Consider the following 44,908-nt stretch of genomic DNA (forward strand, 5'->3'; position numbering starts at 1 on the left):
GGGGGCGCCGAGCCCGCCGTCGAGGACGGACGCGGAAGCCGTCTGCCCGCTCACCTGCCCGCTCCGCTCCGTGCGCCGGCGCCACGGCCACGAGCGCCGCGTCCGCGCACCGCGCGGTGCGCCGCGCCCGGGTGCGGGAAGCGCGCCGTGGTGCCAGGGGTCCCATGCGCCGCCGGGCCACGGCGTCCCGGTCCCGTCGACGGGACAGCGGGGGGACGCGGGTCCCGCCGCCACCCGCCAGGAGACGCCGGGTCCGTGCGTCGGCGGTCGCTCGTCCGTCCTGATGACTGCCATGCGCCGACCTCCGACCGCTGCGGACGGCGCCTCGCGGCGCGGTGCGGGTGCCGGTGGCGGTGGCGCCGGGCGCAGTGCCGACGGCCGCGGGCCGGTGTACGCGAGAGTCGCGGGCGGTGGTCCCGCCGCTTCGGATCGTTCGCCCATAGGCCGTGCATCGCCCGTCGCCCCCCTCGCCGTCTCGGTACTCGATCCCCCGCGCCGAACGGTGCACGGCGCAGCCCCTGTCGGGGACGATACACCAGCCTCGTCACTCAGGGACAGGTCTGCTCTACGCTGCGTGACTACCCCCGTCAATATGGACACGCGGCGCACACGAGTGAGTGCGGAGCGTGCAGAGAAGGCTCAACGCCGGTTCCAGGCGGTCACGGCGCGCCGGATATCGACCGTTCCTGACCGACTTGTGAAGCCTTCGCAGGCTGGAGGGCCGGGCTCCGAGGCCCTGAATATTGGGGTTGCGACGGGTTACGACACCCTTGGGCTCACGGCGTCATCGGGGTCACGACGTCGTCAGAACGACGTTGGAGAGCGGCTCCCCGGTGACGTACCGCGTCAGCTGGGCGGCCAACAGGCGCCGGGCGCGCGGCCGGAACGCGGACGACGAGCCCCCCACGTGCGGACTGATCAGCACGCCGGGGGCCCGCCACAGCGGGTGTCCCGCAGGCAGCGGCTCCGGCTCCGTGACGTCCAGGGCCGCGGTCAGGCGGCCGCTCTCCAGCTCCGGGAGCAGCGCTTTCGTGTCGACCACCGGTCCGCGGGCGACGTTCACGAGCAGCGCGCCGTCCTTCATGCGTGCCAGGAAGTCGGCGTCGACCAGGCCGCGGGTGGCGTCCGTGAGGGGCGTGGACAGCACCACCACGTCCGCTTCGGGAAGCAGTCGGGGCAGTTCGTCGAGCGAGCGCACCGAACCGCGCGCCGTGGTGCGCTCGGTGCGCGCGACGCGCGCCACCCGCGCGCACTCAAAGGGCGCGAGCCGGTCCTCGATCGCGGAGCCGATGGATCCGTACCCCACGATGAGCACGGACTTGTCGGCGAGTGCCGGGTAGAACCCCGAGCGCCACTCCTGGACCCGCTGCCCCTCCACGAACCGCGGGACGCCCCGCAAGGAGGCGAGGATCAGCGTCAGCGCCAGCTCGGCGGTGCTGGCCTCGTGCACCCCGCGCGCGTTGCACAGCCGGACACCGGGCCGCAGGGACTTCAGGCCGGGCTCCAGGGCGTCGATGCCCGCCGTCAGCGTCTGCACGACCCGCAGGGACGTCATGGCGGTCATCGGGGGCACCACCACGTCGATGCTCTTCATGTACGGGACCACGTAGAAGACGCAGTCGGCCGGATCGGCGGGATAGTCCGGACCGCCGTCCCAGTAGCGGTACGTCAGACCGGCTTCGGACGCGACCGGCAGACCCTCGACGTCGGTCTCTTCGAACGGCAGCCATACGTCAGTTGTCATGGTCAGGAGGCTAATGCGAACAGGGCGCACGCCGCGTGCCGGGAGGCAGAGGTTACGTTTGGTGCCGCCCGGACGGAAGATCGCGGACACGTCGCGGGATCGAGGGATCGCGGGACAGCGGGAGGGTTCGACCAGGTGGAGCGCAGGACGATCGGCGCCGGTGCGCTCGGGGTGGGCGCCGTCGGACTCGGCTGCATGCCGATGAACTGGGCGTACTCCGGCTCTCGACAGCGCGGTGAGGCCTCGCTGCGGACCGTGCACGCGGCGCTCGACCTGGGCACGACGCTCCTCGACACGGCGGACATGTACGGCCCGTTCACCAACGAGCTGCTCATCGGGCGGGTGCTCAAGGAGCGGCGCGCCGAGGCCTTCGTGTCGACGAAGTGCGGGCTGCTCGTGGGTGACCAGCACGTCGTCGCCAACGGCAGGCCCGGCTATGTGAAGCGCGCCTGCGACGCGTCGCTGCGGCGCCTCCAGACGGACACCATCGACCTCTACCAGCTGCACCGCGCCGACCCGGAGGTGCCGATCGAGGAGACCTGGGGCGCGATGGCCGACCTGGTCACGGCCGGGAAGGTGCGGGCTCTCGGCCTGTGCGCGGTCGGAGCGCGGGCGCGGCGGCGGTCCGGCGCCGGGATGCACGACACCACGATCCGCCAGCTCGAACGGATCCAGCAGGTCTTCCCGGTGACGGCGGTGGAGGCCGAGCTGTCGGTGTGGTCACCCGAGGCGCTCGACGCGCTGCTGCCGTGGTGCGCGGCGCGGGGCGTGGGGCTCCTGGCCGCGATGCCGCTGGGCAACGGCTTCCTCACGGGCACGCTGACGCCGGGGCAGGGCTTCGAGCCGGACGACCTGCGCGCCCGGCATCCGCGCTTCACCGCCGAGATGATGGCGGCCAACCAGCCTCTGGTGGTGGGCCTGCGCCGGGTCGCGGCCCGGCACGGCGCGACGCCCGCGCAGGTGGCCCTGGCGTGGGTGCTCGCGCAGGGCGCCCAGGTGGTGCCGATCCCCGGCGCGAAGCGGGACCGCTGGGCGCGGGAGAACGCGGGGGCTGCGGGGGTCCGCCTCTCCCCCCGCGACCTCGCGGACCTGGCGGCGCTGCCCCCGGCCCAGGGCTCCTGGGACTGAGCCCAGCCCCTGTATCGCCGCTCCGCGGCCGATCAGGCGGGGGTCCGGAGGCGGAGCCCCCGGTTTCGGGAAGGGCGGGGTCGGCGAGCCCTCGGCAGAGGTGTGGAACCCGCGGGGCTCGGGCGGTGTATGAACAGGAGAAGCGCCGCACCGAAGGGATCCTCACCGTGCCGAGTCCTCACCGTTTCGCCGTGGCGGCCACCTTGGCCACCGCCCTCCTGCTGGCCACCGGATGCTCGTCGGACGACGGCGACGCCGCGCGGGGCGGCGAGCGCACCGAGTCCAGCGCCTCCGGCCCCAGCGGCTCCCCGCCGGACGACGGCGCGACGCCTCCCCCGGAGAAGGGCTCGGCCAAGGTCACCAAGACCCTGGCCACGGGCCTGAAGTCACCCTGGGGGCTCGCCGCGCTCCCGGGCGGCGACCTGCTCGTCTCCTCCCGTGACGAGGGCACGATCACCCATGTCGACGGCAGCACCGGCAAGAAGACCGAAGCCGGCCCGGTCCCCGGGGTCGACCCCGGCGGCGAGGGCGGCCTGATGGGTCTCGCCCTGTCCCCGGCGTACGCCTCGGACCACTTCGTGTACGCGTACTTCACGACGGCCTCCGACAACCGCGTGGCCCGGATGCTGTACGACGAGGCGAAGCCCGCGGGCCAGCGCCTTGGCGCCCCCGACACGATCTTCAAGGGCATCCCCAAGGGCATGATCCACAACGGCGGCCGGATCGCCTTCGGCCCCGACAAGCTGCTGTACGTGGGCACGGGGGAGACCGGGGACACCGGCCTCGCCCAGGACAAGAAGTCCCTCGGCGGCAAGATCCTCCGCCTCACCCCGGACGGCGAGCCCGCCCCGGGCAACCCCTTCGAGGGCTCCCCGGTCTTCTCGTACGGCCACCGGAATGTGCAGGGACTCGCCTGGGACGAGCAGAAGCGCCTGTGGGCCTCGGAGTTCGGCCAGGACACCTGGGACGAGCTGAACGAGATCAAGGCAGGTGACAACTACGGCTGGCCCGAGGTGGAGGGCAAGGGCGACGCGGACGCCAAGAAGGACGGCTTCCACGCGCCGGTGGCCCAGTGGAAGACGTCCGAGGCCTCCCCGAGCGGCGTCGCCCACGCCGAGGGCTCGATCTGGATGGCGGGCCTGCGCGGCCAGCGGCTGTGGCGCGTCCCGGTGCGCGGGGTGAGCGGGGAGCCGAAGACGGAGGCGTTCCTCACCGAGGAGCACGGCAGGCTGCGCACGGTGCTCGCGGCGGGCGGCGACAAGCTGTGGCTCGTGACGAGCGAGACGGATTCTCGGGGCACGCCGGAGAAGGGGGACGACAAGATCCTGGAGGTGGAGGTGAAGTAGCGAGACGCGCTCGCGCTCGCGTCGCCCGGGACCGGAACCGAAGCGGAGCCGAAGCCAGGACCACCGGGCTCCAGCGGCGGCCGAGGCCTCCGCGGGCCACACCGGGGCGGGGCCGAAGCCGAGGCAGAGGCTGAATCGGCGGCGGGCTCAGGCCGGGGGCGGGGGCTCGTCGGGGCCAGGGCCGGATTCCGGTTCAGGGTGGGCGCCCACCGCCCCCTGGTTCGGGACCCTGACGACCACCTTGCCCGAGGACAGGTCTATGGGCCCGCGGCCCGGGTCCCCGTCGTCGACGTCCACGCGCGACAGCTCCAGCCGCTTCTTCTCGTCGTCGGTGTGCTTGCGCCCGGGAGCGAAGAGCTGCTCGAACACGTTGAACACGGTGCCTCCCGGAGGCTGAAGACGGTCCCGTTCCCCAGGGTAAGCGAGCGCCCGGGAAACGGGCCGGGGCCCGGGCGGGCCCCGGTCACCCCGCCGCCACGGGCTCCTCCTGCTCGGTGAAGAGGCGGAGCCGGTGGGCGAGGGCCGCCGCCTCGCCGCGGCCTGCGACGCCCAGCTTGGCGAGGATGTTGGAGACGTGGACGCTCGCTGTCTTCGGGGAGATGAACAGTTCCTCGGCGATCTGGCGGTTGCTGCGCCCCGCGGTGACCAGGCGCAGCACGTCACGCTCGCGGGTGGTCAGGCCCAGCTCCTCGGCGGGGTCGGCCGGGGCGGACGAGGGCGCTCCGGTCAGCGCGATGCGGGCCGCCTTGGCGAGCTGCGTGACGGCCTCGACGAGGGGGCGGGCGCTGAGGTGCTCGGCCACCGCGACCGCCTGCCGCAGCAGTTCGGCGGCCCGATCCCGGTCGGTGTCGCCCGCGGCGGCCCTGCCGCCCGGGGCCCCGCCCGTGAGCAGTGCCTCCGCGAGGCGGTGGCGGACGCGCGCGAGGTCGTAGGGCCGCTCGAGCGGGGTGATCGCGGAGAGGACCTCCAGCCAGTCGTCGGAGGTCGCGTGGCCCTCGGCGCGCAGGAGTTCGGCACGCACCCAGCGCTCGTACGCCTGCCAGACAGGCACGCGGGTGGCCAGGGACTTCGCGGTGGCGCGGATCAGGCGCAGGGACTCCTCGCGGCCCGGGGCGGCGATCGCGAGGCCGCGGGCGTCGGCCTCGGCGGTGGCGGCGGCGAGGACCAGCGGCCAGCCGTACCGCTGGGTGCCGGGCGGGAGGCCTTCGCCGACGGTCCTGCGGAATTCGGCGCGGGCGTCGAGGATGCGGCCCTCGCCCGCGGCGATCCCGAGGGCGATGCGGGCCAGGGGAAGGGTGTTCTGGGGTATGGAGTCGTGCGTGCCGAAGTGCCGCCAGGCCTCGGCGTGGTGGCGGGCGGCCTCGGCCATGTCGCCGCGGGCGAGCGCGAAGTAGGCGAGGCGCACCCCGGCGCCGCCGCGCGGCTTGGCGCTCAGGACGGCGCGGCTCGCCGAGTCGACGGCGTCGTCCCAGCGGCCGAGCGAGTACAGGGACTCGGAGCGGTTGGCCCACATCCAGGCCTCGGAGTCGCGCAGGCCGTACCGCTGGGCGTGCTTGATGCCCTCGTCGAGGAGGGCGAGGGACTCGCGGTGGCGGCCGATGCCTTCGAGGACGGAGGGCAGGTTGATGTAGCAGCGGCAGAGCACGCCGACGATGCCCTCGGCGGTGACGCGCTCCCGGACGGCGTACATCTCGGCGAGCCCGGCGTCGATGTCGCCCGTGTCGACGACCAGGCCGCCGAGGGTGAGCCGGGCGTTCAGCTCGATCTCGTGGGCGCCGACCATGCGGGCGTACTCGACGGCCTGCTCGGCGGCGGTGAGGCTCTCCGGGCCCGGCTGGTGCAGCATCTGCCAGCCCGCGACCATGGTGAGCACCTCGGCGTGCACCTCCGTCGGCGGGTGGCCGCGCACGAGGTCCTGCGCGGTGGCCAGCTCCGCCCAGCCGTCGCCGCGGGCGAGGCTCTGCACCAGCCGCGAGCGCTGCACCCAGAACCAGGCGGACCGCAGGGCGTCCTGCTCGTCCTCCAGGTGACGCAGGGCACGCTTGGTGATCTTCAGCGCGCGTTCGCGCTCGCCGCACAGGCGGCCCGCGACGGCCGCCTCGGCCATCAGGTCCAGATAGCGCAGCGGGGTGGTGGCGGGGTCGCAGCCGCAGGGCGGGTAGACCTCGGTGTAGTCGACGGGCCGCAGCAGGGCGCGCACGTCGTCGGGAGCGTCGTCCCACAGCTCCATCGCCCGTTCGAGGAGGCGCAGTTGCTCGGCGTAGGCGTGCCGGCGGCGGGCCTCGACGGAGGCGTTGAGCACGGCGGGCAGCGCCTTCGCGGCGTCGTGGGCGTGGTACCAGTAACTGGCGAGGCGGGCGGCGCGCTGGTCGGCGGCGACGAGCGCGGGGTCGGCCTCAAGGACGGTGGCGAAGCGGCGGTTGATGCGGGAGCGCTCGCCGGGCAGCAGGTCGTCGCCGACGGCCTCGCGCACCAGGGAGTGCCGGAAGCGGTAGCCGTCGCCGCCGGGCGTGGCGAGCAGGATGTTGGCGCCGACGGCGGCCCGCAGCGCGTCGATGAGGTCGTCCTCGGTGAGGTCGGCGACCGCGGCGAGCAGGTCGTACTCGATGGTCGAGCCGCCCTCGGCGACGATGCGCGCCACCTTCTGGGCGTCGTCGGGCAGGTCCTCGACGCGGACGAGGAGCAGGTCCCGCAGCGAGTCGTTGAGTGCGGCGCAGTTGCCGCCGTGGGAGGCGACGGCGAGTTCCTCGACGAAGAAGGCGTTGCCGTCGGAGCGCTCGAAGACGTCGTCGACCAGCTTCGGGGCGGGCTCGGTGGCGAGGATGCCGGCCATCTGCCGGGCCACCTCGTCCCGGCTGAAGCGGGCGAGTTCGACGCGGCGGACCGTGCGCAGGCGGTCCAGCTCGGCGAGGAGCGGGCGCAGCGGGTGGCGACGGTGGATGTCGTCGGCGCGGTAGCTGGCGAGGACGACGAGGTGGCCGCTGCGCAGCGTGCGGAAGAGATACGAGAGCAGGTGGCGGGTGGAGGCGTCCGCCCAGTGCAGGTCTTCGAGGGCCAGGACGACGGTGCGGTCGGCGGCCACGCGCTCCAGGAGGCGGGCGGTCAGCTCGAAGAGCCGCGCCATGGCCTCCTCGCCGGGCCTGCCGCCGGAGGACGGGCCTCTGGGCCCTTCGCGCAACTCCGGAAGCAGCCGCGCCAGTTCCTCCTCCTGGCCCGCCGCGGCGGCCGTGAACTCGGCGGGCAGCTGCTCGCGCAGGCTGCGCAGGGCGGCGGAGAAGGGGGCGAAGGGCAGTCCGTCGGCGCCGATCTCGACGCAGCCGCCGACCGCCACGACCGCGCCCGCGGCGATGGCCGCGGCCTCGAACTCCTCGAGGAGGCGGGTCTTGCCGACCCCGGCCTCGCCGCCGAGCAGCAAGGCCTGCGGCTCGCCCGCGGTGGGCGCGGCGGCGCGGGCGAGCGCGTCGTTCAGTACGCGCAGTTCATCGGCTCTGCCGACGAAGACGGGGCTGACGGACTTGGTCTCCACAGCGGTGAGCATCGCACAGAGCTGCGGTTTTGCGGGAGTGGGTTTCGCTGTGCGCGACATGCAGGGCCGGGCCGGGGCCGCGGTCAGGCCGCGCGGGTGAAGCGGTCGGCCTGGCGGGCGGTGGGCTCGGTGCGCTCGGCCGTCATCCGGGCCGCGGCCTCTTCCCGGCCGAGCGCCCGACGCGACTTCAGACCCTTGAGCGCCTCCCGTACGAGGCTGTGGCGGGCGGCCTCCTGGGCCAGCTCGGCGGCGCGGAACTGGTGGAGTTCGTAGTCGAACATTTCGTGTCCCCCTGGGTGGTGGTGTCTCGCTCTCTGCGATGACTCCACTTTCGCTTCCCAGGGGGGCGCGGCACATCGGGAAGGTTCCGCATCTTGTGGGGGCGGGGGGCCTTAGGTGTGCGGGTGTGCCTTAGTCCCGGGTCCGGGTGCCCGCTCAGGCCTAGCTGGTGGCCGGCAAGCCCAGGAGCAGGTTCGTGTACTTGGCCACGGCAAGGACCAGGCCGATGGCTCCGAGGGCGAAGCCCGCCCAGGCGACCGACTTGATCCAGGGGGCCTGGACGCGGTGGGGGGCGCCGAAGGCCGGGCGGAGCAGGGTGGCGGCGCCGACCAGCACGGCGGCGAGGGCGAACGCGCCCGCGACCAGGGCCGTCGTCTTCCAGGAGTCGCCGTAGACCTCCTGGACCTGGCGGGCCACGCCCGCGCCCTGGGAGGTGTTGAGCTGGCCGATCAGGGACTCGCGGGCCGCGGCGACCGTGCCGAGCCACCCTCCGGAGAGGCCGATCAGGCCGAGCGCGGCCGCGACGACGGCGGCCGCGCCCTGCCCGATGCCCGCCGGTGCGGCGGCGGGCTCGTCCTCGGCGAGCACGTCCTCGGGCTCATCGGCCTCACGCTCGTCGGCCTCGGGCTCACCGGTTTCGGTAAGGGCCTTAGACGGCTCCGGGCTCTGAGGTGCCTCCTTAGGCGCCTCGTCCGTCGCTACCGTCTCGTCCGTCTCGTTGGCGCTCTTCGTTCCCATGCTGCGCACCGTACGGACGGAGTCTGAGAGTCCCCTTACGGCGTCTGAGAAGCCCCTTAACGCGAGGCGCCCGGGCCCCTCAACGCGCGGCGCGGGCCGCCCGCCACTCGGGCGCGAGCACCGACCAGACCTCCATGTCGTGGCGGATGCCCTGCCAGGGGAAGCTCTCCCGCAGCACCCCGTCGCGGACGAAGCCGAGGCGCTCGGCCAGGGCCTTGCTGCGGTCGTTGCGGGAGGAGGCCAGCCACTCCACGCGGTGCATGCCGCGCTCGTCGACGGCCCAGTCGACGAGGGCACGGACGGCATTGGTGATGAGGCCGCGGCCGGTGGCGGAGGGTTCGAGCCAGACGCCGACCTCGCAGGTCTCGGTCGCGGTGTCGAAGACACGGAAGAGGACACCGCCGACGAGCTTGCCGTCGAGCCAGATGCCGTACAGGCGTCCGGTGTCCGACGCCAGCTTGTCGACGTACCTCTGCAACACCCCCCGGGCGGACTCCAGGTCCTTGGCGATGACCGTCGCGGGCACCCAGGGGCCCGCGAACTCCCGCGCCCGGTCGACGTGTTCCAGGAATTCCTCGGCGTTCCACGGCTCCAGAGGCCGCAGTTCGGCCCCCTCCCCCACGGATATGGCGAACATCCGGCTCTCCCTCGGCGGTGTGGCGGCTAGCGCTTCTCCAGCGCGTACGCGACCTCGTCGCGCTCGCGGTGTCCGGGGATCTTCGCATGGGTCCGGCGCTCGGGCACCTCAATACTGATCCGCGGCAGCCAGCGGTCCACGCTGCGCGGCAGCCACCAGTTGGCCCCGCCGAGCAGGTGCATGAGGGCGGGCACGAGCAGCGTGCGAAGGAGGAAGGCGTCGAGCGCGACGGCCGCGGCGAGGGCGATGCCGAACATCGCGATGACCCGGTCGCCGCTGAGCACGAAGGCGAGGAACACCGAGATCATGATGACGGCCGCGGAGTTGATGACCCGGCTGGTCTCGGCGAGGCCGACGCGGACGGCGACGCGGTTGTCGCCGGTCTCCAGCCACTCCTCGTACATCCTGCTGACCAGGAAGACCTGGTAGTCCATGGAGAGGCCGAAGAGGACCGAGACCATGATGACGGGCAGGAAGGGCTCGATGGGGCCGGCGCGTCCCAGGCCCATCAGCTCGCTGCCCCAGCCCCACTGGAAGACCGCGACGACGACGCCGAAGGCGGCGGCGACCGCCGCGACGTTCATGACGGCGGCCTTCAGCGGTATGCCGACCGAGCGGAAGGCGAGGAGCAGCAGGACGCAGCCCAGGCCGATGACGACGCCCACGAACAGCGGCAGCTTGCCGACGATGACCTCCGCGAAGTCGTCGTAGCCCGCCGTCACTCCGCCGACGTGGAGGTCGAGGGACGTGCCGCTCTCGGCGCGCGGCAGGACGTCGCCGCGGAGCCGGTCGACGAGGTCGCTGGTGGCCTTCGACTGGGGTGCGGATTCGGGTACGACGGTGAGGAAGGCCGCGTCGCCGCCGGCGTCGTAGGTCACCGGGCTCACAGAGGCGACGCCCGGGGTGGACTCCAGGGTCGCGCCGAGGTTGTCGAGGGCGAGCCGGTCGGGGGCGCCGCGGACGTCCGTGACGAGGGTGAGCGGGCCGTTCACGCCGGGGCCGAAGCCGTCGGCGAGCAGGTCGTAGGCCTGCCGCGTGGTGGCCGTCGCGGGGTTGTTGCCCTGGTCGGACGTGCCGAGGCGGAGCGAGAGCGTGGGCAGGGCGAGCACCGCCATCACCACGATCGCGAGGGCGCCGAGCAGCTTGGGGTGGCGCTCCACGAACGCCGACCAGCGGGCGGCGAGCCCGGTGGGCACCTCCGGCTCGGGCCCGCGCTCGGCGAGCCTGCGCCGCTCGCGGCGGCTGAGCGCGCGCGGCCCGATGAAGGAGAGCAGCGCGGGCAGCAGCGTCACGGACGCGGCGACCGTGAGGACGACGGTCAGGGAGGCGGCGATGGCGACGCCGTTGAGGAAGCTCAGGCGCAGGATCAGCATGCCGAGCAGCGCGATGCAGACGGTGGCGCCCGCGAAGACGACGGCGCGGCCGGTGGTGGCGACGGCCCGCTCGGCGGCCTCGGCGACCGGCAGGCCGCGTTTGAGGCCCTTGCGGTGGCGCGTGACGATGAACAGGGCGTAGTCGATGCCGACGCCGAGCCCGATCAGGGTGCCGAGCATCGGCGCGAAGTCGGCGACGGTCATGACGTGGCCGAGCAGCACTATGCCCGCGTACGCCGTGCCGACGGAGACCAGCGCCGTGGCGATGGGCAGGGCCGACGCGGCGAGCGAGCCGAAGGCGAGGAACAGCACGACGGCGGCGACGGCCACCCCGACGATCTCGGCGGTCTTGGCGCTCTTGGCCTCGGTGAGGCCGATGGCGCCGCCTCCGAGGGCCACGTCGAGGCCCTCGGTCCGGGCGGCCTCGGCGGTCTGGACGACGGCGCGGGCCTCGCCGGGGTCGACAGCGTCGAGCTGGCCACGGAAGGTGACCGTGGCGTACGCGGTGCGGCCGTCCTCACTGATCTGGGTGGCGCCGCGCTCGGTGTACGGGCTGGTGACGGAGGCCACGCCCGGCAGCTCGGCGATCTCGTCGAGCGTCTCGGTCATCGTCTGCTCGACCGCGGCGGACCGTACGGGCTCCTTGCCGGTGTGCCAGACGACGGTGTTGCTGTCGCCGCCGAGGCTCGGGAAGCCGTCCTTGAGGAGCTGGCTCGCGCGGTGGGACTCGGTGCCGGGCACCTCGTAGTTGTTCGAGTACGCGGAGCCGACGACGCCGGCGGCGGTCGCGGTGCCGCCGAGTGCGAGGAGCCAGAGCAGTACGGCGACGAGGCGGTGCTTGACGCACCACCGGGCGAGTGCTGCCACGGACCGGCTCCCTGAGTGACTCGTGGATCCTCGTCGGGGCAGCCGGGAAGCATCGGAATTGACCCGAAAAGAACACGTCTACTGCTTGAAGTACTACTTGATCGGCATGGACAGGTAAAGATCATGTGGCCGCTTGTGCGACGACATGACCGAGATGGGCCATGCGGAGCCACTCTGACAGCCGCCGGAGATCCTTAGTCCGTTTCGTGTCCAGCCTCACAACAGGTTCGGCGGGTCCGTCCAGGCGCGCGCGACCCCGCGGACCGCGCGGGGGCACACGGGCCGCGCCCGTGTGCCCCCGCCTCACCGGTTCCGCCCGGCCGGTCAGCCCGACACGCTGGCGCGGCCGTTCTCGATGTGGCCCATCAGGCGCCGCCGGAAGGCCTCGTCGCCGGGGCCCGCCGTCACCTCGACGTCGTACCAGCCGCGCTCGTCCGAGGTGCGCCAGGCGAGGGTGCGGCTGCTGCCCGGCCGCACGCGCACGGTCCGGGTGCGCCGGCGGACGTCGTCCTCGTCCACGTAGCCGAGCGGCTTGACGGTGTAGACCAGCGGCTCCTTGCCCCGGTTGGCCAGGGTCAGGTGCAGCTCGCGCCGGGTGATCGCCGAGGAGAGCGCGGCGGCCCCTGCCGTGCGGCCCGCGAACTCGCGGCGGAACCCGTTCGGCCCGGTGACCGTGAAGCGGTAGGCGTCCCCCCGCAGCGGCACGGACCAGCGGCCCTCGTGCCGGACGTCCTGGTGCTGCGGCATCGGGAATTCCCCGGCGTACGGGTACAGCGCGAAGTGCGCGCTGCGCCGGCCGCCGTTGCGCAGGCGCACCGTGAGCGTGCCGTCCTTGCCGGTCCTGGCGTCGGCGTCCGGCTGGTACGGCAGCGGGCGCGCCCGGCGCACGCCCGGCTCCTGGCGGGGCATCGACTGCCGCACGGGCGGCTGCGGCTGCCAGCGGCCGCTGAACGGCGGGATCGCGCCGGGCCGCTCCACCTCCGGCTGCCGGTGGCCGCGGTCGAAGTCGAAGGCGCCGGTCAGATCGCCGGTGACCTGGCGGCGCCAGGCGCCGATGTTGGGCTCGCGCACCCCGGTCCACCGCTCCAGGAAGCGCACCACGGAGGTGTGGTCGAAGACCTCGGAGGACACGTACCCGCCGACGCTCCAGGGCGACACGACGAGCATCGGCACCCGCACGCCGAGCCCGGTCGGCAGGCCCTGCCAGCGCTCCTCGGCGCCGTCGGGGTCGTCGGCGCCCGGCACGGGCGGCGGCACGTGGTCGAAGAAGCCGTCGTTCTCGTCGTAGTTGATGAACACGGCGGTGCGCCGCCACACCTCCGGGTGCGAGGCGAGCGCGTCCAGGACCTTGTAGACGATGGTGGCGCTGTGGATCGGCGAGGAGACGGAAGGGTGCTCGGAGTCGACGGCGGACGGCACCAGGTAGCTGACCTTCGCCAGCCTGCCCCGGGCGACGTCCCGCGCGAAGGTCTCGGCGAGCTTGCCCGTCGGCACCCGCCTGAGGCCCCGCTCGAAGAGCGACCGCTCGCGCCGGGTCAGCGACCGCACGCCGTCGTCGAGCGCGGCGAGCAGCCTGGCCCGCTCCGGCTCGTCCCTGGCGTCGCGGACCTTGGCGTAGAAGGCCTCCATGAACGTGAATTCCGTCTTGGCGAGCGCCTTGCGGGCGATGGCCTTGAAGGTGGTGAAGAACTCGATCTGGTTGTCGGTGAAGTTCTCCCACTCGGTGTACGTCTGCCAGCTCACGCCCGCCTTCTCCAGGCGCTCGGCGTACGTCCCCCACTCGTAGCCGGGGTGTCTGCCCTCGTCGTACGCGTCGTTGTCGACGGCCCGCTTGCCGGACGCCTCGAAGCCCGTCTTCCCGCTCCACAGGTGGTTGCGGTTGGGGCTGGTGGAGGTGTGGATGGAGGAGTGGTAGGCGTCGCAGACCGTGAAGGTGTCGGCGAGTTCGTAATGCAGCGGGATGTCCTGGCGCGTGTAGTACGCCATGGTGGCGGCGGTCTTGGCCGTCACCCAGCCGTCCATCCAGCCGTCGTGCCAGGCCTTCGCGCCGCCCTTCCAGGAGTGGTCGAGGGCGCCGATGTACTGGAGGTCCTTCTGCTGCGTGGCGGCGGCCTCGCGCACGGGGAACGGCAGCACGGAGCGCCCCGCTCCGGGCTGCTCGAACACGCTCTTGCCGCTGGGCAGTTGGATGGCGTTGCGGTCGCCGAAGCCGCGGACGCCGCGCAGGGAGCCGAAGTAGTGGTCGAAGGACCGGTTCTCCTGCATGAGGATCACGACGTGCTCGATGGCGTCGAGCCCGCCCTTCGGCGGCTCCTTGGCGAGTGCCTGCTGGAGTGACGGCGGCAGGAAGGACCCGACCGTGGCGGCGCCGAGCGCGCCGCCGCCCACTGCCATCAACCGTCTGCGCGAAATCTCCGCTGCCACGCCCAACCTCCAGTCGACACCCAATGGTTGTCCGGTGATCCATTGGTCTGCTGAGCTGGGACGGTAGTGACTCCTGGTTGCAGAGGGAAGACTGCGGGCCTAAGTTGCAGTGAACGTCGTTGCCCCCGTCTCTCGTCTGCGGGTTTCGTCGTGGCTGAGCGCGCGGTTCCCCGCGCCCCTTACGGGGCACCACACCTCGGGGCACTACGCAGAGAGGGGCGCCGCACCCTTGCCGGATGCGGCGCCCCTCTCTTGCTCGGAAAGCCCTGGCGTCAGCCCTCGACGCCCAGCTTCTCCAGGATCAGCTCCTTGACGCGAGCCGCGTCGGCCTGGCCACGGGTGGCCTTCATGACCGCGCCGACCAGCGCCCCGGCCGCGGCCACCTTGCCGCCGCGGATCTTGTCCGCGATGGCCGGGTTGCCCGCGATGGCCTCCTCGACGGCCGCCGTCAGGGCGCCGTCGTCCGAGACGACCTTCAGGCCGCGCTTCTCGACGACCTGGTCGGGGTCGCCCTCGCCCTTGAGCACGCCGTCGATGACCTGACGGGCCAGCTTGTCGTTCAGGTCACCGGAGGCGACGAGCGCGCTCACCCGGGCGACCTGCTCGGGCGTGATGGGCAGCGCGCCGAGGTCGACGCCCTGCTCGTTCGCGTTGCGCGCCAGCTCGCCCATCCACCACTTGCGGGCGGACACGGCGTCCGCGCCCGCGTTGATGGTGGCGACGATCGGGCCGATCGCACCGGCGTTGAGGATCGCCTGCATGTCGTGGGCGGAGATCCCCCACTCCTCGCGCAGCCGGTTGCGCTGTGCGAGCGGCAGCTCCGGCAGCTCGGCGCGGAGCGCCTCGACCCACTCGCGGGACGGGGCGACCGGCACCAGGTCGGGCTCGGGGAAGTAGCGGTAGTCCTCCGCCTCCTCCTTCACCCGGCCCGAGGTGGTGGAGCCGTCGTCCTCGTGGAAGTGCCGGGTCTCCTGGACGATCGTGCCGCCGGAGGAGAGCACGGCCGCGTGCCGCTGGATCTCGTAGCGCGCGGCGCGCTCCACGGACCGCAGCGAGTTCACGTTCTTCGTCTCGGAGCGGGTGCCGAACTTGTCCTGGCCGTGCGGGCGCAGCGAGAGGTTCACGTCGCAGCGCATCTGGCCCTGCTCCATGCGGGCCTCGGAGACGCCGAGCGCCTTGATCAGCTCGCGCAGCTCGGCGACGTACGCCTTGGCGACCTCGGGGGCGCGCTCACCGGCACCGACGATCGGCTTGGTGACGATCTCGATGAGCGGGATGCCCGCGCGGTTGTAGTCGAGCAGGGAGTGGGACGCGCCGTGGATACGGCCCGTGGCTCCGCCGACGTGCGTCGACTTGCCGGTGTCCTCCTCCATGTGGGCGCGCTCGATCTCCACGCGGAAGACCTCGCCGTCCTCCAGCTGGACGTCCAGATAGCCGTTGAAGGCGATCGGCTCGTCGTACTGGGAGGTCTGGAAGTTCTTCGGCATGTCCGGATAGAAGTAGTTCTTCCGGGCGAAGCGGCACCACTCGGCGATCTCGCAGTGCAGCGCGAGACCGATCTTGATCGCGGACTCGACGCCGACGGCGTTGACCACGGGCAGCGCGCCCGGCAGGCCGAGGCAGGTCGGGCAGGTCTGCGAGTTGGCGTCCTGCTTCAGCTCGGTGGAGCAGCCGCAGAACATCTTCGTCCTGGTGCCCAGCTCGACGTGGACCTCAAGGCCCATGACGGGGTCGTACGACGCCAGCGCGTCCTCGTACGACGCCAGGTCGGGGGTGGTCGTGACAGTCACGGTGTTGGAACTTCCCTCTCAGCCGAGCAGAACGTCGTCGTCACCGATGCGCTTCAGCTCGCGCACCAGGATGGCGATGCCGGTGACGATGGCGGCCGCGGAGACCACGGCGTCGACGAGCTGGAGCGCGTCGTGCTCGGCACGGGCCTTCTTGACCTGCTTGAGCGTGCTGATCGCACCGAAGGCGGTGGTGCCGATGGACAGATACGTGCCGGTCCTGGACTTCTTGAAGCCCTTGGCCTTGGCCAGCGTCTTGTTGCTCACAGCGACGGTGCCTCCTCAAGCAGCGGGTGGCCCCACTTTTCCACGAAGGCGGCCTCGACGGCTGCCCCCACCTTGTACAGGCGGTCGTCCTTCATGGCGGGGGCGATGATCTGCAGACCGACCGGAAGGCCGTCCTCCGGCGCGAGGCCGCAGGGCAGCGACATGGCGGCGTTGCCCGCCAGGTTGGTCGGGATCGTGCACAGGTCGGCCAGGTACATCGCCATCGGGTCGTCGGCGCGCTCGCCGATCGGGAAGGCGGTGGTCGGCGTGGTCGGCGACACGATGACGTCGACCTGCTCGAAGGCCTTCTCGAAGTCCCGCGTGATCAGCGTGCGGACCTTCTGCGCGGAGCCGTAGTACGCGTCGTAGTAGCCGGAGCTGAGCGCGTACGTGCCGAGCATGACGCGGCGCTTGACCTCGTCGCCGAAGCCGGCCTCGCGGGTGAGCGCGGTGACCTCCTCGGCGGACTTCGTACCGTCGTCGCCGACGCGCAGGCCGTAGCGCATGGCGTCGAAGCGGGCCAGGTTCGAGGAGCACTCGGACGGCGCGATCAGGTAGTACGCCGACAGGCCCAGGTCGAAGGACGGGCAGTCCAGCTCGACGACGGTGGCGCCGAGGGACTTCAGCAGCTCGACGGACTCGTCGAAGCGCTGCATCACCCCGGCCTGGTAGTGCTCGCCGCGGAACTGCTTGACGACGCCGACGCGCATGCCCGCCACCGAGCCGTTGCGCGCGGCCTCGACGACCGCGGGGACCGGGGCGTCGATGGAGGTGGAGTCGAGCGGGTCGTGCCCGGCGATGGCCTCGTGCAGCAGCGCCGCGTCGAGGACGGTGCGGGCGCAGGGGCCGCCCTGGTCCAGGGAGCTGGAGAAGGCCACCATGCCGTAGCGCGAGACGCCGCCGTACGTCGGCTTGACGCCGACCGTGCCGGTGACCGCCGCGGGCTGGCGGATGGAGCCGCCGGTGTCGGTGCCGATGGCGAGCGGGGCCTCGTACGCGGCGAGGGCCGCGCTGGAGCCGCCGCCGGAGCCGCCGGGGATGCGGGTCAGGTCCCACGGGTTGCCCGTCGGGCCGTACGCGCTGTTCTCGGTGGAGGACCCCATGGCGAACTCGTCCATGTTGGTCTTGCCGAGGATGACGACGCCGGCTTCCTTGAGCCGCTTCGTCACGGTGGCGTCGTACGGCGGGATCCACCCTTCGAGGATCTTCGAACCGACGGTCGTCGGAACGCCCTCGGTGGTGAAGATGTCCTTGAGCGCGAGCGGCACGCCGGCCAGCGGGCCGAGCTTCTCGCCCTTGGCGCGCTTGTCGTCCACGGCGCGGGCCTGCGCGAGCGCGCCCTCGCGGTCGACGTGCAGGAAGGCGTGCACCTTCTCGTCGACGGCCTCGATGCGGGCCAGGTGGGCCTCGGTGACCTCGACCGCGGTGAGTTCGCCGGAAGCGATCTTCGCGGCGATCTCGGCGGCGGTGAGCTTGATGATGTCCGTCATGTTCGGTTAGTCCTCCCCCAGGATCTGCGGCACCTTGAAACGCTGCTGCTCCTGGGCCGGGGCGCCCGAGAGCGCCTGCTCGGGGGTGAGCGACGGACGGACCTCGTCCGCGCGCATGACATTCGTCAGCGGCAGCGGGTGCGAGGTCGGCGGTACGTCTTGGTCGGCGACCTCCGAGACGCGGGCGACCGCGCCGATGATGTCGTCGAGCTGTCCGGCGAAGTGGTCGAGCTCTTCGTCCTTCAACTCCAGACGTGCAAGGCGGGCGAGGTGAGCGACCTCCTCGCGCGTGATGCCAGGCATGCAGCGATCCTCTGGGGTGAGCGTGATGGATTTGGACCCAATCCTATGGGGCGCGAGCGGCTGACCGCGAAACGCTTTCCTCTCGCGGGGGCGCGCTCGACGGGCGAAGCCCGGGCTTTCCCCCACCCGCCCGCCCTCCCATCGCGCTGCGCGCTCGTCCTCAAACGCCGGACGGGCTGAAACTCTCCGGCCCGGGCCGTGGGTATTCAGCCGGTCCGGCCTGGGGCGCCCCGCGAGGGATGTCGTGGTACGACAATTGGCCGGCCCCGGTGCGCTGCCCGGGCCCCCGCCCCGGGGAGGCGCAGCATGCGCGGCATGCGCATGCACTTCCCCGGGGCGAAAGGCCCCTGGCCAGGCCCGGTGGCACTGGGAGCCGGGGCCCTCGCCCTGGCCCTGTCGCTCACCGCGTGGTGGACCCTGATCAACGATCCGACGTACGCGGCCCACCGCACCCCCGCGGACCTGAGCGTCTACCTGGACGCGGCGAGGGCGCCGGAGCACGAGCTGTACGGCGGAAAGTTCGGCGTCCACTCGCTGCCGTACCTCTATCCGCCCGTGGCGCTGCTGCCCTTCCGCGCCCTGGAGGGCCTGGGCGACCTGGACCTGACCGCTGCCGCCCGCCTGATGGCGGGCCTCTCCCTCGCAGCGATGGCGCTCTCCGCCTGGGCCGCGGCCCGCATGGCGGGGCGGCGGCCGGGGCCGGCCACCGCCGGGTGCGCGCTCGCGGTGTGCGGGCTCGCGCTGTGGACCGAGCCGGTGCTCCAGAACATCGACTTCGGGCAGGTCAACTTGATCCTGCTCGCGCTCGTCCTCACCGACCTGGCCACGCCGGACCGCCGCCTGTGGAAGGGCGTGGGCATCGGCGTCGCGGCGGGCCTGAAGCTCACCCCCGGCCTGTTCGTGGTGTATCTGCTGCTGACCCGGCGGTACCGGGCGGCGGGCGTGGCCGCGGGCGTCTTCGCCGTGACGGTCGCGGCGGGCTGGTGGGCCATGCCGCAGGCGTCGGCGGACTTCTGGGGCGGGGCCTACGCGGGCAGCGCGGGCGGCCGCGAGTACCTGGCGAACCAGTCCCTGAACGGCCTCTTCGTCCGCTTCGGCCTCGGCGGCGACGGCGTCGGCGGGCCCGTGTGGGGCGCGGTGTGCGGGGTGCTCGCCGTGGCCGGTCTCGGCGCGGCGGCGCGGGCCTCGCGGCGCGGCCGGGAGCTGGTGGCGGTGTGCGGGGTGGGCGCCCTGACGCTGGTGTGCTCGCCGCTGTCGTGGACCCACCACTGGGTGTGGATCGTGCCCGGCCTCGTCCTGGCGGCGGACGCGGCACTGCGGCGGCGCGCGGCGTCGGCGTGGCTGTGGGCGGCTGGCCTGTTCGCGCTGTTCGCGGCGTGGCCGATCCGCATCGACGGCTTCGGCACCTGGGACCCGTCCCGCCCGCTCCTCCCGTACGGCCTGCTCTGGTACGTGCCGCACTGGCGGCGCGAACTCCAGTGGGACCCGTTCCACGTCGTCGCGGGCAACGCGTACGTGTGGCTGGGCGTCGGCTACGTGGTGTGGACGGCGGTCACCCACCGGGCGCGGCCCACGCGTCCCCCGGGCCTCGGCCGCGCCCGGCTCGGGGGCACGGCCGGCGAACGGGAGAAGAGCCCGTCCGGCGTCTGAGGGCGGGCGCGGGGCGCGACGGGAGCGGCCCGCCCCCGCGGGGTCACTGCACCGCGCGGCTGGCGGACGGCGGCGTCGGGTCCGGCGCGGCGGGCCCGGGCGCCGGGTCGACGGGCCGGTGCGTGGCGCCCTCGCCCCGGGCGCGCAGCCACGCCGTGGTCTCGCTGGGCGGCATCGCCGCGGCGACGAGCCACCCCTGAACGGCGTCGCAGCCGAGGTCGCGGAGCCGCTCCCAGGTCTCGTCGTCCTCGACGCCCTCGGCGACGACGAGCAGCCCGAGCGAATGCGCGAGGTCGACGGTGCAGCGCACGATCTCGGCGTCCTCGGTGTCGACGGCGAGCCGGGCCACGAAGGACCGGTCGATCTTCAGCTCGCTCACCGGCAGGCGGCGCAGGTGCACCAGGGAGGAGTAGCCGGTGCCGAAGTCGTCGAGGGACATCTTCACGCCGTGCCCGGTGAGCCCGGCGAGGGTGTCCGCGGCGCGCTGCGGGTCCTCCAGGAGCACGTGTTCCGTTATCTCCAACTGGAGTGCGCCCGCGGGCACCCCGTGGCGGGCGAGGCGCGCGGCGACGGCGCCCGCGAAGCCGGGCGTGTGCACGTCGCGCGGGGACACGTTCACCGCCACCGGCACGTTCAGGCCCTGGGAGCGCCATCTGGCGACCTGGGCGAGGGCCGACTCCAGGACGTACTCGGTCAGGTGCGGCATGAGGCCCGACGACTCGGCGATGGCGATGAACTCGTCCGGCGGCACCTTGCCGCGCTCGGGGTGCACCCAGCGCACCAGCGCCTCCAGACCCGCCACCTCTCCGTCGAAGCGCACCTTCGGCTGGTAGTGCAGCTCCACGTCGCCCGCGTCGAGGGCGCGGCGCAGGTCGCCCAACAGGCCAAGGCGGTCAGGGGTGTTGGAGTCGCGCTTGGACTCGTACACCTCCACGCCCGTACGGTCCCGCTTGGCCTGGTACATCGCGACGTCCGCGCGGCGCAGCAGGCCCTCCGCGTCGAGCGCGTGGTCGGGGAAGACGGCGAGTCCCGCGCTGGCCTCCAGGACCAGGGTGAGGCCGTCGAGGTCGAGCGGCGAGCCGAGGGCGCCGACCAGCTGGCGGGCGACGCGCTGCGCGGACGTGGTGGAGTCGGCGACGGGAAGCAGCACCGCGAATTCGTCGCCGCCGAGCCGGGCCGCCTCCGCGCCGCGCGGCAGCGCGAGCCGGAGGCGGTCGGCGATCTGGAGCAGCAGCCGGTCGCCCGCGAGGTGCCCGAGGGTGTCGTTGACCGAGCGGAAGCGGTCCATGTCGATCAGCATCAGGGCGGACCGGGCGCCGATGCGCTCGGCGTCGTCCAGGGCCGTCCAGGTCCGCTCCAGGAGCCACTGCCGGTTGGGAAGGCCGGTGAGCGGGTCGCGCAGCTGCTCCTCGGCTCTGGCCCGGGCGATCCACAGCGTCGAGTCGAGCGCGACGAGCGGGATCGTGAACAGCGGCAGGAGCAGGGGAAGCGACATCGCGACGACGCAGATCAGCGGGGCGATGCCGAGCAGCGCCACGCCGAGCAGCCCTTGGCGGACGAGCGCGGTGCGGGTGACGGTGGGCAGGGCGCCGGTGCGCGGGGCGTGCACGTACCAGAGCAGGACGCGGGTGACGGCCAGGTACGCGACGGCGACGAGGCCCACCTCGGGGGCCGTGTACAGGTCCCAACTCTCGGGATTCCAGGGGGCGTCGGCGGCAGGCGCGGTGCCGAAGGCGGCGAGCGTGAGCGCGCCCGCGCCGATGCCCAGGATGTCGACGGCGCCGTGCAGCACGCCTTGGCGCCAGCGGTGACGGCGCGCGACCCCGACGAGGACGACGACGGTGAGGCTGACCATGCCCGCGGGCATCCAGCCGTACAGCAGGAGGACCGCGACGGTGAGCGCGCCGCCGGAGCCCGTGCCGCCCCACCAGCGGTCGCGGCCGAGCGCGACGAGGTGGCCGACGATGAGGCCGGTCAGGACGGCGAGCGACCAGCCGACCGCGCCGGAGGGGAACAGCGGGTGGCCGCCGGTGAAGGCGTGGAAGAAGCCGGTGCCGAGCACGAGCGCGGCGGCCGCGACGACGGCCATGGGCAGCAGCTGCCAGCCGCGGCCGTCCGGCTCCATGCCGTCCATTCCGTTGAGGCTGTCCATGCTGTTGAGGCCGTCCATGCCGTTGAGGCCGTCGGGCTTGTCCCCGGCGCGCTCGTGGGCCGCGCTCCCGCCGCGCCACCGCCCGCGCCGCCCGGCCGCGGCCCCTCGCGCGGCGCCGGACCCGCCGGTGGCCGCGCCCACCGCGCCGCGCGCTCCGGAGGGGCCGCCCGCGCCACCGCGTGCTCCCTGGGCGCCTCCGCCTGTCGTACTCCGCCCGGGGGAAGGGTTCGCGGCATCACTGGCCGCACTCCGCCGCGCGTCTTCGGCACTCGCCGCCACACCAGCCTCCGCCGGGCCTGACGTTCCTCGACCTCCGCCTCCCCGCCCGGGCGCGTCCCGCCCGCCCGCTTCCGGTCCCTCACCAACTGCCGTACCCCGAATGCCCGTTACTCCCCCCTGTACGGCACCACCTGGGCCGGAAAAGCCCGTTCCGCAGCCGGTGGACGACCCTCGGGCCGCCGGGGCGCTGTCGTCGAGGAGGGTGCCGCCGTGCGTCCACGCCCGCTCTCGGGGGCGGAGCTGGGGGGCCGGGGCGGGCCGTTCGGCCCGGTCGTCGTCTCCGGGGCGGGCGCCCGCGGCCGACCGGGTGGCGCGGCGGCACCGCCACGCGCCGAGTCCGCGCCGCAGGCGCGACCGCAGCCATGAGTCCGGGGCGACGCTCTCGGTCGGTTCCATTCCCGTCCCTCTCACAGCCGGCGGTGCCCACGCCACGCGGACTCACGTCCTGACAGCCGCGTCTGAAAACCCTTCCCCCGGCTCTCCACGACACGAGCAGGGGACACCCCGTCCGCATGCGGGGCACGACAGGCGCACACCTCAACAGTAGGCCGCAGAAGGCTTCCACGGGCAGCGGTCGTCTACGGTTGCCCGAATGCGACCCGGCCACCCGTATGCATCTGGTATGCGCTGAACGGGTGGCCTTCAACCGCTATTCTTCGGTCGGAAGCGCGACTTCCCGGGCCGCGTCCGCCCCTTGTTCCAGCAGGACCGCGAAGCCGTCCTCGTCGAGTACGGGAACCTTCACTTGCATGGCCTTGTCGTACTTCGAGCCGGGGTTGTCCCCCACTACGACGAATGCCGTCTTCTTTGAAACGGAACCGGTGACTTTGGCTCCGCGGCTCTGAAGCGCTTCTTTCGCGCCATCCCGTGTGTAGTTCTCGAGCGTTCCGGTGACGACGACCGTGAGGCCTTCCAGGGGGCGCGGGCCCTCGTCCTCGGCGCCGCCCTCTTCCTCCATGCGGACGCCCGCGGCCCGCCACTTGCGGATGATCTCCTGGTGCCACTCCTCGGCGAACCACTCCTTGAGGGACTTCGCGACGATCTCGCCGACGCCGTCGGTGTCCTTCAGCTCCTCCACCGTGGCCTGCTCGATGCGGTCGATGGAGCGGAACTCACGGGCGAGCGCCTCGGCGGCCACCGGGCCCACGTGGCGGATGGACAGGCCGGTGAGGATCCGGGCCAGCGGACGCTCCTTGGCCGCCTGGATGTTCTCCAGCATGGCGAGGGTGTTCTTCTTCGGCTCGCCCTTCTGGTTGGCGAAGAAGGTGACGACCTTCTCCTCGCCGGTCTTCGGGTCCCGCTTGGGCAGGCCCGAGTCCTGGTCGAGGACGTACGACTTGATGGGGAGCAGCTCCTCGACCTTCAGGTCGAAGATGTCGCCCTCGTCGAGGATCGGGGGCGTCGCGGGCTCCAGGGGGCGGGTGAGCGCGGCCGCGGCCACATAGCCGAAGTTCTCGATGTCCAGGCACTTGCGGCCCGCCAGATAGAACAGGCGCTCGCGGAGCTGGGCGGGGCAGGTCTGGCCGTTCGGGCAGCGGAGGTCGATGTCGCCCTCCTTCATGGCCCGCAGGGCCGTGCCGCACTCGGGGCACTCGGTGGGCATCTCGAACTCGCGCTCGCTGCCGTCGCGCAGGTCGACGACGGGGCCGAGGATCTCCGGGATGACGTCGCCCGCCTTGCGGATGACGACCGTGTCGCCGATGAAGACGCCCTTGGCCTTGACCACGTCCTGGTTGTGCAGCGTGGCGAACTCGACCTCGGAGCCCGCGACGGTGACGGGCTCGACCTGGGCGTACGGCGTGACGCGGCCCGTGCGGCCGACGCCGACCCTGATGTCGATCAGCTTGGTGTTGACCTCCTCCGGCGCGTACTTCCAGGCGATGGCCCAGCGCGGGGCGCGCGAGGTGGAGCCGAGGCGGCCCTGGAGCGGGATCTCGTCGAGCTTGACGACGACGCCGTCGATCTCGTGCTCCACGGAGTGGCGGTTGTCCCCGAAGTACGTGATGAACTCGCGGACGCCGTCGAGGCCTTCGACGACCTTGTTGTGCCGGGCGGTGGGCAGGCCCCACTCGCGCAGCAGGTCGTACGCCTGCGAGAGGCGGTCGATGTCGAATCCCTCGCGGGCGCCGATGCCGTGCACCACCATGTGCAGCGGGCGCGTGGCGGTGACGCGGGGGTCCTTCTGGCGCAGCGAACCCGCCGCCGCGTTACGCGGGTTGGCGAAGGGCTTGTCGCCCGCCTCGACCAGGCGGGCGTTCAGCTCCTGGAACTTCTCCATCGGGAAGAAGACCTCGCCGCGGATCTCCACGAACTCCGGGACGCGGTCGCCCTGGAGGCGGTCGGGGATGTCGGTGATCGTGCGCACGTTCGGCGTGATGTCTTCGCCGGTGCGGCCGTCGCCGCGGGTGGCGGCGCGGGTGAGCCTGCCGTGCTCGTACGTCAGGTTGACCGCGAGGCCGTCGACCTTCAGCTCGCACAGCAGGTGGTAGTCCGGGGAGCCGACGTCCTTGGCCACGCGCTCGGCCCAGGCGGCCAGCTCCTCGTCGTCGAAGGCGTTGTCCAGGGAGAGCATGCGCTCGCGGTGCTCGACGGAGGCGAAGTCCGTCTCGTACGAACCGGCGACCTTCTGGGTCGGCGAGTCCGGCGTGCGCAGCTCCGGGTGGCGCTCCTCCAGGGCCTCCAGCGAACGCAGGAGCTTGTCGAACTCGGCGTCGCTGATGACCGGCTGGTCCTTCACGTAGTACCGGAAGCGGTGCTCCTCGATCCGCTCGGCGAGCTGGGCGTGCTGCTCGCGCGCCTCGGCCGGCACCGTGCCTTCCTGTTCGACAGCCACCGTTTCGTCCTCCCGTTACCTTCAGGCCCAGTCACTCAGGGTTGTCCGCGAGCGATCTCGCCGCTCGGACGCAGTGGGCGAGCGCCGCACGGGCATATGCGGGCGAAGCACCCGCGAGACCGCACGAGGGCGTGACCGTGACCGCTTCCGCGAGCGACCCCGGATTCAGCCCCAGCCTGCGCCACAGCGTCCTGACACCCATGACGCTACCGGCAGGGTCTGACAATGGGCCTTCCGTGCCCGGCACGACACCGGCGAACAGCTTCGTCCCGGCCTCGACGGCCTCGCCCAGGATTTCGTCGTCACGCTCGGTGAGGAGCGAGAAGTCGAACGACAGGCCGTGCGCGCCCGCCCTGCGCAGCAGCGCGAACGGCACGTCGGGCGCGCAGGAGTGCACGACCACGGGCCCGTCGTGCACGGCCATGACGTCGCGCAGGGCGCTCTCCACGACCTGGCGGTCCACGGCGCGGTGGGTGCGGTACTCGCTCGCCGTCTTGATCCGGCCGCGCAGCACGGCGGTCAGCGACGGCTCGTCGAGCTGGAGCACGAGTCGCGCGCCCGGCACCCGCTTGCGGACCTGCGCGAGATGGGTCCGCAGGCCCTCGGCGAGGGACCCGGTCAGGTCCCGGCAGGCGCCGGGGTCGGAGACCATCGCCTCGCCGTTCCTCAGCTCCAGGGCGGCGGCGAGCGTCCAGGGGCCCACCACCTGCACCTTGAGGGGCCCTTCATAGCCCTGCGTGAACTCCTCCAGGGCGTCGAGGTCCTCGCCGAGCCAGGACACCGCGCGCCGCGTGTCCCGGCCCGGCCGGTCGCCGACCCGCCAGCCGCTGGGCTCCACGCGCGCGTACAGCTCGACGAGCAGCCCGGCCGTGCGGCCGATCATGTCGGCGCCGGGGCCGCGCGCGGGCAGCTCCGCCAGGTACGGGATGCCCTGCTCGGGGGTCTCGAAGGTGCCGGTGACGGTCTTCGCGCTCTCCCGGGCGTCGCCCCCGGGCATCGAGCCGACGCCGGTGGCCGGGCCCAGGGTCCAGGTGTCCTCGGTGCTCACCGCCGTGCTCACCGTCCGGGCCGCACCGTCAGGTCGTTGACCTCCGCGTCGCGCGGCAGGTCGAGGGCCATCAGGATCGTCGTCGCCACGGACTCGGGGTCGATCCACCGCTCGGCGTCGTACTCCTTGCCCTCCTGCTGGTGCACCTTGACCTGCATCGGGCTCGCGGTGCGGCCGGGGTACACGGAGGTGACGCGGACGCCGTTGCCGTGCTCCTCCTGGCGCAGGGAGTCGGCGAGGGCCTTCAGGCCGTGCTTGGAGGCGGCGTACGCGGACCACTCGGCGCCCGCGTGCAGGCCCGCGCCCGAGTTCACGAAGATCACGTGGCCCTGGGCGACGCGGAGCTGGGGCAGGAAGTGCCGGGTCAGCTCGGCGGGCGCGATCAGGTTCACGTTGAGCTGGTGGCGCCAGGACTTGGGGGTGAGGTCGCCGACGGGGCCGAGGTCGACGACGCCCGCGATGTGGAGCAGGGAGTCCACGCGGTCCGGGAGCGTCTGGTGGGAGAAGGCCCAGGAGAGCTTGTCCGGGTCGTTCAGGTCGCCGACGAGGGTGCTCGCGCCCGGGTACGCGGCGGCCAGTTCCTTGGCGCGGCCCGCGTCGCGCGCGTGCAGCACGAGGCTGTCCCCGCGCGCGTGGAGTCGGCGGGCCACTGCGGCGCCGATGCCGGAGCCCGCGCCGGTGATCACATGAGTTGCCATGCGCTTATGGTCGCATTCCGGCCGCGCGCGCCCGGATGCGAGCCGGGGGTGCGGCGGCCGGCCGCGGGGTGTGGCGGGCGGCCGGGAGCGAGCCGGTGGCAGCCGGCCGCTCCCGCAGGCCCCGGGCGCCCGCGCGCGCCTTCCGCGCCGTCCCGGGGGACCCGGCGCCTCAGCGCACCCCCAGCGACTCCTCCAGATACGCCAGGGCGCCCACCGGCTCCTCCGCGAAGAAGACCAGCTCGGTCAGCGGCACCGGCAGGAAGCCCTCGTCCTCCATGCGGCGGAACTGCTCCCGCAGGCCGTCGTAGAACCCCGCCGTGTTGAGCAGCACGACCGGCTTGGTGGTGTGGCCGTGCTTCTTCAGCTCCAGGATCTCCGTGGCCTCGTCGAGGGTGCCGGTGCCGCCGACCATGATGACGACCGCGTCGGCCTTCTCCAGGAGCAGCGCCTTCCGCTCGGCGAGGTCCCCGGCTATCACCATGTCGTCGACGCCGGGCCGCGCCTTGGCGGCGAGGAAGCCCACCGACACGCCGGTGAGCCGGCCGCCCGCCTCCTGCACGCCGTCCGCCACGACCTTCATCAGGCCGACGTCGGAGCCGCCCCACACCAGGGTGTGGCCGCCCTTGCCGAGCAGCTCGGCGAACTCGCGGGCGGGCCGGGTGTAGGTCTCGGACAGGTCGGCGGCGGAGAGGAAGACGCAGATGTTCATGCGGCCTACCGTACGTTCCGCCACCGACACCCAGGCGGGCGTCGGAAGAAGTCCGCCTCCTCGCGCGCTGTACGAGGCGACACCGGTGACACCGGCGACACCAGCGAAAGGGACGACCGTGACCGCAGGACATCGCATCACCATCGAGCAGGGCACGCAGCACGTGCGCGTGGAGCACGACGGGCAGGTCGTGGCGGAGAGCAAGCGCCCCCTGGTGCTGCGCGAGACGGGCTGCCCGGTGCGCTACTACCTGCCGCCCGATGACGTACGCACCGATCTGCTCACGCCGTCCGGCACGCACACGTACTGCCCGTTCAAGGGCACGGCCTCCTACTGGTCGCTGCCGGGCGGCGAGGACCAGGTGTGGGCGTACCCCGACCCCAAGGCCGAGGTGGCCGGGATCAAGGACCACCTGTGCTTCTACGGGGCCGAGGAGGTGACGAGCGCGTCCTGAGGGACGCCCTGTCCGTGAGGGGCGGCCTCCTGTCGCGGGACGGCCTCTTCGCGCGGGGCGGCCTCTTGGCGCGGGACGGCGGTGAACGTCCTGCGGTACGCCGCCGGTGACACGCCGAGCACGGAACGCATGTGCTGGCGCAGCGAGTTGGCGGTGCCGAAGCCCGCGCGGTGGGCCACCAGGTCGATGGGCAGGTCGCTGCTCTCCAGGAGGTGGCGGGCCACCTCGATGCGCTGGGCCGTGAGCCAGCGGCCCGGCGTGGTGCCCACCTCGTCGCGGAACCGGCGTGTGAACGTGCGCAGGCTCATGCGGGCGTGGTCCGCCATCTCGCCGAGCGTCAAAGGCTCCTGGAGGCGTTCGAGCGCCCACGCGCGCGTGGGGGCCGTGGTGGCGACCGTGGGCTCCGGGACGGGCCGTTCGATGTACTGCGCCTGTCCGCCGTCGCGCCACGGCGGGACGACGCAGCGCCGGGCCACGTGGTTGGCGACGGCGCTGCCGTGGTCGCGGCGCACCAGGTGCAGGCACAGGTCGACGCCGGCGGCGACGCCCGCCGAGGTGAGGATGTCGCCGTCGTCCACGAACAGCACGTCCTCGTCGAGCCGCACGCGCGGGAACGCGCGCCGGAACTGCTCGGCGACCTGCCAGTGCGTGGTCGCGGGCCGCCCGTCCAGGAGACCGGCCGCCGCGAGGACGAACGAGGCGCTGCAGAACGACACCAGGCGCGTGCCCGGGCGCACCCGCGCGAGCGCGGCGGACAGCGGCGCGGAGAGGCCGTCGGCGGCCGCCGCCCCCGCGCGCGGGGGGATGGGCGGGATCACCACGGTGTCGGCGTCGTCGAGGGCCTCGGGGCCGTGCTCGACGGCCACGGAGAAGCCCGCGTCGGTCCGCACCGGGCGCCCGTCCACGGTGCACACCACGGTCTCGTACAGGGGCCTTCCCGCCGTGTCCTCCGCGTTGCCGAAGACGCGCGGGGCGATGCCCAGCTCGAAGGAGTAGACGCCGTCCAGGGCGAGGACGGCGACGCGGTGGGGGCGGTCGGGTGCGGTGAACACGCTCATGGCCAGATCCTGTCACATGATGGCCAAACTGCCAGCACCACGGCGGGGCGGCGGGCCGCACGCTGGTGAGCGTTCGCCGGACATCCGGTGACCGCTCGCCGGGGATCCGGTGACCGCCTACCGCAGAGGACAAGATCGATGACTTCGCCCAGTGACCGCCCGACCCGCCCGTCCCGCCCGTCGATGCGCGCTGTCAGCCCACGCGCGTGGGGCGCCCCCGACGTCCTGGTCCCCGTGGAGGTGGACCGCCCGGAGCCCGGCCTCACCGAGATCCTGGTCAAGGTGCACGCGGCGGGGGTGAACCCCGTCGACTGGAAGACCCGCGCCACGGGCGCGTTCGGCACCTGGGGGGACACGCCGATCCTCGGCTACGACGTCTCGGGGACCGTCGAGGCCGTGGGCCCCGGGGTGACGCTCTTCGAGCCGGGCGACGAGGTGTTCGGCATGCCGCGCTTCCCGGAGCAGGCGGGCGGCTACGCCGAGTACGTGACCGCGCCCGCGCGCCGCTTCGCGCGCAAGCCCGCGGCCGTCGACCACGTCCAGGCGGCTGCCCTGCCGCTGGCCGCCCTTACGGCCTGGCAGGGCCTGATCGAGACGGCGGGCCTGCGCGCCGGGCAGCGGGTCCTGATCCACGCGGCCGCGGGCGGCGTGGGCCACCTGGCGGTGCAGATCGCCAAGGCGCACGGCGCGTACGTCATCGGGACGGCGCGCGCGGACAAGCACGACTTCCTGCGGAAGCTCGGCGCCGACGAGCTGATCGACTACACGGCGACGGACTTCGCGCAGGCGGTGCGGGACGTGGACGTCGTCCTGGACGGGGTCGGCGGCGAGTACGGCCCGCGGTCGCTGCCCGTGCTGCGCCGTGGCGGCCACCTGGTCACCCTTCCCGACCCGGGCGGCCTCCCCGACGCCGCGCGGGCCGAGGCCCTGGGCGTGCACACCGGCTGGACGGTCGTCGAGCCCGACCGCCACGGGATGCTGGAGATCGCCCGCCTCGTGGAGGAGGGCAAGCTGCGCGCGGAGATCGCGAAGGTCCTGCCCCTGAAGGACGCGGCCGAGGCCCACGCCTACGGCGAGCACGGCCGCACCCAGGGCAAGATCGTGCTCAAGGTGGCCTGACCGGCCGCGCCCCCCTTCAGGCGGCGCTCAGCGGCTCGACGCGTGGTGAACACTCCCCCCCGGGGGGCAGCGGTCAGCGCGCCCCTGGGGTCAGACGGCCGTCGCCGCGGCCCTTTGCGTCGTGGCGATCGTCGCCGAGCCCACCACGCGCGTGCCGTCGTACAGGACGATCGCCTGGCCGGGGGCGACGCCGCGTACCGGCTCCGTGAAGGAGACCCGCAGCTCGTCGTCCACCAGCTCCGCCGTGACGGGCGTCTCGTCGCCGTGGGCGCGCAGCTGGGCGGTGTACGCGCCCGCCCCCTCGGGGGCCGTGCCGCACCAGCGGGGCTTGACGGCCGTCAGGGCGGTCACGTCGAGGGCGGCGGCGGGGCCGACCGTCACCGTGTTGTTCACCGGCGAGATGTCGAGGACGTAGCGCGGCTTGCCGTCGGGGGCGGGGGTGCCGATGCGCAGGCCCTTGCGCTGGCCGATGGTGAAGCCGAACGCGCCCTCGTGGGTGCCGAGGACGGCGCCGGACTCGTCCACGATGTCGCCCTCGGCCTTGCCGAGGCGGCTCGCGAGGAAGCCCTGGGTGTCGCCGTCGGCGATGAAGCAGATGTCGTGGGAGTCCGGCTTCTTGGCGACCGCGAGGCCGCGGCGCTCGGCCTCCGCGCGGATCTCGTCCTTCGTGGTGACCGTGTCGCCGAGCGGGAACAGGGCGTGCGCGAGCTGCCGGTCGTCGAGGACGCCGAGGACGTACGACTGGTCCTTGGCCATGTCGGAGGCGCGGTGCAGCTCGCGCGTGCCGTCCTCGCGCACGATCACCTGCGCGTAGTGACCGGTGCAGACCGCGTCGAAGCCGAGGGCGAGCGCCTTGTCCAGGAGCGCGGCGAACTTGATCTTCTCGTTGCAGCGCAGGCACGGGTTGGGCGTGCGCCCCGCCTCGTACTCGGCGATGAAGTCCTCGACCACGTCCTCGCGGAACCGCTCGGCGAGGTCCCACACGTAGAACGGGATGCCGATGACGTCCGCGGCGCGGCGCGCGTCACGGGAGTCCTCGATGGTGCAGCAGCCGCGCGCGCCGGTCCGGAACGACTGCGGGTTCGCCGAGAGCGCCAGGTGCACTCCGGTCACGTCGTGTCCGGCTTCGGCGGCGCGGGCGGCGGCGACGGCGGAGTCCACGCCGCCGGACATGGCGGCGAGGACACGGAGCGGGCGGCTGGTGCGCTGCGGGGTCTGCGAAGTCATAGCTCTAACAGGGTACGGGGCGGCGGGAACCTCCCGCCGGTGCGTATCCGTTCACGACCACATGGGGGACGTGAGCGAGAAGGACGAGAGCGGGGGCGCGCAGCCGTCACCGGAGCCCCGGCGTGGGCCGGCCCGTCGTGCGCTGCTCGTCGGCGGCGCCGCGGTGGCGGTCGGCGCCGCCGTCCTGGCCAGGGACGAGCTGGGGCGCCTGTGGTGGCGCCTGCCCGGGGTGGTGAAGAAGCGCAGGGAGGGCGAGGTGGACGCGCCCGGCGCGCAGTGGATAGCGGCCTCCAGCGCGAACTGGCGGCGCGCCGACCGCCCCTCGGACTACGCGATCGACCGCGTGGTGATCCACGTCGTGCAGGGCGGGTACGCCTCGGCGCTGCGGGTCTTCAAGGACCCCGGCCACGGCGCCGCCGCGCACTACGTGATCCGCAAGGACGGCCACGTCGCCCAGATGATCCGCGAGCTGGACGTGGCCTACCACGCGGGCGACAGGGACATGAACGAGCGCAGTGTGGGCATCGAGCACGAGGGCTTCGTCGACAAGAAGGCGTCGTTCACCGCCGCCATGTACGCGTCCTCGGCGCGGCTCACCGCCGGCATCTGCGAGCGGTACGACATCCCGGTGGACCGGAAGCACATCATCGGCCACGTGGAGGTCGAGGGCACGGATCACACCGACCCGGGCCCGCACTGGGACTGGGACCGGTATCTGCGCCTGGTGCGCGCGGCCCGCGAGGCCCCGCGAAGACGGCCGCGCGCCGACCGGACCTAGCCCAGGCCCGCGGACCGGGACCAGCTCAGACCCGCCGGTGCCGGTGCCGGACCTGGCTCAGGCCCGCTGACGCCCGGACCTAGCTCAGGCCCGCCGTCCGTGCCCGCTCCACCGCCGGGCCGATCGCCGCCGCCACCGCGTCCACGTCCGCCTTCGTCGACGTGTGGCCGAGCGAGAAGCGCAGCGTGCCGCGCGCGAGGTCGGGGTCGGTGCCGGTGGCGAGCAGGACGTGGCTGGGCTGGGCGACGCCCGCGGTGCAGGCCGAGCCGGTCGAGCACTCGATGCCCTGCGCGTCCAGGAGCAGCAGGAGCGAGTCGCCCTCGCAGCCGGGGAAGGTGAAGTGGGCGTTGGCGGGCAGGCGGCCCGCGGGGTCCGGATCGCCGCCGAGGATCGCGTCGGGGACGGCGGCGCGCACGGCGGCGACCAGGTCGTCGCGGAGTGCCCCGACCTCGCGGGCGAACCACGCGCGGCGCTCGGCGGCGAGCCGCCCGGCCACGGCGAAGGCGGCGACGGCGGGCACGTCGAGCGTGCCGGAGCGCACGTGCCGCTCCTGGCCGCCGCCGTGCAGCACGGGCACGGGGCTGTAGGCCCGCCCGAGCAGCAGCGCGCCGATGCCGTAGGGCCCGCCGACCTTGTGGCCGGAGACGGTCATCGCGGCGAGCCCGGAGGCGCCGAAGTCGACGGGCACCTGGCCGAAGGCCTGCACGGCGTCGGCGTGCAGCGGCACGTCGAACTCGGCGCAGACGTCGGCGAGGCCGCGCACCGGCTGGAGGGTGCCGATCTCGTTGTTGGCCCACATGACGGTGGCGAGGGCGACGCTGCCGGGGTCGCGGGCGATGGCCTCGCGGAGCGCGTCGGGGTGCACGCGCCCGTGCGCGTCGACGGGCAGATATTCGACGGTGGCGCCCTCGTGCTCGCCGAGCCAGTCGACGGCGTCGAGGACGGCGTGGTGCTCGACGGGGCTGGCGAGGACGCGGGTGCGGGCCGGGTCGGCGGCGCGGCGCGCCCAATAGAGGCCCTTCACCGCGAGGTTGTCGGCCTCCGTGCCGCCGGAGGTGAACACCACCTCGCTGGGGCGGGCGCCGAGCGCGTCGGCGAGCGTCTCGCGGGACTCCTCGACGGTGCGCCGCGCCCGGCGGCCTGCCGCGTGCAGCGAGGAGGCGTTACCGGTGACGGCGAGCTGCGCGGTCATCGCCGCGATCGCCTCGGGAAGCATGGGCGTGGTCGCGGCGTGGTCGAGGTAGGCCATGGTGGGCACGATTCTACGAGCCGCGCCCGGGCGCCCGGACCCCGGTGGCCCCTGTCCCGGCCGTGCTCCGCCGCGCTCGCGCCGGGTCAGCCCGCCAGGCTCCAGGAGACCGTGCCGTCGGCGGAGACGAGCGCGGCCAGAACCACGAGGTCGGCGACGCCGAGCCCGAGTCCGAGCAGCGCGCGGCCGCGCCGGGCGGTGCCCCGCCACAGGGCGACGCAGGCGAGCGCGATCGCGACCGGGCCGAGCACGACGTTCAGCACGAGCAGGCCGAGCAGGCCGAGGACGAAGGAGGCGACGGCCATGCCGTCGGTGTCCCGGCGCCCGACGGGCCGCGTGCCGGCCGGTTCGGCGAAGGCGTCGCCGGACGGCTCGGTGGCCGACCCGGCGAAGGCGTCGTCGGACGGGTCCGCCGCAGGCTCCTCGTACGGCTCCTCGTGCGGCTTCGCGGACGGCTTCAGCGCGGTGAGGTGCATGGTGTGCGACTCCTCAAGGTGAGGCGGATGTCGTACGGGACAGGTGACGGGCTCGCGCCGCGTCAGCGGTGGCGCGCGTGGCGCTCGCGCACCGCGAAGACCAGGAGCCACAGCCCGATGACCGTGGCCATGACGACCGTGAGGGACAGCGGGACGTGCGCGACGGTGCCCAGGGCGACGCCGAGCAGCAGAAGTGCGGCGACGAGGAACAGCATGGGGAACGCCTCCCTTCGGTGAACGCTTGTGGTTACAACTGTTCACTGACTTATGAGTCTACTCGCCTCCCGGCTACCAAAACTCGGAGAACAGTTGTTAACTGCATGGCATGAGTCACACCCTCGGCGACCGCCCCGCCGGCACCCGGCAGGCCCAGAAGCAGAGGACCCGGCAGGCCCTCCTGGACGCCGCCCTGCGGCTGCTGGAGGAGCAGAGCCTCTCCAGCCTCGGCCTGCGCGAGGTCACGCGCGCCGTGGGCGTGGCGCCCACCGCCTTCTACCGGCACTTCCGCGACACGGCCGACCTGGGCGTGGCGCTCGTCGAAGAGGCCCTGGGCAGCCTGCACACGACCCTCGCGGCGATGCTCGCGGCCACCGGGGACGGCGAGGAACGCATCGCGGGCGCTGTGGAGTTGATCGCGTCCTACGTACGCGCGTACCCCGCGCACGTGCGCTTCATCGCACGGGAGCGGCACGGCGGCGTGAAGGCCGTGCGGGAGGCCATCGGAGGCCAGCTCGCGCTGTTCGCGCGGGAGGTGGCGGCGCAGTTCGCCCGCGAGCCGGAGGCGGCGGGCTGGAGCGAGGGCGACCTCCTGATGCTCGCGCGGATGTACGTGGACCACATGGTGATGACGGCCTCCGCGCTCCTGGAGACCGACACCGCCGACGCCGCCGCCGAGGTCACCGCCACGGCCCGCAGCCAGCTGCGCCTGGTGGGGCTCGGTCGCGGGCACTGGCTCGACGCGCCGGCGGACAGCGCCTGAGCCGGGCGCGCGCCCGCACCCCTCGACACGCCGGTAAGGGGCAACTAGCCTCGACACCCATGACGCACACGCACGTCGACTGGCCCCTCGACCAGTCCTTCGCCTCCTCGTCCGGAGCCGTCCGCTGGGCGGCCCTCGGCCCCGAGGACGCCGCCCCCGTCGTCCTCGTCCACGGCACGCCCTTCTCCTCGTACGTGTGGCGGGGCATCGCCAGGGCCCTCGCGCGCGAGCACCGCGTGTACGTGTGGGACCTGCCCGGGTACGGCGCCTCGGAGATGCGCGCAGGGCAGGACGTGTCGCTCGCCGCGCAGGGCCGCGTGCTCACCGAACTGCTCGCCCACTGGGGCCTCGACGGCGCGCGGCGCCCCGCCGTCGTCGCCCACGACTTCGGCGGCTGCGTCGCGCTGCGCGCCCACCTCCTGCACGGCGCCCGCTACGCCCGCCTCGCCCTCGTCGACCCGGTGGCCCTCGCGCCCTGGGGCTCCCCCACGTACCGGCTGCTCGGCGCGCACGCCGAGGTGTTCGGACAGCTGCCGCCCGCGCTGCACGAGGCGCTGGTGCGGGAGTACGTCGGCTCCGCGAGCCACCGCGGGCTGCACCCGGCCGTCCTGGACCGCCTCGTCGCGCCCTGGTGCACCGAGGCGGGCAGGCCCGCGTTCTACCGCCAGATCGAGCAGAACGACCAGCGCTTCACCGACGAGATCCAGGGCCGGTACGGCGAGGTGGAGCCGCCCGTGCTCATCTGCTGGGGCACCGAGGACACCTGGATCCCGGTGGCGCGCGGCCACGAGCTTGCCGGGCTGATCCCCGGCGCCGAGCTGCGCCTCGTCGAGGGAGCGGGACATCTCGTACAGGAGGACGCACCGGCGGAACTCACAGGACTGCTCGGTCGTTTCCTGGACGCGGGCCTCTCCGGATCTCACTGACGGTAGAGGTCAGTGACGGCCGTGGCGGCCCGCGCCAAGTCTTCGCGCACCTCCGGAGGTGACACGACCTCCACGGAGGCGGCGAAGGGCAGCAGCATGCGCGCCGCGCCCACCGCCTCCAGTTCGAGCAGGACGGTGACCCATTCCCCCGCACCGTCGGCCGCGTCGGCCGCGTCGTCTGCGGAGCCCTCGACGACCCCCGTGAGCGTGCCCGCGTGGAGTCGCAGGAACTGCTCGTAGCGCTCGCGGCGCACCCGCACGGTCACCTCGACGCCGCCCGCGCGCCGCTCCACCCGCCGCTTCAGCTCCTCCCAGACCTCGGCGAGTTCCACCCCCGCCCGGCGCCTGACCGGCTCGTCCGTCAGCTGGGCGGCACGCACCCGGTCGGCGCGGTAGAGCCCCGGCTTGCCGCTCCGGTCGGCGACCAGGTACCAGACGCCCGCCTTGGACACCAGGCCGTACGGATCGAGGGTGTAGGCGCGCGGCTCGCCCGCGCCGCTGTGCCGGTAGCGCACGCGCAGCCGGCGGTCGGCGAAGACGGCGTCCTGGAGCACCCCGAGGTGGTCCACGGGCAGGCCCGCGCCCGGCCCGCGCGTCCAGCGCTCCGCATCCACCAGGACGCGACGGCTCGTCAGCTCGGCGGCGGGCCGGTGCGGTGCGGGCAGCGCCGCCATCACCTTGCGCAGGGCCGAGCCGAGCGCGGCGTCCAGGCCGAGGTCCTCGTGCGCGCCCCGGGCGGCGAGCAGGAACAGCGCGCGGGACTCGTCGGCGGTGAGCCCCGTGACGTCCGTGCGGTAGCCGGGCAGCAGGGAGATGCCGCCGTGCCGCCCGCGCTCGGCGTACACCGGGACGCCGGACGCGGACAGCGCCTCGACGTCGCGGTAGATGGTGCGGACGGACACCTCCAGGCGCTCGGCCAGCTCGTGCGCGGGCACCCGCCCCCGGGTCTGGAGGAGCAGCAGGATCGAAAGGAGCCGGTCGGACTTCACGGGCACAAGGATCGCGCAGCCCCCGCCAGGACCCCACGCGCGGCCCGCGCCCGCGGCACACCGGGCGCCCCGCGCCGCACGCCCCACGCGCCCCGGCCCGCTCCGTGCGGCCGCGCGCCCCACCCGCGCGGCGCGCGCCGGATCCAGAAGCGACGGGAAACACTCCTCAGCTCTTCCCAAATCCTGCTTATGATTCGGGGGTGTTCGACTCCCGGCACATCAGGTCCTTCCACGAAGTGGTCCGCACCGGCTCGTACTCGGCAGCGGCCCGCTCGCTCGGCTATACGCAGCCCGCGATCACCCAGCAGATGAAAGCGCTCGAACGGTCGGTGGGCACGGTCCTGTTCACCCGCGTCGGGCGCCGCATGCGCCTGACCGAGGCGGGCGAGGCGCTGTCCCGGCACGCGGGAGTCATCCTCGGCAACATCGACGCCGCCCAGCAGCAGATGAACGCGATCACGCGCCTGCGCACCGGCCGCGTCCGGCTCTGCGCGTTCCCCAGCGCCACCGCCACGCTGATACCGGAAGCACTCGCCCGGCTCGCCCGCGGCCACCCCGGCATCCGCGTCGAACTCCAGGAGTACGAGCCGCCGGAGTCGCTCCAGCGCCTCGTGCACGGGGACGCCGACATCACGCTGGCCTTCACCTACCCCGGCCTGCGCGAGGACGTGCCGGACGAGGTCGTCGAAGTACCGCTGATGGAGGACCAGTTGACGGTCCTGCTGCCGAGCGGGCACCCGCTCGCCAGGCGCCGCTCGGTGCGCCTGGCCGACCTGTCCGACGAGCGCTGGATCGCCGGGTGCCTGCGCTGCCGCGCCAACTTCCTGCACGAGTGCGCCGAGCAGGGCTTCACGCCCGACATCGCCTTCACCACCGACGACAACCTGGTCATCCAGAGCCTCGTCTCCGAAGGGCTCGGCATCGCGATGATGCCGGGGCTCGTCCTCAACTTCCTGTGCCACCGCTCCGTCACGGGCCGCCCCCTGGACCCGGCGTCGCGCCGGCAGGTGTCCGCGTACGTCCTGCGCGAGCACCTGAGGATCCCCGCGACGGCGCTCGTCCTGGACGAGCTGAAGGCGGTGGCGGCGAACCGGATGGGCTGCTGACCGCGGAACCCGACCATCGGCTCCGCCATCCATAAGCAGTTTTTAGCCCGACGCGAAGAAACTGTCGTTGGACGTGATGGATGGTGCGGGTCGACGCTGCGAGTATGACCACCCCCACCGCTCACCACGCTCCTCCGGCCCGCACGACCGAGCGGACCGACGCACTCGTCGCCGACATCCGCGAGGCCGTCGGCCGCGGTCTGCCGCCGGACCTGACCGCCTACCTCGTCGGCGAGCGGCTCGCGCCGCACCTCGGCGCGGACGGCCTGCTCACCCCCGAGCAGTGCGAGGGCGACCCCGACCGCTACCGCCAGCACCTGCTGCACGCGGAGGCCGACGGGAGCTTCTCCGTCGTCGCGCTCGTCTGGATGCCGGGCCAGCGCACGTCCGTGCACGACCACGTCTCCTGGTGCGTGACCGGTGTGCACGAGGGCGAGGAGCACGAGCGGCGCTACCGGCTCGTGCCCGCGGCCGGGCCCGGCACGTCCGCGCGGCTCATCGCCACCGAGGACGTCGTGAACCCCACCGGCGCGGTGTGCGGCTTCGCGCCCCCCGGTGACATCCACCGGGTGTGGAACGCGGGCGCGCGGCGTGCGATATCCCTGCACGTCTACGGCGCGGACATCTCCCGGCTCGGCACCAGCGTGCGGCGGGTGTACGACCTGCCGGCCGACCGCTGATGGCGCTGCTCGGCCAGCGCCCGGCGAAGGCCGCGCCCGCCGCCGCGCCCGCCGCCGGGCCCGCGTCCGCGCCCGGTCCCTGGCCGGGGCTCGCCCTCGCCGCGGCCGCGGTGGCGCTCGCCTGGCTGACGCACCGGCTGGTGCCCGGTGTGCCGATGCTGACCGTCGCCATCCTGCTCGGTCTGCTCGCCGCGCACGTGCCCGGTACGCGCGCGTGGGTACGCGGCCCGGCCAAGGCCGGGCTCACCTTCGCGGCGAAGCGCCTGATGCGCGTCGGTGTCGTACTCCTCGGCCTGAAGCTCAGCCTGGACGACGTACTCGGCGTCGGCTGGCAGACCGTCGCGATGGTGCTCGTGACGGTGGCCGCCACCTTCTTCGGCACGTGGTGGCTCGGCCGCAGGCTCGGGCTCCCCGGCGACCAGCCCCTGCTCATCGCCACCGGCTACTCGATCTGCGGCGCGTCCGCGATCGGCGCGGTCGGTGACGTGTCGAAGAGCGAGGAGCGCGACACGGCCGTGTCCGTGGCCGTCGTCACGCTGTGCGGCACGCTCGCGATCGCCGTACTTCCGCTGCTCCAGGCGCCGTTGGGGCTCACCGACGCGGAGTTCGGACGGTGGGTCGGGGCCAGCGTGCACGACGTGGGGCAGGTCGTGGCGACCGCGCAGACCGCCGGGGGCGGCGCGCTCGGTGAGGGCGTGCTCGTGAAGCTGATGCGGGTGGCCGTGCTCGCGCCGCTCGTCGCCGCGGTCGCCGTCTCCGTACGGGCCCGGGGCGTGGCCGCGCCGGGCGAGCGGCGCCCTGCCGTGGTGCCGCTCTTCGTCGCCGGGTTCCTGGTGATGGTGGGCGTCCGCAGTACGGGCTTCCTCCCCGGGGCCGCCCTCGACACGGCCGCCCTCGCCCAGGAACTGCTCCTCGGGGCTGCTCTCTTCGGCCTCGGCAGCGCGGTGGACCTGCGGTCGCTGGCCCGCACGGGGGGCCGGGTGGCCCTGGTGGGGCTGTGCGCGTGGGTGGTGGTGGCCGGGGTGTCGTACGCGGGGGTCTGCCTGACGGCGTGAGGCTCTCCCGCCAGGGCGGGGCAAGGACCTGGTGGAGCGGTTGCGCGGCACCTCGGCGCTGTGCCCACCCGTCCCGCCCCGCGGGACGACTGCTCACAGCGAGGTCGCCTGCGGACCGGCAGGGCGGTCAGACGCGGACCCTCGCCAGTTGGCGGGACTGGGCCACCAGGCGGTCGGCCGTGTCCCAGACCTCCGCGTCCTCCTCCAGGAACCCTCCGGCCAGATTGCGCGTGGTGATGGAGACCCGCAGCGGCCCGGGCGCGGGCCTGGCCCGGATGTGGGCCGTCAGCTCGATGGTCGGCACCCACCCGGAGAGCCCCATCTCGAACGCCGTCGGCGGCAGCGCGTCCACCGCGAGGAGCAGCGACAGCGGATCCGGGTCACGCCCGTCCGCCAGGCCGAACCAGCCGCGCATCTCGCCCTTCCCGGACGGCGCGCCAAGCGCCCACCCGAGCGTCGCCGGGTCGAGCTTCAGCCACAGCCGGTCGGCGATCGCGGAGCTGCCCGGCACCGCGCCGAGGTCGGGCGCGTCGTCGGGGCCGAAGCACTGCTCGACCGGCGGCAAGGCGGGCGGCAGCGCCGAGGTGCGCACGTCGTCGGGCAGCGCGTCGAGGTCGCCGTACGAGGCGACGACGCGCAGCCGCTCGACCTCGCGCCCGCCCTCCACCTGGTACAGGGACGCCTGCCCCGTCGACAGGCCGCGCCCCGCCCGCACGGTCTGCGTACGGACGACGGCGGGGCCCGGCTCGGACGCCGTCAGATAGTGCGCGGAGACCGTGAACGGGTCGGAGTGCGGCAGCGCGTGCGCGAGCGCGCGGCCCACGAGGGCCAGGAGGTAGCCGCCGTTGACGGCGCTGATGATGGTCCAGCCCGCCGAGAGTTCGGTGTCGTAGACGCCGGGTTCGCGCGCGAGGACCTCGGTGTCGCGGTCGAACTCGCTGTTGCCGATCGTCGCGCGCGGCACGGGCGCCGCAGCTGTTTCCGCCATGCCGACAACGTACAACAGGAAACTACTAAGCGGTAGCTTTTTACCCTCGGACGTGGTCAGGCGCGGCCCAGCGCGGTCAGTCGCAGTCAGGCGCCGTCCTCGGCCGCCGTGGACCGGCGGTTCCACGCCCTGGGCGCCCGCCAGTGGTAGCGCATCGCGAGCAGCCGAAGCACGAAGGCCGTGACGATCGCGAGGCCTGTCGTGAAGCCGTTCAGGGCGTCGTAGCGCAGGCACAGGGCGACGATCGCCGCGCCCACGACGGCCGGCACCGCGTACAGGTCACGGTCCCAGCGGACCAGGGACGGCACCTCGTTGGCGACGATGTCGCGCAGCACGCCGCCGCCCACCGCGGTGGCGAGGCCGAGCGTCGCGGACGCGGTGAGGCCGAGGCCGTAGTCGTACGCCTTGGTCGTCCCGGTGACGCAGAACAGGCCGAGGCCCGCGGCGTCGAAGATGTTCACGGCGAGTTGGGTGCGTTCGACCACGGGGTGCAGGAAGAACACGAGGAGCGCGGCGAGCAGCGGGGTGAGGAAGTAGCCGAGGTCCGTGAAGGCGGCGGGCGGCACCGCGCCGATCACCAGGTCCCGGAAGAGTCCGCCGCCCAGCGCGGTGACCTCGGCGAGCACGGCGATGCCGAAGACGTCGAAGTTCTTGCGGACGGCGAGGAGGGCGCCGGAGATCGCGAAGACGAAGATTCCGGCGATGTCCAGGGCATGCTGGACGGAGGGGCTGAACAAATCCTGAAGCACGCGCCATTCTCACCCGCCGGGTGAGATCCCCCGACCGAAGCGCGCCCGGGTCCCGCTGCCCGCTCGGCCCGCTTCGCCGCGCCCGCGTCGCGCTGCGCGCTCGTCCTCAATCGCCGGACGGGCTCGAAACGCTCGTCCGCCCGCCCCGAGAAGAGGCGGGCGGACGGGGAATGTCCGCCGCGACGCGGCGGATCACTCCTTGTCGGCGGCCTTCTTGATCGCGGCCTTTTTGGCGGGGGCCTCCTTGGCGGCGGGAGCGTCGGCCCCGGCGCCCTCCTCGGCCTCAGCCGCAGGCGCGGGCTCGGGCTCGGCCTTGGGCGCAGCCTCGGCCTCAGGCTCAGCCGCGGGCTCGGCCTTGGCCTCCGGCTCAGCCGCGGGCGCAGCCTCGGCCTCAGGCTCAGCCGCGGGCTCGGCCTTGGCCTCCGGCGCGGCCTCCGCCTCGTCCGCCGCCGTGGTGACCGTCACCACGTCGATCGCCTCCCGCGCCACCGACAGCAGCTTGGTGTCCTCGGGAGCCTGGTCGGCCGCGTTCTCCGGGTGGTGGCAGGCCACCTGGTGGCCGGGTTCGAGCGTGAGGAACGGCGGCTCCTTGACCGCGCAGATCTCCGTCGCCTTCCAGCAGCGCGTGTGGAAGCGGCAACCGGTGGGCGGGTCGATCGGCGAGGGCACGTCGCCGCGCAGCAGGATGCGCTCGCTCTTGGTGCCGCGCCGCTTGGGGTCGGGCACCGGCACCGCGGACAGGAGCGCCTTGGTGTACGGGTGCATCGGCTTGGTGTAGAGGTCCTTGCGGTCCGCCAGCTCCACCATCTTGCCGAGGTACATCACCGCGATCCGGTCGGACACGTGCCGGATGACCGACAGGTCGTGCGCGATGATCACGTAGGTCAGGCCCAGCTCGTCCTGGAGGTCGTCGAGGAGGTTGACGACCTGCGCCTGGATGGAGACGTCGAGGGCGGAGACGGGCTCGTCGGCCACCACCAGCTTCGGCTTGAGCGCGAGCGCCCGGGCGATGCCGATGCGCTGGCGCTGACCGCCGGAGAATTCGTGCGGGTAGCGGTTGTAGTGCTCCGGGTTGAGGCCGACGCGCTCCAGCATCTCCTGGACGGTCTTCTTCAGGCCGCCCTCGGGCTTGACGCCCTGGAGCTTGAACGGCGCGCCCACGATCGTGCCGATGGTGTGGCGCGGGTTCAGCGAGGAGTACGGGTCCTGGAAGATCATCTGGACGTCGCGGCGCAGCGGGCGCATCCGCGCGGTGCCCAGGTGGGTGATGTCCACGCCCTCGAACTCCACCCGCCCGCTGGTGGGTTCGAGCAGCCGCGTGATGAGCCGGCCCATGGTCGACTTGCCGCAGCCGGACTCGCCGACGACGCCGAGGGTTTCGCCGGAGCGCACGTCGAAGGTGAGGCCGTCGACGGCCTGCACGGCCGCCACCTGGCGCTGGAGCAGCCCCTTCTTGATGGGGAAGTGCTTGACCAGGCCCTCGACCTTGAGCAGCGTCTCCCCGGACTTCACATCCGACGGCTTCTTCGTCTGCTCCGGGATCGTCATCTGTTCGGCTTTCTCTGCCACGGCGGCTTCGTCCCGCGCCACGTCACGTTTCTCGGTCACAGCTTCGGCGCAATCTCTTCGGTCCAGATCCGGGTGCGCTCCTCGCGCGACATGTGGCAGGCCGAGAAGTGGCCGGAGCCGACCTCGGTCAACTCCGGGCGCTTTGTCCGCGTGATGTTGTCCTTGGGCACGTCGGCGTAGGGGCACCGCGGGTTGAAGGCACAGCCGCTCGGCAGGTTGATGAGGCTGGGCGGGGAGCCCTTGACCGGGACGAGGCGCTCGGTCTCCTCGCGGTCGATGCGCGGCATCGAGCCGAGCAGGCCCCAGGTGTAGGGGTGCTGGGGCTCGTAGAAGACCTCCTGGGCCGAGCCGCGCTCGACGCAGCGCCCGCCGTACATCACGAGCAGCTCGTCGGCCATCTCCGCCACGACGCCCAGGTCGTGGGTGATCATGATGACCGCGGAGCCGAACTCCTTCTGCAAGTCCCTGATCAGGTCCAGGATCTGGGCCTGGACCGTCACGTCGAGCGCCGTGGTGGGCTCGTCGGCGATCAGCAGCTCCGGGTTGTTGACCAGGGCCATCGCGATCATCGCGCGCTGGCGCATGCCGCCGGAGAACTCGTGCGGGTAGGAGTCCACCCGCTTGTCCGGCTGCGGGATGCCGACGCGGTCGAGCATCTCGATGGCGCGCTTGCGGGCGACCTTCTTGTCCACGTCGTGGTGGACCCGGTACGCCTCGGTGATCTGCTTGCCGATGGAGTAGTACGGGTGCAGCGCGGACAGCGGGTCCTGGAAGATCATCGCCATCTCGCGGCCGCGCAGCTTGCGCACCTGGTCCGGGGGCGCGCTGAGCAGCTCGGTGCCGTTCAGCCAGATCTCGCCGGACAGCTGCGGCTTGCGGCGGCCGTACTGCCCGGCCGTGTGCAGGCCGAGGATGCCGAGCGAGGTCACGGACTTACCGGATCCCGACTCGCCGACGATGCCGAGGGTGCGGCCCTTCTCCAGGGAGAAGGTCAGTCCGTCGACGGACTTCACCAGGCCGTCGTCGGTGGGGAAGTGCACCTTGAGGTCGCGGACCTCGAGGAAGGCGGTGGGTGCCGCGGAACCGGTGGTGGGCTCGCCCACCGCGGCACCGCTCTTGCTCAGTTCGGTCATCCCAGCCTCACTCGCGGGTCAATGACGGCGTACAGAAGGTCCACGACGAGGTTGGCGACGGCGATGGCGAGGGCCGCGCACAAGGTGACGCCGAGGATCACGGGCAGGTCCTTGCTGCTGATGGCCCTGACCGCTTCGAGGCCGAGGCCCGGAAGGTTGAAGGTGGACTCGGTGAGCACGGCGCCGCCCATGAGGACGCCGAGGTCGAGTCCGAAGACGGTGAGGATCGGTGTCATCGCGGAGCGCAGGGCGTGTCTGCGGATGACGACGGACTCGCCGAGGCCCTTGGCGCGCGCGGTGCGGATGTAGTCCTCGCCGAGGACCTCCATCATGGTGGCGCGGGTGAGGCGCGCGTACATCGCGGCGTTGAGGAAGGCGAGCACGATCCACGGCAGGATCAGGGTCTGGAACCAGACGTCGATGCTGTCGTCCGTGGAGAGGCTGTCGGCGATCTTCACCCAGCCCAGGTTGTGGACGAAGATGCCCATCGCGACCATGCCGGTGAAGAAGACGGGCAGCGAGACGCCGCCGAGGGCGGTGGTCATCGCGGCGCGGTCCCAGACGGTGCCCCGCTTGAGCGCGGAGACCACACCGGTGGCGACACCGGCGGCGAGCCACAGCACACAGGCGCCGGCGGCGAGCGCGCCGGTCACGGGCAGGGCGTCCTTGAGGGTCTCCCAGACGGGCGCCTCGGTGCGGAAGGAGTAGCCGAAGCAGGGCGCCGGGCAGTGCGTGACGTCGCTGCCGTTGGCGTAGTCCCGGCCCAGCGGGATGCCCTTGATGAAGTCCCAGAACTGGACGATCAGCGGGTCGTCGAGACCCAGCTTGGTCCGGATGCCGGCGAGCTGCTCGGCTCCGGCCTGCTTGCCGGCGAAGAGGACGGCGATGTCCTGTCCAGCCCACTTGGGCAGCATGAAGAAGACGGTGAAGGTCGCGAGCAGTACGACCAGCACCATGATGATGACGGCGATCAGGCGCCGGATGAGGTAAGCAAGCACTGTGCGCGGCCCGGGGGGGGGGGGGGGGGGGGGGGGCGGGGGGGGGGGGGGGGGGGGGGGGGGGGGGGGGGGGGGTTCCTTGTCCTTCTGGGGGGTG

Annotated in this window: 40 protein-coding genes (1 of these 40 only partly in view); 11 read left to right on the plus strand and 29 right to left on the minus strand. The window is 73.1% G+C overall.

Features of this window, described 5'->3' with window-relative positions:
• Positions 1 to 54, minus strand: partial view of a putative bifunctional diguanylate cyclase/phosphodiesterase gene (locus tag AC07GB_RS00780; RefSeq protein ID WP_478841058.1) — the 5' portion only. Its footprint begins 3,072 nt before the window's first position; the window shows 54 of its 3,126 coding nt (coding positions 1–54); its start codon is at positions 52 to 54; its stop codon lies off the left edge, out of view.
• A 739-nt stretch (positions 55 to 793) separates the two neighbouring features.
• Positions 794 to 1,744, minus strand: coding sequence for a 2-hydroxyacid dehydrogenase (locus AC07GB_RS00785; RefSeq protein WP_478841059.1), 951 nt, complete (start codon positions 1,742 to 1,744; stop codon positions 794 to 796).
• Between the two features lie 135 nt (positions 1,745 to 1,879).
• On the opposite strand from AC07GB_RS00785, the gene AC07GB_RS00790 reads away from it, so the two are divergent.
• Both AC07GB_RS00790 and AC07GB_RS00795 read left to right on the plus strand, forming a co-directional pair.
• Positions 1,880 to 2,872: an aldo/keto reductase gene (locus AC07GB_RS00790; protein WP_478841060.1), complete on the plus strand. Its 993-nt coding sequence runs from the start codon at positions 1,880 to 1,882 to the stop codon at positions 2,870 to 2,872.
• 191 nt (positions 2,873 to 3,063) lie between these two features.
• Positions 3,064 to 4,218 carry a PQQ-dependent sugar dehydrogenase gene (locus AC07GB_RS00795; protein WP_478841061.1) on the plus strand — a complete coding sequence of 385 codons (1,155 nt, stop codon included), beginning with the start codon at positions 3,064 to 3,066 and terminating at the stop codon, positions 4,216 to 4,218.
• A gap of 147 nt (positions 4,219 to 4,365) precedes the next feature.
• Here AC07GB_RS00795 and AC07GB_RS00800 read toward each other — a convergent pair whose 3' ends face one another.
• The 11 genes from AC07GB_RS00800 to gatC form a co-directional block, all read right to left on the minus strand.
• On the minus strand, positions 4,366 to 4,596 hold the full coding sequence (locus AC07GB_RS00800; protein WP_478841062.1) for a DUF6191 domain-containing protein: 231 nt from the start codon (positions 4,594 to 4,596) through the stop codon (positions 4,366 to 4,368).
• Positions 4,597 to 4,681: 85 nt separating this feature from the next.
• On the minus strand, positions 4,682 to 7,756 hold the full coding sequence (locus AC07GB_RS00805; protein ID WP_478841063.1) for a helix-turn-helix transcriptional regulator: 3,075 nt from the start codon (positions 7,754 to 7,756) through the stop codon (positions 4,682 to 4,684).
• Positions 7,757 to 7,827: 71 nt separating this feature from the next.
• Positions 7,828 to 8,025: a hypothetical protein gene (locus AC07GB_RS00810; protein WP_478841064.1), complete on the minus strand. Its 198-nt coding sequence runs from the start codon at positions 8,023 to 8,025 to the stop codon at positions 7,828 to 7,830.
• Positions 8,026 to 8,185: 160 nt separating this feature from the next.
• A complete protein-coding gene (locus AC07GB_RS00815; RefSeq protein ID WP_478841065.1) occupies positions 8,186 to 8,761 on the minus strand; it encodes a hypothetical protein in 576 nt (191 codons plus the stop codon).
• Between the two features lie 79 nt (positions 8,762 to 8,840).
• Complete coding sequence (locus AC07GB_RS00820) at positions 8,841 to 9,398, minus strand: GNAT family N-acetyltransferase (protein ID WP_478841066.1); 558 nt, start codon at positions 9,396 to 9,398, stop codon at positions 8,841 to 8,843.
• Positions 9,399 to 9,424: 26 nt separating this feature from the next.
• Positions 9,425 to 11,638, minus strand: a complete 2,214-nt coding sequence (locus tag AC07GB_RS00825) for an MMPL family transporter (RefSeq protein WP_478841067.1) — start codon at positions 11,636 to 11,638, stop codon at positions 9,425 to 9,427.
• 324 nt (positions 11,639 to 11,962) lie between these two features.
• Positions 11,963 to 14,062: a phosphocholine-specific phospholipase C gene (locus AC07GB_RS00830; RefSeq protein ID WP_478841068.1), complete on the minus strand. Its 2,100-nt coding sequence runs from the start codon at positions 14,060 to 14,062 to the stop codon at positions 11,963 to 11,965.
• A 272-nt stretch (positions 14,063 to 14,334) separates the two neighbouring features.
• Entirely contained in the window at positions 14,335 to 15,852 is a 1,518-nt protein-coding gene (gatB, locus tag AC07GB_RS00835) for an Asp-tRNA(Asn)/Glu-tRNA(Gln) amidotransferase subunit GatB (RefSeq protein WP_478841069.1), read from the minus strand.
• A gap of 18 nt (positions 15,853 to 15,870) precedes the next feature.
• Positions 15,871 to 16,116 carry a hypothetical protein gene (locus AC07GB_RS00840; RefSeq protein WP_144321085.1) on the minus strand — a complete coding sequence of 82 codons (246 nt, stop codon included), beginning with the start codon at positions 16,114 to 16,116 and terminating at the stop codon, positions 15,871 to 15,873.
• A complete protein-coding gene (gatA, locus tag AC07GB_RS00845) occupies positions 16,113 to 17,606 on the minus strand; it encodes an Asp-tRNA(Asn)/Glu-tRNA(Gln) amidotransferase subunit GatA (RefSeq protein ID WP_478841070.1) in 1,494 nt (497 codons plus the stop codon). Before gatA ends, AC07GB_RS00840 begins: the two co-directional genes overlap by 4 nt.
• A gap of 6 nt (positions 17,607 to 17,612) precedes the next feature.
• Entirely contained in the window at positions 17,613 to 17,909 is a 297-nt protein-coding gene (gene gatC, locus AC07GB_RS00850; protein WP_016642027.1) for an Asp-tRNA(Asn)/Glu-tRNA(Gln) amidotransferase subunit GatC, read from the minus strand.
• A 315-nt stretch (positions 17,910 to 18,224) separates the two neighbouring features.
• Here gatC and AC07GB_RS00855 point away from each other — a divergent pair, with 315 nt between their 5' ends.
• A complete protein-coding gene (locus AC07GB_RS00855) occupies positions 18,225 to 19,559 on the plus strand; it encodes a glycosyltransferase family 87 protein (RefSeq protein WP_478841071.1) in 1,335 nt (444 codons plus the stop codon).
• Between the two features lie 43 nt (positions 19,560 to 19,602).
• Here AC07GB_RS00855 and AC07GB_RS00860 read toward each other — a convergent pair whose 3' ends face one another.
• The 5 genes from AC07GB_RS00860 to AC07GB_RS00880 all read right to left on the minus strand — a co-directional run bounded on the left by AC07GB_RS00860 (position 19,603) and on the right by AC07GB_RS00880 (position 27,278).
• Positions 19,603 to 21,684, minus strand: a complete 2,082-nt coding sequence (locus AC07GB_RS00860) for a putative bifunctional diguanylate cyclase/phosphodiesterase (RefSeq protein ID WP_478841401.1) — start codon at positions 21,682 to 21,684, stop codon at positions 19,603 to 19,605.
• A 955-nt stretch (positions 21,685 to 22,639) separates the two neighbouring features.
• Positions 22,640 to 24,823, minus strand: coding sequence for an NAD-dependent DNA ligase LigA (ligA, locus tag AC07GB_RS00865; protein WP_478841072.1), 2,184 nt, complete (start codon positions 24,821 to 24,823; stop codon positions 22,640 to 22,642).
• A 31-nt stretch (positions 24,824 to 24,854) separates the two neighbouring features.
• Positions 24,855 to 25,871: a methionine synthase gene (locus tag AC07GB_RS00870; RefSeq protein ID WP_478841073.1), complete on the minus strand. Its 1,017-nt coding sequence runs from the start codon at positions 25,869 to 25,871 to the stop codon at positions 24,855 to 24,857.
• Between the two features lie 8 nt (positions 25,872 to 25,879).
• Positions 25,880 to 26,569: an SDR family oxidoreductase gene (locus tag AC07GB_RS00875; RefSeq protein ID WP_478841074.1), complete on the minus strand. Its 690-nt coding sequence runs from the start codon at positions 26,567 to 26,569 to the stop codon at positions 25,880 to 25,882.
• A 169-nt stretch (positions 26,570 to 26,738) separates the two neighbouring features.
• Positions 26,739 to 27,278, minus strand: coding sequence for an LOG family protein (locus AC07GB_RS00880; protein ID WP_478841075.1), 540 nt, complete (start codon positions 27,276 to 27,278; stop codon positions 26,739 to 26,741).
• A 118-nt stretch (positions 27,279 to 27,396) separates the two neighbouring features.
• Here AC07GB_RS00880 and AC07GB_RS00885 point away from each other — a divergent pair, with 118 nt between their 5' ends.
• Positions 27,397 to 27,732, plus strand: a complete 336-nt coding sequence (locus AC07GB_RS00885; RefSeq protein ID WP_478841076.1) for a DUF427 domain-containing protein — start codon at positions 27,397 to 27,399, stop codon at positions 27,730 to 27,732.
• Here AC07GB_RS00885 and AC07GB_RS00890 read toward each other — a convergent pair.
• Positions 27,699 to 28,790 carry a GlxA family transcriptional regulator gene (locus AC07GB_RS00890; protein WP_478841077.1) on the minus strand — a complete coding sequence of 364 codons (1,092 nt, stop codon included), beginning with the start codon at positions 28,788 to 28,790 and terminating at the stop codon, positions 27,699 to 27,701. The genes AC07GB_RS00885 and AC07GB_RS00890 overlap by 34 nt on opposite strands.
• Positions 28,791 to 28,928: 138 nt before the next feature.
• On the opposite strand from AC07GB_RS00890, the gene AC07GB_RS00895 reads away from it, so the two are divergent.
• Positions 28,929 to 29,909, plus strand: a complete 981-nt coding sequence (locus AC07GB_RS00895; RefSeq protein ID WP_478841078.1) for an NADP-dependent oxidoreductase — start codon at positions 28,929 to 28,931, stop codon at positions 29,907 to 29,909.
• A 90-nt stretch (positions 29,910 to 29,999) separates the two neighbouring features.
• Here the strand turns inward: AC07GB_RS00895 and mnmA are convergent, their stop codons facing one another.
• Positions 30,000 to 31,136, minus strand: coding sequence for a tRNA 2-thiouridine(34) synthase MnmA (gene mnmA, locus AC07GB_RS00900; protein ID WP_478841079.1), 1,137 nt, complete (start codon positions 31,134 to 31,136; stop codon positions 30,000 to 30,002).
• 61 nt (positions 31,137 to 31,197) lie between these two features.
• Between mnmA and AC07GB_RS00905 the strand changes: the two genes are divergently transcribed.
• A complete protein-coding gene (locus AC07GB_RS00905) occupies positions 31,198 to 31,914 on the plus strand; it encodes an N-acetylmuramoyl-L-alanine amidase (protein WP_478841080.1) in 717 nt (238 codons plus the stop codon).
• 79 nt (positions 31,915 to 31,993) lie between these two features.
• On the opposite strand, the gene AC07GB_RS00910 is transcribed toward AC07GB_RS00905, so the two are convergent.
• From AC07GB_RS00910 to AC07GB_RS00920, 3 genes are all read right to left on the minus strand, one after another.
• Complete coding sequence (locus tag AC07GB_RS00910) at positions 31,994 to 33,163, minus strand: cysteine desulfurase family protein (RefSeq protein WP_478841081.1); 1,170 nt, start codon at positions 33,161 to 33,163, stop codon at positions 31,994 to 31,996.
• Between the two features lie 86 nt (positions 33,164 to 33,249).
• Positions 33,250 to 33,468 (minus strand): DUF4190 domain-containing protein, encoded by a 219-nt coding sequence (locus AC07GB_RS00915; protein ID WP_478841402.1) that lies wholly within the window; start codon positions 33,466 to 33,468, stop codon positions 33,250 to 33,252.
• A 233-nt stretch (positions 33,469 to 33,701) separates the two neighbouring features.
• Positions 33,702 to 33,854: a hypothetical protein gene (locus AC07GB_RS00920; protein WP_478841082.1), complete on the minus strand. Its 153-nt coding sequence runs from the start codon at positions 33,852 to 33,854 to the stop codon at positions 33,702 to 33,704.
• A gap of 110 nt (positions 33,855 to 33,964) precedes the next feature.
• Between AC07GB_RS00920 and AC07GB_RS00925 the strand changes: the two genes are divergently transcribed.
• Entirely contained in the window at positions 33,965 to 34,618 is a 654-nt protein-coding gene (locus tag AC07GB_RS00925; RefSeq protein WP_478841083.1) for a TetR family transcriptional regulator, read from the plus strand.
• A 59-nt stretch (positions 34,619 to 34,677) separates the two neighbouring features.
• Positions 34,678 to 35,544, plus strand: coding sequence for an alpha/beta fold hydrolase (locus AC07GB_RS00930; protein ID WP_478841084.1), 867 nt, complete (start codon positions 34,678 to 34,680; stop codon positions 35,542 to 35,544).
• Here AC07GB_RS00930 and AC07GB_RS00935 read toward each other — a convergent pair.
• Positions 35,538 to 36,533, minus strand: a complete 996-nt coding sequence (locus tag AC07GB_RS00935) for a helix-turn-helix transcriptional regulator (RefSeq protein WP_478841085.1) — start codon at positions 36,531 to 36,533, stop codon at positions 35,538 to 35,540. The two genes, AC07GB_RS00930 and AC07GB_RS00935, sit on opposite strands and share 7 nt — an antisense overlap.
• A gap of 200 nt (positions 36,534 to 36,733) precedes the next feature.
• Between AC07GB_RS00935 and AC07GB_RS00940 the strand changes: the two genes are divergently transcribed.
• From AC07GB_RS00940 to AC07GB_RS00950, 3 genes are all read left to right on the plus strand, one after another.
• On the plus strand, positions 36,734 to 37,639 hold the full coding sequence (locus tag AC07GB_RS00940) for a LysR family transcriptional regulator (RefSeq protein ID WP_478841086.1): 906 nt from the start codon (positions 36,734 to 36,736) through the stop codon (positions 37,637 to 37,639).
• 104 nt (positions 37,640 to 37,743) lie between these two features.
• Entirely contained in the window at positions 37,744 to 38,319 is a 576-nt protein-coding gene (locus AC07GB_RS00945; RefSeq protein WP_478841087.1) for a cysteine dioxygenase family protein, read from the plus strand.
• Positions 38,319 to 39,374 carry a YeiH family protein gene (locus AC07GB_RS00950; protein ID WP_478841088.1) on the plus strand — a complete coding sequence of 352 codons (1,056 nt, stop codon included), beginning with the start codon at positions 38,319 to 38,321 and terminating at the stop codon, positions 39,372 to 39,374. Before AC07GB_RS00945 ends, AC07GB_RS00950 begins: the two co-directional genes overlap by 1 nt.
• 127 nt (positions 39,375 to 39,501) lie before the next feature.
• Here AC07GB_RS00950 and AC07GB_RS00955 read toward each other — a convergent pair whose 3' ends face one another.
• The 5 genes from AC07GB_RS00955 to AC07GB_RS00975 form a co-directional block, all read right to left on the minus strand.
• Positions 39,502 to 40,362, minus strand: a complete 861-nt coding sequence (locus AC07GB_RS00955; RefSeq protein WP_478841089.1) for a thioesterase family protein — start codon at positions 40,360 to 40,362, stop codon at positions 39,502 to 39,504.
• 86 nt (positions 40,363 to 40,448) lie between these two features.
• Complete coding sequence (locus AC07GB_RS00960) at positions 40,449 to 41,111, minus strand: trimeric intracellular cation channel family protein (RefSeq protein WP_478841090.1); 663 nt, start codon at positions 41,109 to 41,111, stop codon at positions 40,449 to 40,451.
• Between the two features lie 192 nt (positions 41,112 to 41,303).
• Entirely contained in the window at positions 41,304 to 42,659 is a 1,356-nt protein-coding gene (locus AC07GB_RS00965; RefSeq protein ID WP_478841403.1) for an ABC transporter ATP-binding protein, read from the minus strand.
• 56 nt (positions 42,660 to 42,715) lie between these two features.
• Positions 42,716 to 43,813, minus strand: coding sequence for an ABC transporter ATP-binding protein (locus AC07GB_RS00970; RefSeq protein WP_478841091.1), 1,098 nt, complete (start codon positions 43,811 to 43,813; stop codon positions 42,716 to 42,718).
• Positions 43,810 to 44,811: an ABC transporter permease gene (locus AC07GB_RS00975; protein WP_478841092.1), complete on the minus strand. Its 1,002-nt coding sequence runs from the start codon at positions 44,809 to 44,811 to the stop codon at positions 43,810 to 43,812. Before AC07GB_RS00975 ends, AC07GB_RS00970 begins: the two co-directional genes overlap by 4 nt.
• Between the last annotated feature and the right edge of the window lie 97 nt (positions 44,812 to 44,908).

Source organism: Streptomyces sp. NPDC045778, from assembly GCF_056431945.1.

Excerpts from the sequence above, each read along its gene's own strand:
- AC07GB_RS00920 (WP_478841082.1), bottom strand. The coding sequence starts at position 33,854 with ATGCTGTTCCTCGTCGCCGCACTTCTGCTGCTCGGCGTCGCCCTGGGC.
- gatC (WP_016642027.1), bottom strand. The coding sequence starts at position 17,909 with ATGCCTGGCATCACGCGCGAGGAGGTCGCTCACCTCGCCCGCCTTGCA.
- AC07GB_RS00895 (WP_478841078.1), top strand. The coding sequence starts at position 28,929 with ATGACTTCGCCCAGTGACCGCCCGACCCGCCCGTCCCGCCCGTCGATG.
- AC07GB_RS00880 (WP_478841075.1), bottom strand. The coding sequence starts at position 27,278 with ATGAACATCTGCGTCTTCCTCTCCGCCGCCGACCTGTCCGAGACCTAC.
- AC07GB_RS00955 (WP_478841089.1), bottom strand. The coding sequence starts at position 40,362 with ATGGCGGAAACAGCTGCGGCGCCCGTGCCGCGCGCGACGATCGGCAAC.
- AC07GB_RS00860 (WP_478841401.1), bottom strand. The coding sequence starts at position 21,684 with ATGGAGCCGGACGGCCGCGGCTGGCAGCTGCTGCCCATGGCCGTCGTC.
- AC07GB_RS00875 (WP_478841074.1), bottom strand. The coding sequence starts at position 26,569 with ATGGCAACTCATGTGATCACCGGCGCGGGCTCCGGCATCGGCGCCGCA.
- AC07GB_RS00905 (WP_478841080.1), top strand. The coding sequence starts at position 31,198 with ATGGGGGACGTGAGCGAGAAGGACGAGAGCGGGGGCGCGCAGCCGTCA.
- AC07GB_RS00915 (WP_478841402.1), bottom strand. The coding sequence starts at position 33,468 with ATGGCCGTCGCCTCCTTCGTCCTCGGCCTGCTCGGCCTGCTCGTGCTG.
- AC07GB_RS00945 (WP_478841087.1), top strand. The coding sequence starts at position 37,744 with ATGACCACCCCCACCGCTCACCACGCTCCTCCGGCCCGCACGACCGAG.
- AC07GB_RS00820 (WP_478841066.1), bottom strand. The coding sequence starts at position 9,398 with ATGTTCGCCATATCCGTGGGGGAGGGGGCCGAACTGCGGCCTCTGGAG.
- AC07GB_RS00810 (WP_478841064.1), bottom strand. The coding sequence starts at position 8,025 with ATGTTCGACTACGAACTCCACCAGTTCCGCGCCGCCGAGCTGGCCCAG.
- gatA (WP_478841070.1), bottom strand. The coding sequence starts at position 17,606 with ATGACGGACATCATCAAGCTCACCGCCGCCGAGATCGCCGCGAAGATC.
- AC07GB_RS00930 (WP_478841084.1), top strand. The coding sequence starts at position 34,678 with ATGACGCACACGCACGTCGACTGGCCCCTCGACCAGTCCTTCGCCTCC.
- AC07GB_RS00950 (WP_478841088.1), top strand. The coding sequence starts at position 38,319 with ATGGCGCTGCTCGGCCAGCGCCCGGCGAAGGCCGCGCCCGCCGCCGCG.
- AC07GB_RS00910 (WP_478841081.1), bottom strand. The coding sequence starts at position 33,163 with ATGGCCTACCTCGACCACGCCGCGACCACGCCCATGCTTCCCGAGGCG.
- AC07GB_RS00965 (WP_478841403.1), bottom strand. The coding sequence starts at position 42,659 with ATGACGATCCCGGAGCAGACGAAGAAGCCGTCGGATGTGAAGTCCGGG.
- AC07GB_RS00855 (WP_478841071.1), top strand. The coding sequence starts at position 18,225 with ATGCGCATGCACTTCCCCGGGGCGAAAGGCCCCTGGCCAGGCCCGGTG.
- AC07GB_RS00925 (WP_478841083.1), top strand. The coding sequence starts at position 33,965 with ATGAGTCACACCCTCGGCGACCGCCCCGCCGGCACCCGGCAGGCCCAG.
- AC07GB_RS00970 (WP_478841091.1), bottom strand. The coding sequence starts at position 43,813 with ATGACCGAACTGAGCAAGAGCGGTGCCGCGGTGGGCGAGCCCACCACC.
- AC07GB_RS00785 (WP_478841059.1), bottom strand. The coding sequence starts at position 1,744 with ATGACAACTGACGTATGGCTGCCGTTCGAAGAGACCGACGTCGAGGGT.
- AC07GB_RS00815 (WP_478841065.1), bottom strand. The coding sequence starts at position 8,761 with ATGGGAACGAAGAGCGCCAACGAGACGGACGAGACGGTAGCGACGGAC.
- AC07GB_RS00805 (WP_478841063.1), bottom strand. The coding sequence starts at position 7,756 with ATGCTCACCGCTGTGGAGACCAAGTCCGTCAGCCCCGTCTTCGTCGGC.
- AC07GB_RS00890 (WP_478841077.1), bottom strand. The coding sequence starts at position 28,790 with ATGAGCGTGTTCACCGCACCCGACCGCCCCCACCGCGTCGCCGTCCTC.
- mnmA (WP_478841079.1), bottom strand. The coding sequence starts at position 31,136 with ATGACTTCGCAGACCCCGCAGCGCACCAGCCGCCCGCTCCGTGTCCTC.